Below are 55,776 nucleotides of genomic sequence, written 5' to 3' on the forward strand. Positions count from 1 at the left end.
GATGGCGTCTTCGACGTCGTTTTCAGAACCCAGACGATTGCAACCGCCGACATCCGGCCCCTCGACGGACGGCTCGAAAGTGTCCACGATGTCTCCGAACACCCGTCCACTATCTCCCCGGTCTGAACAGCGGGGGAGGGCTAGGGAGAGGGGTAGCCCAGCAAACGGTAGCGGTTGTTACTAACGCACCGAGGCAGATACGCGTCAGAAAGAATCCCCGCGTGGCCCCCTCTCTGTCCAGCGGATGGACAGGTAACAGAACAAACCAGATGGATGGGTAACAGTCGTTCATGATTTGGTCAGCTGCGGCGGAGGGTCGTGCCTCAGTTTGAAATCTAGGCACCCTTGCGGTTGTCAGCACGCACTCCATAGCCATGTTACGATACGGAACTGGCAAGGATTCACGACATGGCTGAAACGATCATCGTTCCCCAAGGAGGGGTTGCCCTCTATTCTCCCCCATCCAATGGGTGGCCATGGCTCATTGTCGTTCGAAGAGGCACCAAGGTCGAATCTGCGACCCCTTATGACGATGAGCGGGCTGCGAGAACCGCTCTCGTAGAGGCGAGCCTGAAATTTGCTCGCGATGCGGCGGAAAAAGAACGCCTCCAGAAAAAGGGCGACGACGATGCCTAAAGGACCCAAGGGCGAGAAGCGCCACGCCGACACCGTTCAGAACGCCATGCTGATCGGCCGTATTGCGACCGGAGAGGTCGAGGACATGCCCAGCAAGGCACCCGGCCGAGCCGCCGGGGGACGCGCCGGAGGCGCCGCGAGGGCAGAAAAACTATCCCCAGAAGAGCGACAGAAGATGGCCAAGAAGGCCGCGAGTTCCCGTAGGAGTCCGGTGTAAGGTATCAGCTTCCATTTATGGTGATTGCCTGATGTCGTGAATTGTGCGATACGGCTGACCCATGACAAAGGACGATGATTCTCTTGATGAGGCTGGTGTGTTGGCCGTGCTGACTAAGCACGCCATGGCCAGCTTTCGTCGCCGCAGGACAGAAAGGCGCATCGAAGAACTGAAGGGTGAAGTGAAGACCTTCAACAAGGTCATGTCGGACTGCGAGATCGCGCTGCGCCTCTTTGGCTACGACATCGACGATGAGGCGGATTGGAAACGCCTAATGGAGAAGCACCGCAGCCAGGTATTTGACCGCCTTGAACGCGAAAATCTCCTTGACCCGCCAGCTGAAATAGATGGCGAGGCCACAGAAGGTCCCCCGGCCCCCCCGGCGCCCGCGTTACCACCCAAGTCGGAGCTGCCGACGATTCAAGAAATATTGCTGGAGAGACTGCAGGAGGCCGGCGACAAAGGATCGAAGGCGGCCCCGTTACGGCACCACATCCATCAAACTTATAATGTTGAAATCCATGAGAAAACTGTCGGCATGACGCTGTACAGGCTTCTCAAGAAAGGACTCGTGCGCCGCGAGGGGCACGTTTGGTTTTTCGTGCCGCAAGATGCGGAAACGAAAAACCCCGGCGCGCCAACGCCGGGGCTCTTCGAAGGGAGGTGAAGGCGATGGGCAAGCACCGCTACGACACCAGCTAGTTCTGATCTCGACGACCGGCGGGAGTAGCGCCCCGCCGGGCTATTTCTTCCCCTTGCGTGCACCGGTAGCTCAGCTGGATAGAGCGCCTGTCTGCTAAACTGGAGGTCGCTGGTTCGAGCCCAGTCCGGTGCACGCTTATAGTAGAGAGTAACTTGTGTTTTTCAAGCGTGTAGATCGTTAAAACTGCAAACGAATCAATAGGTTGTATGTAGGAAATTTCGGCGAATTTGACGGCGTCAAATTTTCAAACTGAACATTTATCTTGACAAAACTCCATCAGGTTCTAGTCTGTTCTCATGAACAGACTCCCTACTGAGACGCGCGCTCAAATCCTCCAAACGCTTTGCGAGGGTTCGTCCATGCGTTCCATCTCGCGGGTGGCGGACGTTTCCCTCAATACTGTCACTAAGCTCCTGATCGACGCCGGCAGCGCCTGCGCCGCCTTCCACGATGCGACCGTGCGCAACGTGAAGTCCGAGCGCATTCAGTGTGATGAAATCTGGAGCTTCGCCTACGCCACGGCCAAAAATGTCCCCAGCGCTAAGGCTGCTCCGATTGGCTCCGGCGACGTTTGGACGTGGACCGCTATCGATGCCGACTCCAAGCTGATCCTGACTTGGCTTGTCGGGGATCGCGATGCGAGCGCCGTTAACGCTTTCATTGCCGATCTTAAGCCCCGCCTCGCGAACCGCGTCCAACTCACCACGGACGGGCACAAGGCTTATCTCCATGCAGTCAGCCAAGAATTTGGCCCTGATGGCGTGGACTATGGAATGCTTGTGAAACTGTATGGCAGCGATCCGCAGGCACAGAAGCGCTACAGCCCGGCCACGCTGATTAGCATCGATAAAGACTTGATCCTTGGTTCACCCGACATGGAGCACATCTCGACGCCTTATGTGGAGCGTCAGAACCTCACCATGCGAATGTCAATGCGCCGCTTTACCCGGCTCACCAACGCCTTCTCAAAGAAGGTCGAGAACCACTACCACGCCCTCTCACTCTACTTCGTCTGGTACAACTTCGTTCGGTCGCATAAGTCGCTTAAGGGCAGCACGCCAGCTATGACCGCTGGCCTCGTTTCATCGCCGCTGGAAATGAGCGACATCGTTACGCTGATCGATCAGCGCGAAGGCCCGTCAAAGAAGCGAGGCCCTTACAAAAAGCGGCAACCAGTGACCGAAATTTCAAACTGAGGCACGACCCGGCGGAGCGCTAGCGCAGCCGAGCGAGTGGCGGCGCCTTTCCCCGCTCGCCCGCAAATCGCTGCCAAAAATTCTCTAATCATTTCAAACCCCATTCTACTGTGCATGGGGTTGTTTTCGCAGTTTAGTTTCCGAATGGCGCGAACTCTCGCGCCACTGCGCGGTAGACCTCGCGGCGGAACGGCACCACGAGGTCGGCGACCCGGTCGAGACGCTCCCAGCGCCAGGCGTCGAACTCCGCGGGCTGGTCGTTGCGCGGCGTCAGCGGATCGATCTCGTCGTCCTTGCCGGTGAAGCGCAGCGCGAACCATTTTTGCCGCTGGCCGCGGAACTTTGCCAGGCGATGGGTCTGCGGTCCGTCATAGGGCGGGAATTCGTAGGTGAGCCAGTCGGTCTCGCCGAGGAAGCTCGCGCTGACGACGCTGGTCTCTTCCCACAGCTCGCGCATCGCCGCATCGCGTAAATTCTCGCCCTCGTCGACCCCGCCTTGCGGCATCTGCCAGTCGAGGCCCGGCAGGATGATCTCGGGGCCGTCGCCCTTGAAGCGGTGGCCGATCAGCACCCTGCCTTCGGCATTGAAGAGGGCGATCCCGACATTGGGACGGTAGGGCTTTTCATTCGTCACGCGCGGATCTCTCATTGTCAGTCCGGCGACGGCTTAGCACCAAAGCCGGGATGACAATTTGATTTAGTCATCGGCGAGCGCGGAAAATTCCTTCACCACGCGCTCATAGACCGGGCGCTTGAACGGGATGATCAGCTCGGGAAGATTTTTCATCGGTTCCCAGCGCCAGCTGACGAATTCGGCCTTGTGGCCGCCGCCGCCCGGCGTCTCGACGTTGATCTCGCTGTCCTTGCCGGTGAAGCGCACCGCGAACCATTTCTGGCGCTGGCCGCGATAGCGGCCCTTCCAGGCGCGGCCGGCGACGGTGCGCGGGATGTCGTAGATCAGCCAGTCCGGAACCTCGCCGAGCCGCTCGACCGAGCGCACGCTGGTCTCCTCATAGAGCTCGCGCTTGGCGGCGGCCCAATTGTCCTCGCCGGGATCGACGCCGCCCTGCGGCATCTGCCAGACATGGCCGTCGTCGACATGCTCGATGCCGCCTGCGCGGCGGCCGATGAACACCAGGCCCTTCGGGTTGATCAGCATCACGCCGACGCAGGTCCGGTAGGGCAGATCCTCGTAACGCGCCATTCCGCCAGACCTCTCGCGTGCTCCGGGCAGGGCTCGGCCCCGCCGGACCCGTGCCATACCAATCCGTTGATTTAGCTGGATTTTGATTTCAGCATCGCGGTTGTCAATGGCACCAGGAGAATACCACGGTCGCCCAATGTCCTGGTCCAGGCGCCGATGCGCTCGATCGAGACGGGCAGGGCCGCGGCGGTGCCGACGGCGACGCCGCGCTCGCGGGCCGCCGATTCCAGCTTGTTGAGGGCGCGGTCGATCTCGGTCGGGGTCGGAACCACGTCGATCGCGATGTCGCCCTTGCCGAACGGCATCGCCGCAGCGGCGGCGGCCTGGGGCGCGATGCTGCGGGGGGAGGAGCCGTCGTCGAAGAAGCCGAGGCCGCGCTTGGCCGCCTCGCGGATGATCGGCTGCATCGCAGGCTCGGTCGCGACGAAGCGGGCGCCCATGAAGTTGGTGAGGCCGGCATAGCCCTGCATCCGGCTCAGGTGCCAGTACAGGCGGTCCATGTTCTGGTCGGGGCTGAGCGAAGTCAGCAGCGTCTGCGGGCCCGGATCGTTGTCCGGGAAGTCGTAGGGCTCCATCGGGATCTGGAGGAAGATCTCGTGGCGCTGGGCGCGCGCCCGCTCGGCGAGCTTGCCGGGGTCGGCGCCGTAGGGCGTGAAGGCCAGTGTCACCGCCGGCGGCAGCTTCATGATCGCGTCGGTGGTTTTCGCCGCGCCGACGCCGAGGCCGCCGATCACGATGGCGACCACCGGCATCTTGGCGGCCTTGGCGCGGTCGGCATCCGCCGCATAGACGTTGAACGGCTTCAGGTCCCCGGCGACAACAGGGATCATGCCGTAGCGCGATTTCTCAAGGAGTTTTGGATCGATCCCGGCCATGACGGGCGGCGGGGCGGACGCGGCCGCCGCCTCGCCCTTGTCGGCGGCATCGCCAGAGCCGATCACCACGTCGCGGCGCGCACCGGTGGAGCCGTCGATCATGGTGACGGTCTTCTGATCGCCGGGCTGCTTCGGCGCTTCCCTGGTCTCGTGCTTGCTCTCTTGCTGCTTGGCTTCCTGGCCGTGGCCGGCAGCGGCCGGCTTCTCGTCGGTCGCCTTCAAATCGCGGATCGCGATCCGTGTCATCGGCTCGCCGCCGAGCGGATCCTTGTTGAAGATGGCAAAGCCGGCAAAGGTAACCAGGAACAGGCCGAACATGACGGCGAGCAGTTGCATGGCCGTGAACGGCAGCCGCAGCCGGCGTTTGCGGCGCGGCTTGTCCTGTCCAAGCGGGGTGCTCAGATCATCGGCCGTTTCAGTCATGCGCGATCCCGAATCACTCATGCAGACGATACCACGCCGGGGTCAAGCGACGGCAGGCCGGGAGAGGCCGGGGACCTCGTGGTTCCAAAGCAAAAAGGGCGGCTCCGAGAGCCGCCCTTTTCGTTCAATCGCGCGATGCGCCGATTTCGTTCGCCGACTTAGTTCGCCGCTTTGGGTTTGTCGGTCGTGGCCTTGTTGTCGTTGCCCGGCGTCGGCGCCGCGGAGGCGCTGTTCTTGATGCCGTGGAGCAGATCGTCGGCGAGCTTGAGCGCCTTGTCGTCCTTGGCATCCGGCGGGACGTAGGACTGCGAGCCGGTCTTCTCGTCGCCGTCGTTCTTGAGATGGCCGCGCAGCGAAGCTTCGCCCTTGGTGTCGGTGCGCGACTTCAGCTCGTCCGGCACGTCCTGCAGCACTTCGATGTCGGGCACGATGCCCTTGGCCTGGATCGACTTGCCGGACGGCGTGTAGTAGCGCGCCGTGGTCAGGCGCAGCGCGCCATTGCCCGAGCCGAGCGGGATGATGGTCTGCACCGAGCCCTTGCCGAACGAGCGGGTGCCGACGATGGTCGCGCGCTTGTGGTCCTGCAGCGCGCCGGCGACGATTTCCGACGCCGAGGCCGAACCGCCATTGACCAGCACGATGACCGGCTTGCCCTTGGTGAGGTCGCCCGCATGCGCGGTGCGGCGCTGGGTCTCCTCGGCATTGCGGCCGCGGGTCGAGACGATCTCGCCCTTCTCCAGGAACGAGTCGGAGACGGTGACTGCTTCCTCGAGCAGGCCGCCCGGGTTGTTGCGCAGGTCGATGATGTAGCCCTTCAGCTTGTCGCCGATCTGGTTCGAGAGGTTGGCGACCTCGCGCTTCAGGCCTTCGGTGGTCTGCTCGTTGAAGGTGGTGATGCGGATATAGGCGATGTCGTCGGCCTCGATGCGGGCGCGCACCGAGCGGACGCGGATGTTGTCGCGCACGAGCGTGACGTCGAGCGGATTGTCCTGGCCCTTGCGGATGATCTTGAGCTTGATCTTGGTGTTGACCGGGCCGCGCATCTTCTCGACCGCCTGGTTCAGGGTCAGGCCCTGCACCGCCTCGTCGTCGAGATTGGTGATGATGTCGTTGGCCATGATGCCGGCGCGCGAGGCCGGCGTGTCGTCGATCGGCGAGACCACCTTGATCAGGCCGTCCTCCATCGTGACCTCGATGCCGAGGCCGCCGAACTCACCGCGGGTCTGCACCTGCATGTCGCGGAAGCTCTTGGCGTCCATGTAGCTCGAATGCGGATCGAGGCCGGAGAGCATGCCGCTGATGGCGGATTCGATCAGCTTGGTGTCGTCGGGCTTCTCGACATAGTCGGAGCGCACGCGCTCGAAGACGTCGCCGAACAAATTGAGCTGGCGATAGGTGTCCGCGGTGGCGGCCCGCGCGCTGGAGCCCATGAAGACCGCGCGCGGCTGGGTCACGAACAGCGTCAGCGCCGCACCGGTGGCCGCGCTGAGGAGGATAACTGAAGTCTTGCGCATCATCCGCGAACCTTCTCGCCTTCATTTGCGGCCCACCATGGGCCTGGATCGATTGGAGTGCCGTCTTTGCGGAACTCGACATACAGCACAGGTTGACTCGCGTTCGTGGCGAGAATGGAGGCGACTTGTGAGGTCGACCCCATGGTCGCGACCGGCTCCCCCGTGAGAACAAACTGACCGATGTTGACCGAAATGCGCTCCATCCCGGCGATCAGGACATGATACCCGCCACCGGCGTTGAGGATCAAGAGTTGTCCATAGCTGCGGAACGGCCCGGAATAGACCACCCAGCCGTCGCACGGCGTCGTGACCTGCGCGCCGGGCTTGCTGGCCAGCGAAATGCCCTTCTGGACCCCGCCGACCCCATCGGAACCGCCAAAGTCCCTGATCTTGTTACCGTTAACCGGAAGCGGCAGGAGGCCCTTGGCCGAGGCGAAGGCAATCGCCGGGGTGCTCCGGGACCGGTCCTTGAAAACGCCAGGCCCCGGCTTGACGTTGGCGGCCGCCTTGGCCTCGGCCTGTCTGGCGGCCTCGGCCGCCTTTTCGGCGGCCTTGGCGGCGCTCTGCAGGTCCTGCTCCATCTTGGTGATCAGGCCCTGGAGATCGCCGACCTGCTTTGACAGCGTGATGGCGCGCGCATTCTCGGCATCGAGGTCCTTTTCGCGCGCGGACTGCTGGCGCTGCCGCTCGTCGACGAGGGCGGTGAGGCGGGTCTGGTCGCTCCGGACCTTGTCGCGATCGGTGGCGAGCTGATCGCGTTCGGAGGCGATGTTCTTGCGCAAGGAAACGAGCTCGCCGAGCTCGCTTGCGATCTTCTCGGCGCGGCCGCGCAATTCCGGCACCACGGCGCCGAGCAGCATCGCGGTGCGCAAGGATTGCAGCGCATCTTCGGGGCGCACCAGCAGCGCCGGCGGCGTCCGCCGGCCGGCGCGCTGCAAGGCCGCCAGCACCTCGACGATGTCGGCGCGGCGCGAATCGAGCGAGGCGCGCATCTGCTGCTCGCGGCCGTTCAAGGTCTTCAGCCGCGCTTCGGCTTCGTCGATCTTGGTCTCGACGGTACGCACATTGGCGGCGGTGTCGATCAACTGCTGATTGAGCTGGGTGCGGTCCTGGCCGAGCGAGGTGATCTCGGCCTTGAGCTTGGCCTGGGCTTCTTCCGCGCTCTTCTTGCTCGCGCGCGCGGCTTCCAGCTCCTGCTCGCGCTGCTTGATCGCGTCGGGCGAGACGGCTGCGGTCTGCGGCTGCGGTGTCTGAGCTTGCGCGAGGCTTGCGCCCGTGAGGCCAGCGATCAGCAGCAGGTTGAGGACAGGCGCTCGCATCGCTTCTCGGGCAAAGGTGCTCGTTGTGGCGCGCATCACGCGCGGTGATAGGGGTGGCCGGCCAGGATGGTGGCGGCCCGATACAGCTGTTCCAGAAGCATGACGCGGACCATTTGATGCGGCCAGGTCGCAGAGCCGAACGCGATCGCGAGCTTGGCCTTACGGCGCAATTCGGGCGAAAGTCCGTCCGCCCCTCCGATCACGAAGATAGTATGTCTGGCACCCTCATCGCGCCAGCGTCCGAGATGCCGTGCGAATACGGTGGAGTCGAGATTCTGGCCGCGCTCGTCCATCGCCACCAGGATCGACTTGTCCGGAATATGCGCGGAGATCGCCGCGGCCTCTTCGGTCATCCGCGTCGCGGCGTCGCGCGCGCGGCTTTCGGGGATTTCATGAATCAAGAGCTCGCGGAATCCGAGCTTGCGGCCGGCCTCGTCGAACCGCTCGAAATAGCGGTCGGCAAGCTCCCGTTCGGGGCCCTGCTTCAGCCGGCCCACCGCAATGACAGCAACACGCATGATGTTTTCAGGGTCGCGTTTTCAAGACCGCGCGCAGCCTGCGCGCGCACGACGCTAGCATGCGCGTCAGCCGATTCGAAATCGGCTCAGTGAGCCCTAGATCGCCTTCGCCGCCCCCGGGCCCTGCGTGTACAACCGCTCGAGGTTGTAGAACTCGCGGACCTCGGGTCTGAACACGTGCACGATCACATCGCCGGAATCGATCAGCACCCAGTCGCAATTGGGCAAGCCCTCGACGTGGATGTTCTTGATGCCGTTTTCCTTGAGGCCCTTGGCGACGTTCTCCGCGATCGCGCCGACGTGCCGGTTCACCCGGCCGGTGGTGACGATCATGTAGTCGGAGTAAGCCGATTTGCCGCGAAGGTCGATGGTGACCGTCTCTTCCGCCTTCATATCCTCGAGGCGGGAGAGGATCAGGCTCAGCGTCTTGTCGGCGTCGGGTTGCGCCTGCAAGGCCGCAGCTTTGGTCGATGTTTTACGCGCCGGTTTTGCCTTGGGTAAAACACTCTCGGACAATACAGATGTGGTCAGGGACCATTCCTTTCACTGTATCGCGAACGCCGAATCCCGCGCTCACTGGTTACACTACATCATGTGGGGTTAAGGGTTTCAATATGCCAGAGAGCCCGGAGCCCCCACGGGCCTCCGCACAGTCTGTCTCACTTCGTACCTTTCCAGCTCCCGTCCGGGTTCCGCAGGCGCGTCGAGGACAGGTTCAGCTTCAATCCGGTCAGAAAGACCCAGGCCGGCGCCGGCTGATCCGCAAGCAATGCTGCCTTATTCTCGGGCAGGCGGTAGCGGGCCAGCGCATTGGCGGCGGGCGAGGCGAGGGCGCGAAAACTCTGCGGCGGGCGGTCGATGACCGCAATCGGCACCTGGCCGGCGATCCGCCGCCAGTCCTGCCAACGATGGAATTGAGCGAGGTTGTCGGCGCCCATAATCCAGACAAAGCGCAGGCCGGAGAATCGGCGGCGCAAGGTGTTGATCGTGTCGATAGTATAGCGGGTACGAATGACGGATTCGAGACAGCTTACCTCGATCCTGGGATCGTCGGCGACGTCGCGCGCGGCCTGCATGCGCTCGCCGAGCTCATGCAGATTGCCGTTCTCCTTGAGCGGATTGCCGGGGGTCACCAGCCACCAGACGCGATCGAGTTGCAATCGCGTCAGCGCGAACCGGCTGATCGCGCGATGGGCCTGATGCGGCGGATTGAACGAGCCGCCGAGCAGGCCGATGCGCATCCCCTCGGTATGGGGCGGGACCGCTTGCGCCACGAAACGCGGCACGACGAAATTGTTGCTCAATGCCCCGCGCCTTGCGACGTTACTTACGGCCGCGTCTGCCCTGTGCCGTGAACGCGATACTTGAAGCTCGTGAGCTGCTCGGCGCCGACCGGGCCGCGGGCGTGGAAGCGGCCGGTGGCGATGCCGATCTCGGCACCGAAACCGAACTCGCCGCCGTCGGCGAACTGCGTCGAGGCGTTGTGCAGCACGATCGCGGAATCGACCTCGCTCAGGAACTTCTTCGCCGCGGCCTCATCCGCACTCACGATCGCATCGGTGTGATGCGAGCCGTGGGTCTGGATGTGCGCGATCGCGCCGTCGACGCCGTCCACCACCTTCGCCGCGATGATCGCGTCGAGATATTCGGTGTTCCAATCGTCTTCGCTGGCAGGCTTTACGCGCGCATCCGTCTTCTGCACCGCGTCGTCGCCGCGCACCTCGCACCCGGCCTCGATCAGCATCTCGACCAGCGGCTTCAGGTTCTTCGCAGCAGCGGCGCGATCGACCAGCAGCGTCTCGGCGGCACCGCAGACGCCGGTGCGGCGCATCTTGGCGTTCAGCACGATCGACTTCGCCATGGCGAGGTCGGCGCTGGCATCGATGTAGACGTGGTTGACGCCTTCGAGATGCGCGAACACCGGCACGCGGGCTTCCTGCTCGACGCGCGCGACGAGGCTCTTGCCGCCGCGCGGCACGATCACGTCGATGGCGCCATTGAGGCCCGACAGCATCATGCCGACCGCGGCACGGTCGCGCGTCGGCACCAGCGTGATCGCCGCTTCGGGCAGGCCGGCTTCGCGCAGGCCCTGCACCAGGCACTCATGGATGGCGCGGCAGGAGCGGAAACTGTCGGAGCCGCCGCGCAGGATCACGGCATTGCCGGACTTGAGGCACAGCACGCCGGCGTCCGCCGCAACGTTCGGCCGGCTCTCGAAGATCACGCCGACGACGCCGAGCGGCACGCGCACGCGCTCGATGGTCATGCCGTTCGGCCGCTGCCAGCTCTCGGTGACGATACCGATCGGATCGGCAATGCCGCGCACGATGCCGATGCCTTCGGCCATGCTCTCGACCCGCGCCGGCGTCAGCGTCAGGCGGTCGATGAAGGAGGCGATCATGGTGCCCGAAGCGCGGGCGTCCGCGACGTCCTCGGCATTGGCGGCGAGGATCGTCGCAGCGTTGGCGCGGATCGCCCGCTCCATGGCTTCCAGCGCCCGGTTCTTCTGCTCCGGCGGCGCCAGCGCCAGCACGCGCGCGGCAGCGCGGGCACGGGTGGCGAGATCGGACATCAGCGCCTGAAGATCGGCATTGCCGTCTACGGCTTTGAGGGGGGCGGCCATGGGGTCAAAACCTTCTGCTAAGGCGGTGTCCTAGCACGGAAATCCCGCGTCTGCGAAGGGTCGGGAGGGTATGGCAGGTACCCCCGGCCGCGGCCCTGACAGGGTCACTGGCCGAGTAAAAGGACCGTAGCGGCCCTTACCCGCCCATGACCAGATCGTCACGGTGGATCATCTCGGAGCGCCCGCTGATGCCGAGGATGGCCATCACGTCGGGGGAGGAGCGGCCCTTGATGCGTTCGGCGTCGTCGGCGTCGTAGGCGATCAGGCCGCGGCCGACTTCGCTGGTGTCGGGACCGCGGACGATCACGGCGTCGCCGCGGGCGAACTGGCCCTCGACCTTGATCACGCCGGCCGGCAGCAGGCTGGCGCCGGCGCGCAGCGCGGCAACCGCCCCGGCGTCGATGGTCAGCGTGCCCTTCGGCTCCAGCGAGCCCGCGATCCACCGCTTGCGCGAGGTGATGGGATTGGCCGGCGTCAGGAACCAGGTGCAGCGGCCGCCATCGGCGATCGCCTGCAGGGGATGCTCGATCTTGCCGGAGGCGATCAGCATATGCGTGCCGCCCGTCGTCGCGATCTTGGCCGCCTCGACCTTGGTGCGCATGCCGCCGCGCGACAGTTCGGACTCGGCATCTCCAGCCACCGCCTCGATCTCGGAGGAGATGCTGTCGACGACGGGAATCAGCTTTGCGTTCGGATTGTTCTTCGGCGGAGCGTCGTAGAGCCCGTCGATGTCGGACAGCAGCACCAGGAGGTCCGCGCTCGCCATGGTGGCGACGCGCGCGGCGAGGCGGTCATTGTCGCCATAACGGATCTCGGTGGTGGCGACCGTGTCGTTCTCGTTGATCACGGGGATGGCGCGCCACTCCAGCAGCTTGCCGATGGTGGAGCGGGCGTTGAGATAGCGGCGGCGCTCCTCGGTATCCTGGAGCGTGACCAGGATCTGGCCGGCGTCGATGCCATGCGCGCCCAGCACTTCCGACCAGATCCGCGCCAGCGCGATCTGGCCCACGGCGGCGGCGGCCTGGCTCTCTTCCAGCTTCAGCGGGCCGCGCGGCAATTTGAGCCGGCTGCGGCCGAGCGCGATCGAGCCAGAGGACACTACGAGAACGTCGCGCCCTTCCTTGTGCAGCTTGGCCATGTCGTCGGCGAGCGCAGCCAGCCAGGAGGCGCGCACCTCGCCCTTGTCGGAATCGACCAGCAGCGCGGAGCCGACCTTGACGACGATGCGGCGGAATTGACTGAGTTCGGGGCTGGCCATGTGTGTATGTGTCGGCGCGGGTGACGAATTGTTCTGCATTGGAAGCGGCGGAGCGCGAGAGCGGCGCCGGTTGAGGCCTGCTTTTGGCGCAGGACGATGGCCGGCGCAAGGCGGCGGGAATGGTAAACGGCGAAGGTCGGCCTTGTCTTAAACGCCGGTCCGGCTCTAATGCCGCCAACCAATCATGGGCTGAAAGAGGAAGCGAATGGATCGCCGCAAATTCATGGCCGGATGTCTCGGTCTGCCGCTGCTGGCGCAGGCAGCTGAGGCGCAGGCCGGGCTGACCAAAGTCATCTTCCCGTTCGCGGCGGGGGCCGGCGGCGACACGCTGTGCCGGCTGATCGCGCAGGAGATGGCGCCGGTGCTGCAACGGACCATCGTGGTCGAGAACCGCACCGGCGGCGACGGCCTGATCGGCATCAAGGCGGTCAAGGGCGGCAGCCCCGACGGCAGCATGGTGCTGGTGACGACGGGCCCTACCATGTACCTGCTGCCGATGGTGGAGACGACGCCGAGCTTCGACACGGCGAAGGATTTCGTACCGGTGTCGCTGCTGGCGCGGTTCGAATTCGCGCTCGTGGTCGGCCCGGGGATCGACGCCGCGGATTTCAAGGGCTTCGTCGCCTGGCTGAAGGCGCATCCGGACAAGACGTCGTTCGGCGTGCCCAGCAACGGCACCATTCCGCACTTCATGGGCTCCAAGCTCGAAAAGGATCTCGGCATTCCCCTGACCCGCGTGCCCTATCGCGGCAGTGCGCCGATCCTCAACGACCTCGTCGGCGGCCACGTTTCTTTTGGGATCACGACGCTGGCGGACGCGCTGCCGCAGCATCGCGCCAAGGGCGTGAAGATCATCGCGGTGTCGAGCGCGGAGCGTTCGCCGTTCGCGCCTGATGTCCCGACGCTGAAGGAGAGCGGCATCGATCTGGTCGCGGACGCCTGGTACGGCATGTGGCTTCCCGCCGGCAGCCCGCCGGACCTCGCCAGCAAGCTCGGCGCGGCCGCAAGCGCCGCGCTCGCCAGGCCCGAGGTGAAGGAGAAGCTCACCGCGATCGGGCTGATCCCGGTCGGGAGCAGCGCGGATGGGCTGTCGAAGGAGCTGGCCGCCAACACGGCCTTCTGGCAGCCGATCGTGAAGGCGACGGGGTACAAGATCGAGAATTGAGTCTCTCTCCCGTCATTGCGAGGAGCTCTTGCGACGAAGCAATCCAGAAGCTCTCCGCGGAAAGAATCTGGATTGCTTCGCTGCGCTCGCAATGACGGTGTGGATGGATGTTCGATTGCACCTCTGGTGCAAAGTCGAGGAGGATCCTCCCACCCGCAAGCGAGGGCAGGCGAAGATGTTCTACATCTTCGCGCGCTGGGCGATGCCGTCCTTAATCGCGGCGAGCTCGGCTTCATCCCAGATGCCGATCAGGACGCCGCCCTTCACCTGGAGCTGGTTGTCGGCATAGGCCGCGATCTTCTCGCGCGGCGTGGTGATGTGATCGTTCGGATGCAGCGCCCAGTCGAACAGCTCGGCCTGCAGCCGCGCGATGATGCCGGCACACTCGGGGTCGTCGCCGCGATCGACGTATTCGTCCGGATCGGTTTCGAGATCGTACAGCATCGGGCGGAAGCCGGAGGCGTGGATGTATTTCCAGCGGCCGTCGAACACCATGAACAGGCGGCAGCGCTCGATCGGCTGGTTCAGCTTCAGCCGGACGTCCTGCATCGCGTAGTCATATTCGGAGAACGCCACCTTGCGCCAATCGCCCGGCGTGGGGCCGCGCAGCAGCGGCAGCAGCGAGCGTCCTTCGAGGATGTGGCCCGGCACCTTGCCGCCGAAATAGTCGACGAAGGTCGGCGCGAGATCGATGCCTTCCACCAGCGCATCGCTGCGCGTGCCGCGCGTGGCGTCGGCCTCCTGCGAGGGATCGATGATGATCAGCGGGATCTTCGCCGACTGCTCGTGGAACAGATCCTTTTCGCCCATCCAGTGATCGCCGAGATAATCGCCATGATCGGAGGTGAACACGATCATGGTGGTTTCCAGCAGGCCGCGTTCCTCCAGGAATTTCATCAGCACGCCCATCTGGTCGTCGATCTGGGTGATCAGGCCCATATAGGTCGGGATCACCTTCTCGCGGGCCTCGTCGCGCGCCATGTTGCGGGAGTAGCGCATGTCCATGTAGGCGCCGAACACCGGATGCGGGTTCTGCCGCTCGCGCTCGGAGCGGATCACCGGGATCATGTCGTCCGTCGAATACATGCTGGCGTAGGGTTCGGGCGCGATATACGGCCAGTGCGGCTTGATGTAGGACAGGTGCAGGCACCACGGCTGCCCGTCGGTCTCGGCCTCGCTGATGAAATCCATCGCGCGCCGCGTCATGTAGGGCGTCTCGGAATGCTCGTCCGGCACGCGCGCGGCCTTGTCGGCGTGCACCAGCAGCCAACCGTTCTGCAAGGAGCCGTCTTCAGCTGCGCCTGAATTGGCCCAATGCTCCCAGGGATTGGTCGCCTCGAAACCCTGCTGGCGCAGATACTCGTCGTATTTCGGGCGTGGCCGTCCGGTCGGGTGCAGGCCGTCGTCGCGCTCATAAGGCTCGAAGCCGCATTCGGCGACATGCACGCCGATCATCGATTCCGGCGGGATGCCGAGCGCCTTCATGCCTTCGAGATCAGGCGCCATGTGGGTCTTGCCGACCAGCACGTTGCGCACGCCTATTTTCTTGAGGTGATCGCCGAGCGTGGGCTCGCCGACACGCAGCGGCCAGCCGTTCCAGTGCGAGCCGTGCGAGCGCATGTAGCGGCCGGTGTAGAACGACATCCGCGACGGGCCGCAGATTGGCGACTGCACATAAGCCTTCGAGAACAGCACGCCACGCTTCGCCATGGCGTCGATGTTGGGCGTCTTAAGCCGGGGATGGCCGGTGCAGCCGAGATAGTCATAGCGAAGCTGGTCGCACATGATCCAGAGAACGTTCTTCGCGCGCGCCATGCCTCGCCCCTGCATTTTCTTGATTGTTCGATGCTGCGCTATCGCGTCAGCGAAGACAAGCGGGCCGCTCTTAGACTGACCACGGCTCCGCTTCGGCCGCGCTCTTCGCCTTGGCTGAGACTGGGGCCTCGCCGATCACATCCACGAGCGCGCGCAAGGCTTCCTTCACGCCCTGACCCGTCGCGCCGGAGAGCAGCAGCGGTGTCTTCTTGGCCGCGCGCTTCAGCCGGTCCTTCTGCTTCTTCAATTCGTCCGGCTCGACAGCGTCGATCTTGTTCAGCGCGACGATCTCGATCTTGTCGGTCAGCAGCCCGCCATAAGCGTCGAGCTCCTTGCGCACGGTCTTGTAGGCCTTGCCGGCGTGCTCGCAGGTGGCGTCGATCAGATGCAGCAGCACGCGGCAGCGCTCGACATGGCCGAGGAAGCGGTCGCCGAGGCCGGTGCCTTCATGCGCGCCCTCGATCAGGCCGGGAATGTCGGCCAGCACGAATTCGCGGCCGTCGGCGTTCACGACGCCGAGCTGCGGATGCAGCGTGGTGAAGGGATAGTCGGCGATCTTCGGCCGCGCCGCGCTGACCTTGGACAGGAAGGTCGACTTGCCGGCATTGGGCATGCCGACGAGACCGGCGTCCGCGATCAGCTTCAGCCGCAGCCAGATCCAGCGCTCCTCGCCGGGCTGGCCGGGATTGGCGTTGCGCGGCGCGCGGTTGGTCGAGGACTTGAAATGCGCGTTGCCGAAGCCGCCATTGCCGCCCTCGGCCAGCACGAATTTTTCGCCGACATTGGTGAAGTCGTGGATCAGCGTCTCGCGGTCTTCGTCGAAGATCTGCGTGCCGACGGGGACCTTCAGCACGATGTTCTTGCCGTTGGCGCCGTGGCGGTCCGAGCCCATGCCGTTCTCGCCCTTCTGGGCCTTGAAGTGCTGCTGGTAGCGGTAGTCGATCAGCGTGTTGAGGCCGTCGGCGACCTCGATGATCACGTTGCCGCCGCGGCCGCCATTGCCGCCGGAAGGACCGCCGAACTCGATGAACTTCTCGCGGCGGAACGCCACGCAGCCGTTCCCGCCGTCACCGGAGCGGATATAGACCTTTGCTTCGTCGAGGAATTTCATGGGCCATAGGTAGGCCAGCCGGGCACGCGCGGCAACCCGGATGACCCCGCGAATCGGCCGAAATTCCGCGAATTTCGGCCCTTGCTTAACCCCCAATCCCGCTCTTGCCTCAATTTGGCAAGGGTCGGTCTTGGTCCGGCGCAGCGTGGGCTGCCAGCAGGACGCAGCGAAGCGGATGCTGGCGGGCCGCCGCCAGATTCTGGATTTTTTCGCGAAGGGCCACAGCCTCGGCGCGGGGGAATATCCCGCAAGAGCCGCGCTTGCGCGCATGGGTGGCGAACACGATCGCGGTCGCGCGTTCGCGGCTCATCCCGAAGACGTTTTCGAGAACGAAGACCACGAACTCAGCCGGCGTATAGGGGTCATTCAGCAGAACGACTTCCAGATCGGGCACCGCGCTGCGATCGGCTTCGACATCCGCCGGCGCGCCCTTGGCGATACCATGGCTCAGATAGACCAGGGCATCGTAGCGGGTTGCGCCCTGTGCCGAAAGGAAGCGGCCGACCGGTTCGGCGAACAGCTCGACGAGCATGTCGGCGCCTGTCACGACCGCCCGTTCGGACAGCTGTGCCTCGTTGAAGGCAAGCTGGAGCAGATGGCCCAGGCCCGTCGTCGGGTCCGTCGCGCCTGCGGTCTCGACATCCCGCCGCAGGCGCGTCAGGTCGATGCCGCAGGCCTGCATCACCGGCGATGCATCTTCGTCCTCGATCAAGGCAATCAGCAGGTCCTGCGGGCCGGGATGCGTGCGGCCTTTCGCCCGCGCGGTCGCGGTCGCGCGCAGGAGGGTGCGCTTGAATGTCTCGGAGCAGGGCGGCAGCAGTGCCATCGCGGGCCTTCGTGTACGAACGGAGCGTGCACGGGGTTTGTCGGCACTTTCTCCGCCGCGGTTCACACGGTGCGGCCCGCTCCGCTCGCGCCGCGAGATGGCTCTACGAGGCGGGTCGCTTCCGGATCAGGAATTTCTGCATGCCCTCGAGCACCAGCTCCTTGCGCTGGTTGAACACGGTGCTCCGCAGCGTCACGGAACCCGTCGTGCGGCCCGGCACCAGTTCGGTGACCTCGAGCGCGGGATAGATGGTGTCGTCGGCATACACCGGTTTGAGGAACCGGCTCGACTGCTCGAGGAAGCCGACCAGGGATTCCTCCACCATGAACGGAAACAGGCCGGCGCCGGGCGCGGTGTGGATCAGGGTCTGGAAGCCGTGCGCGAGCAAATGCGGCATGCCGCGGCTGCGGCAATATTCCACGTCATAGTGGACGGGATGGGTGTCGCCGCTCGCGGTCTGGAAGGCCGCGAACACCGCGGTGGTCTGGGTGCGGCTCGGCAGCACGAAGCGCTCGCCGACCACGAAATCCTCAAACCAGCGTTGCGCGGTGATCATGCGGTGCCGGGCCGGGTCGAAGTCGGTCATGTCTTAGCTCTTTCTTGGCTCTTTCTTGGCTCTCTGCTCGTGGTCGGCCTATCGCTACCGCGCCGCGAAGAGTGCGACAATCCGTTCAATTCGGCTTGCGCGGGCTTGTCGCGGCGGCTGACGTCATTAAAACGACCGCAAGCGGCTCTAGTCGCTGATTTTCCGCGCTCTCTCCGCCGGTCATTGCGAGGAGCGTAGCGACGAAGCAATCCAGACTGCCGCTGTTGAGACAGTCTGGATTGCTTCGCTTCGCTCGCAATGACGAGCCCCCGAACTCACGCCGGATCGATGCCCTTCTTCAAGAACCTTTCCGCCTATGACGAGCGCTCGGCGCGGCTGGCCGGCATCGCCCTCATGGTGCTGTCGATCTTCATGTTCTCGTTCGGCGACGCCATGGGCAAGTTCCTGGTCGGGACGTATTCGGTGGGGCAGCTCCTGTTCCTGCGCGCCTGCGCGGCGCTGCTGCTGCTGGCGCCGATGATCTGGAAGCAGCGTCACCAGTTCCTGCATCTGGAGCGGCCGCGCTTGCAGCTCTTTCGCGTCGTGCTGTCGACGCTGGAGGTGGCCGCCTTCTTCCTCGCCACCGTCTATCTGCCGCTCGCCGACGTCATCACCTACTACCTCGCCGGTCCCATCTTCGTCACTGCGATGTCGGCGATCTTCCTGGGCGAGAAGGTCGGCTGGCGGCGCTGGACTGCGATCCTGATCGGCTTCTGCGGCGTGCTGATCGCGCTGCGGCCGTCGGCGCAGACCGTGAGTCTGCCGGCGCTGATCGCGCTCGGCGGCAGCCTGTCGTTCGCAACCCTGATGCTGATCACGCGCAGCCTGCGCAAGACGCCTGATATCGTGATGGCGTCCTCGCAATTCATCGGCACGTTTTCGCTGGGCGCGGTGCTGTCGGCATTCCACTGGGTGCCGCCGACGCCGGGCAGCCTCGTGTTCTTCGCGCTGGCGGGGCTGATTTCGGTGACCGCGCTGTTCTGCGTCAACCGCTCGCTCAAGCTCGCGCCGGCGAGCGTCGTGGTGCCGTATCAATATTCGATGATCGTCTGGGCCGTGATCTTCGGCTTCGTCGTGTTCGGCGATGTGCCGTCGATCGCCACCATCGTCGGCGCCGCGATCATCATCGGCGCCGGGTTCTACATCTATTTGCGTGAGCGCGATCTCGGCCGCCCGAACGCGGACGTGAATTCGCCGGTGTAGCGTCGTCCCGGGGCGCGCGCAGCGCGAGCCCGGGACGACAGTTGTCGCTACCTCATCCGCCGTGCACTGCTCCAGCTCTTCAGCGACGACCAGACGCCGCGTGAGAGGCGGAAGCAGTCGACCGGCGTGGAGGAGCCGAGCGCGAGGAAGCGGTGCAGCTGCACGCCGCTCCACTGGAAGCCGCACTTCTCCAGCACCTTGCGCGAGGACGGATTGGTGACGCGCGCGCCGGCATAGAGATGGTCGTCGTCGAACTCCTCGAAGAAGAAGTCGATCGCGCCGCGCGCGGCCTCGGTGGCATAGCCCCGGCCCCAATGCTCGACGCCGAGCCAGTAGCCGAGCTCGGCATTGCCTGATGTGGAGCAGTCGATGCCGACCATGCCGACCGGCCCGCTGTCATGCTCGATCAGGAACACGGTCTCGCTGCCGAGCGTGGCGGTGGCGCGAACGAACTCGACGGCGTCGTCCTGCGAATAGGGATGGGGGAGGCGACGGGTGTTTTCCGCCACGCGGCGGTCGTTGGCGAGGTTTGCGATGGTCCTGACGTCGGCGAGGGTCGGCCGCCGCAAGGTCAGCCGCTCGGTGGCGACGACGCTCGGTCTCGCCTCCCGCAAGGTCACGCTCGAGAAATCCTGCAACATGTCCGGCTCCGTCAAAGTCACTAAGCGAAAAGTGAATTCGTCAAACGAAAGGGGAGGCCGGTTTCCCTGCCTCCCCTGGAGCCTTCGATCTCTATGATCTCTGGACTCCGCCGGTTTGGTCAAGGACCCGGCGGACTCCAAATTGATCCACCGTCTTATTCGGCCGCCTCTGCAAGCGGGAGCACCGATACGAAGGTGCGGCCGTTGGCTTTAGCCTGGAACGTGACGCGACCCTCGATCTTGGCGAACAGAGTGTGGTCCGTGCCCATGCCGACATTGAGGCCGGGGTGCCAGGTGGTGCCGCGCTGACGCGCAATGATGTTGCCGGGAATCACAACTTCCCCGCCGAACGCCTTGATGCCGAGGCGCTTACCCTTGGAATCGCGACCGTTGCGCGATGAACCGCCTGCTTTTTTGTGAGCCATGGCTCGTCTCCGAAATCCTGCGTAGTTCTAGGTCAATTCCTTGACGGAATCATTTCAAAACGTCGCACGCATCAATTCGTGAATTGGCGTGATCGGTTTCCGTTACTCGGCGGCTTCCGCTGCCGGCTCCTTGGCCACCTTCTCCTTCTTCGGACGCGGGCCCTTGGTGGGCTTGGCATTGTCCGTCAGGATTTCGGAGACGCGCAGAACCGTAATCTCGTCGCGATAACCGCGCTTGCGGCGCGAATTCTTGCGGCGGCGCTTCTTGAACGCGATGACCTTGGGGCCGCGCTTGTGGTCGAGCACCTCGACCGCAACGGAGGCACCCGCCACCGTCGGAATGCCCAGAACCGGCGTGTCGCCGCCGACCACCAGAACTTCGCTCAGCTGGATGATCGTGCCAACTTCGCCTTCGATCTTGCCTACTTCGAGAACATCATCCGGCACGACGCGGTATTGCTTGCCGCCGGTTTTGATGACTGCGAACATCGTTTTTTCTCCGTGTTCAATCCCGGCCTCGGGACGAAATCGTCCGGGCCGGCTTTTTGGTCAGTCGCTATGGGTTTATGCGAGTTTTGTGCGGGTGGGATTTATCCCATTGAAAACCCACGCAAAAACAAGCGGCGCGAGAAACGCCCCGCGCCGGTTGTGGGACTTATAGTCGCCGCCTGCGAAGAGTCAAGGAAAACTGCCGAAAAGGGCCCGGATTTGAAGGATTTGGGTCCCATCCGCGGAGCCGCAGCGAATCTCGACCCGCGCTGCAACCAACGGGTTCCCCCGCCGTTAGTCCCGCCGAAGAAGCAAGCGGGCAAGGGCCACCCATGGCAACAGACGAGCTGGTCAAGACGACCACGGGCATTGCCCATCACGGCGCCGAGCGGCTGCCGTCGGTGGATGTCGACAGTTTCAACATCGAGATGAAGGACGAGGACGGCTACCTCGGCGACCGCGCCAGCAAGGGCGCGTTCCGCGAGATTCTCGACCGCTGGCGCAAGCCGCTGCGCAAAACGGGGGAGGACCCGTTCGGAAAGGAGCCGTCGGAAAACATCAGCAAGAAAACGCTGGATGCCATCCTGGTCGGCGACGACACCGAAGCCTCGGCCGTGGTGCACAGCGCGATCGAGGACTTTGCCCAGGAGCTGGCCTATGTCACGCGCCGCTTCTTGAAGACAAAAGCCTGGGCCAAGACCGAGCGCATCGTGGTCGGCGGCGGCTTTCGCGATTCACGGCTCGGCGAGCTCGCGATCGCGCGCACCGACATCATCCTCAAGGCCGAGGACTTCAAGATCGACCTGGTGCCGATCCGCCATCATCCCGACGAGGCCGGCCTGATCGGCACGCTGCATCTGGCGCCGTCATGGATTTTCGAGGCCCATGACAGCATTCTCGCGGTCGATATCGGCGGCACCAATATCCGCTGCGGCCTCGTAGAAACCAGCTGGAAAAAGGCCAAGGATCTGTCGAAGGCCAAGGTCGTGAAATCCGAGCTGTGGCGTCACGCCGACGACGAGCCGACGCGCGAAGGCGCGGTGAAGCGGCTCACGAAGATGCTGAAAGGACTGATCACTGAAGCCGAGAACGAGGGCTTCAAGCTCGCGCCCTTCATCGGCATCGCCTGTCCCGGCGTGATCAACGAGGATGGCTCGATCGAAAAGGGCGCGCAGAACCTGCCCGGCAATTGGGAGAGCAGCAAGTTCAACCTGCCGGCGAGTTTGATCGAGGGCATCCCCGCGATCGGCGAGCACGACACCGCGATCCTGATGCACAATGACGGCGTGGTTCAGGGTCTCTCGGAAGTGCCGTTCATGCAGGATGTCGAGCGCTGGGGCGTGCTCACCATCGGCACCGGCCTCGGCAATGCCCGCTTCACCAACCGCCGCAAGGAGAGCGGCAACGGCAAGGACGTTTCGGAGAACGGGAAGAAAAAGAGCAAGGAAAACAACAAGAACGACAAGGAGTAACCTTGACTGGTTAGGTTAAGGAGCGGTTTACGTTGCGGCGCGGCGGCTGCACGCTAGGGTCGAATCGTCGTCTCAACCTGGCCGGCGAAGCCGCCCTTCCCAGCCAGTATTTCAATGAGCGGCACCGGGACCGCCAGTGTTTACCGCGTCTGGCGGTCCCACCCCGTTTTTCGGGATGTCAGCTCCAGCCGATCCGCTGAAAGAATGCGGCGATTTCCTTGGCTGCGCGATCCGGATCCTCGCGATGCGGGAAGTGTCCGACGTCTGGAAACATCGCAACGTCGACATTGCCGAACGTCTCGCCGAGCCGGTCGGTCCAGGCATAGGGAAACAGTGGATCGTGCTCGGCCCAGCGCACGCAGGTCGGCACGTTGATTGGCGGGAGCTGCGGTGCTTCGCCCTTCATCATCGCGACACGCCCGGCATGCGAGGCGCGATAATGCGCAAAGCCGCCGGCGAGATTGCCCTCCTTGAAGAAATTTTCGGCGAAGGCGTCGAGGACATCGTCGAAGGCGTGCTTGCGATGCGCCCATCCCTTCAGGAAGTGGGAGATGTAAAGCCGGCAGCTCTCGCGGCTCGCACCGACCAGCGCAGGCGCCATCTCCATCTGGTGGAAGGACTGGTACCAGATGTGGTTGAGTCTATCAGGCGCCGCCATGCGCGGCCCGATCCCGGGATAGACGAAATCGAAGAAGAACAGGCCCGCCAGCCGGTCGGGCGCCTGCCGGGCCAAAGGCTGCATCACCGCGCCGCCGACATCATGGCCGACGACCCCGAATCGCGCGATGCCGAGGGCGTCCATCAGCGCCAGCATGTCCGCCGCATGGCCGTCCGGCCCATAAGGCCCATCCGGCTTGTCGCTGTCGCCGAAGCCGCGCAGATCGGGCGCTACAAGCATGAATCGGTCCGAAAGCCGCGCCATGACCGGCTTCCAGGTCAGCCAGAATTCCGGCCAACCATGCAGCAAAAGCAGCGGTTTTCCGGTCCCAGCGCGGACCACGTGGAATTTGGCGCCATTGGCGGCGATCGTCAGGTGCTCCATGGCAGTTCCTCCCGGCCAAAGCGTTTTGAAGCGAAGCGGACGCCGGTTCGCGTCAAGAAAACGCGTCAAATCAGAATCTGGAGCCCGTTCCGATCCTGTCGGAACGGGCTCTAGCTGGTGCGGGGCTGAAAGAGGCAGCGGATTTTTTCCCCTTTCGCGCCTTGTCTGGCCCGCCATCCTCGCCTATTAACGCCCCCAACCACAGGGGCCTGCCCCTTCATGGCGCCTTCAGGAGAGGTGGCAGAGTGGTTGAATGCACCGCACTCGAAATGCGGCATAGGTGCAAGCCTATCGGGGGTTCGAATCCCTCCCTCTCCGCCATATAGTCAGCCGCCAGAGACAGCCTCTCCGCATCGCAGCACCTTCTGTTGTCGTCCCCGGTCGGGCCGCAATCCGACACCGCACTTGCGACAGGCCGCCAAGCTTCTTCACAATGACCTCGCGACGCCCCCCGCCCGAGGTTCTCCCCGATGACGGCCAAAATCGATCTCCTGACGCTGCAGCTATTCGTGGCGATCGTCGAGGAGCAGAGCATCGCGAAGGCGGCGGAGAAGAAGAACATCGCCGCGTCTGCGGTCAGCCGCCGCATCTCTGATATCGAGGACCGTTTCCAGGTCGAGCTGCTGCATCGTCATTCCAAGGGGATCGAGCCGACGCCGGCCGGGTTTGCCCTGCTCGAGCACGCCCGCATCATCCTCGGCAATTTGAGCAGGCTCGAGACCGAGCTGACGGGGTACCGGCAGGGCACGCGCGGGCTGATCCGGGTCTGTGCCAACAAGTCCGCGATCCTCGAATTCCTGGCGGACGAGCTCAGCCTGTTCCTGGAACGGCATCCGCTGGTCCGCATCGACATCGAGGAGGATCTCAGCCCCGCGATCGTGCGTGCGGTGGTCGAGAACCGGGCCGATATCGGCATTTTCGGCGGCAACATCGACGGGCAGGATCTCGAATTGCTGTCCTATCGCAGCGACAGCCTGGTCGCGCTGGTCACGCGCGATCATCCGCTGGCCGGTCGCGGCAATGTTCGCTTCCGCGATCTGGTCGATTTCGACTTCGTCAGCCTGGAGAAGGGCAGCTCGATCGAGACGCTGTGCGTCGGGGCCGCCGCAGCGCTCGGGCAGCACCTCAAGGTGCGCGTCCGCGTCAGCAGCTTCGATGCGCTGTTCCGCGTCATCGATGCCAGGATGGGGGTCGGCGTCGTGCCGCTGGAGATCGTCCAGGGCCGCTATGGCGTCGACAGCCTCGTCACCGTGCCGCTCGACGAGCCGTGGGCATCGCGCAAGCTCGTCATGGGCGTGCGCGATTACAATTCGCTGCCGCCGGTCACAAAGCTGCTGGTCGACCATTTGCGGATCCATGACGATGCGCGTCTCACCACGGACGGCGTCTCCGACCGGCTGACGATCGTGCGGGGCCGAGGTTAGCCGGCGCGCCAAGGCCCGCGCCAAGGCCAGCACAAAGTCCAGCCATCGCGTGGCGCGATGGCCCGCTGCCCAACCGTCACTGCACTTTTCCGGAACGGACTTTTATCCTGCTTCCCAACATCGCTGTCGATCGGCATGATCGGCGGCCATACGGCACGTCAGATGCCGAAACATGGGAGGACGGATCGTGGACACGCGTGGTCGCACGCTGCTGGCCAAAATCTGGGACCAGCATGTCATCGCGGAGGTCAGCGATGACACCGATCTGCTTCATGTCGATCGCCATCTGCTGCATGACCTCGGCGGCTCGCGCGGGCTGATCGACCTCAAAAGCCGCAACCTTCCGGTCCATAATCCCGAACTGACCTTCGCGACGCCGGATCATGCGATTTCGACGGCGTCCGGGCGTGCCGGCACCATCAAGACCGGGCAGGAACTGCTGGCGGCGTTGCGGGTCGAGACGTCGGCCAGCGGCATTCAGTTGTTCGACATCGACCAGCCCGGGCAGGGCATCGTCCATGTCATCGGTCCCGAGCTTGGTCTCAGCCTGCCCGGCTGCCTGATCGTCTGCGGCGACAGCCATACCTGCACCCATGGCGGGCTCGGCGCGCTCGCCTTCGGCATCGGCTCCAGCGAGCTCACGCACGTGCTGGCGACCCAGACCATCATCCAACGCCGGCCCAGGACGATGCGCGTGACGTTCGACGGCAAACTGCCGTTCGGTGTGACGGCGAAGGATCTCATCCTTGCCTTGATCGGCCATATCGGCGCCGCCGGCGGCACCGGTTATGCCGTCGAATATGCCGGCAGTGCGATCAGGGACATGCCGATCGAAGGCCGGCTCACCATCTGCAATCTGTCGGTCGAGCTCGGCGCCAAGATGGGCCTGATCGCGCCGGACGACACGACGTTTGCGTATATCCGCGGCCGCCCCTATGCGCCGCAAGGCGAGATGTGGGACCGGGCCGTCGCGGCGTGGCGGACGCTTCGCAGCGACAGCGACGCAATGTTCGATCGCGAGGTGTCGATCGACGTCACAACCATCATCCCGCAGATCACCTGGGGCACCAGTCCGGAGCATGTCCTCGGCGTCGACGGCCGCATCCCTGATCCCGCCGACATTGCCGATCCCGCGCGCCGCGGCGCGATCGAGATCGCGCTCGACTATATGGGTCTCAAGCCGGGCGCGCCGATCGCGGGCACACCGGTGGATTGGGTCTTCATCGGCTCCTGCACCAACAGTCGCCTCAGCGATCTCAGAGCCGCGGCCGAGGTCGCGCGCGGCCGCAAGGTGGCGCCGGGCGTGCGGGCCTGGGTCGTGCCGGGTTCGGAGACTGTCAAACGCGATGCGGTCGCGGAGGGGCTCGACAGGATCTTCATCGACGCGGGCTTCGAATGGCGCGAGCCCGGATGCTCGATGTGCCTTGCGGCGAACGGCGAAACCGTGCCGCCGGGCCAGCGCTCGGTGTCGACGTCGAACCGGAATTTCATCGGCCGGCAAGGACCGCGTGCCCGCACCCATCTGGCGAGCCCGGCCATGGCCGTGGCGGCGGCGGTGTCCGGCGCCATCGCCGATGTCCGAATGCTGGAGAGGTAGATGGCGCAGCCCTTCACCCAGCTGACGGCGACAGCCGCGCCGATCATGCGCACCAATGTCGATACGGACGTCATTATCAGCATCAACCGCATGATCGGGAATTCCGTCCGCGGCAGTCTCGGCAAATGGGCGTTCGGTTCGCTCCGCTATCTGCCCGATGGTTCGGACAATCCCGCGTTCATCCTGAACCGCGAGCCATATCGCGCGGCGGAGATCCTGGTGACGGGTCCGAATTTCGGCTGCGGCTCGTCGCGCGAGGCGGCGGTGTGGGCGCTTCAGGAAATGGGGATCCGCGCCATCATCGGATCCGGCTTCGGCGACATCTTCTTCGCCAATTGCTTCCAGAACGGCATTCTGCCGGTGGTGCTGGACAAGGCCGTCATCGACAGCCTTTCCGCGGAGATCGAGGCGAGCCAGGGCGCGGGACGCCTCAGTGTCGATCTGCAGGAGCAGACGGTCACCTCGCCGTCGGGGACAAGGCACAGTTTCGAGATCGATCCGCGCCGGCGCGCGGGTTTGCTCGAGGGGCTCGACGAGATTTCGCTGACGCTGCGGCGGGATCAGGAGATCCGCGCCTTCCAGGCATCCGACCGCACCGCGCGGCCGTGGATTCATTTTGCAGGACAACAGGCATGAACACGCTCTCGAACATGATCAAGGTGGCTGTGGTCGGTGGTGAAGGCATCGGCCCTGAAGTGACCGACCAGTCCCATCGCATTCTCAAATGGTTCTCGGCCCGGCGCGGCGTTCCCGTGGCGCTGCGCGAGGCGCAATACGGACTGATCCCCTATCTCGCGCAGGGCAAGGTGTTGCCGGATGACACCGTCGAGGCAATGGAGGAGGCTGACGCGATCCTCTGGGGTGCGACGGGCGGCCCGGAGACCACAGAGGTTCCTCCTGCCGCGCGCAAGGCGGGAAGCCTGCTGTCGCTGCGCAGCAAGTACGATCTCTATGCGAATCTCCGGCCCATCGTCGCCAACCCGGCACTGGCGGATTCCGCGCCGTTGAAGGCGTCGGTGTTGAAAGACGTCGACTTCATCATCATCCGCGAGCTCACCAGCGGCATCTATTTCGGCGAGCCGCGCGGCATCGAAACGCTGCCGGACGGCCAGCGCCGCGGCTTCAATACCCAGCAATACACCACCAGCCAGATCCGCCGGGTGGCGCGAACCGCGTTCGAGCTGGCGCGGACGCGCAAGGGCCGGGTCTGCTCGGTCGACAAGGCCAATGTGCTGGAGACCAGCGTGCTGTGGCGCGAGGAGGTCACGGCGCTGCATCAAGCCGAATTCTCCGATGTGGAGCTGACGCACCTCTACGTCGATAATGCTGCGATGCAGATCGTGCGGGCGCCGTCGCAATTCGACGTCATGGTGACCTGCAATATTTTTGGCGACATCCTCTCCGATTGTGCGGCGATGGCATCCGGCTCGCTCGGCATGCTGCCGTCGGTCTCGCTCGGGCCGCCGGACCGGCTGGGGCGTCGCAAGGCGCTCTATGAGCCGGTTCATGGCAGCGCGCCTGACATTGCGGGCAAGGGCATCGCCAACCCGCTCGGTTCGATTCTCAGCGTCGCAATGATGTTGCGCATCACCCTCAATCGGCCCGATGATGCCACGCTGCTGGAGAAGGCCGTGGATACGGCCCTCGCTGGTGGCGCAAGAACGGCCGATATCGCCGAACCCGGTGCAAAAAGACTGTCGACCCAGGAGATGGGCGATGCGGTGCTGAACGCGCTCGACAAGGTGGTCGACAAGGAGAGGGAGCACGCGTGATGGGGACCAGGATCACCAGACGGTCCGCGCTGACGATCGTCGCCGGCGCGGGTGCCTCCATGGCGGCAGGGCGGGCGTGGGCGGATACCCCCTCCGGCCGCGTGATCTATCCGGTAGCCATTCCGGTCTACCAGTCCCAATTCGTCGCCGACCGGGTCGGCTTCTTCAAGGATGCCGGCCTCGACTGCAGGCTGATCCAGGGCGGCAGCGGCGTGAAGACGCGCGAGATCATTGCTTCCTCCCAGGGCGATATCGGCATCGGCGACATCACCCACCCGATGCAGCTCAGCAATCACGGCCGTAGCGCGCGCGTCCTGATGCCGGTCGATACCCGCAGCAACGCCGCGATCTTCATCATCCGCAAGGACCTGTTCGATCAGGGCATCACCACGCTCGAGGCTTTGGCGAAGTGGAAGCGGCCCGACGGACGCAAGCCGATCGTCTCGGTGTCGTCGCTGGGCGGCACCAATCATGTCTGGGCCTCCTACTACATGGAAACCATGGGACTGGACGACAAGGTGACCTGGATCGGCACCGGCAATGTCGACACCATGATGGGCACGTTGAAAACGAAACAGGTCGATGTCCTCATCAACTCGCCTTCGATCCTGAAGGATTCGGTCGAACAGGGCTGGGGCGCACTGCTGTTCGATGGAACGGACGAGGCGGTCTGGGCCAAATATATCGGCGGCAAGGTCCCGGTGACGTCGCATTTCACGCTGCAGTCGAGCATCGACAAGGACCCTCAGAAGATGCAGGCGTTCGTCACGGCGCTGTGGCGCGCTACCCAGTGGATCAAGGGACACTCTCCCGAAGAGATCTACGATGCGATCGAGCCTTATGTCGGAAGCACCTCGCGCGATGCGAACCTTTTCGACATCGGCGTCATGAAGAAGGTCACCGACTACGACTGCATCATCGATGCCGAGAGCTTTGCGCGCGGCCAGAAGGTCTGGTTCCGAGAAATGACCGGCATCAAGCCGCTCGCGATGGCTGACGTCGTCAACACCAGCTTCATCGAAGCGGCGCGCAAGGCCTATCCGGCTTGAGCGTGCAGGCATTACACGCGCCGCAGGCTGACGCGTCGCCCGAGACGCAGCGCATCGACGTGCGCGGATTGTGCAAGACCTTCCAGTTGGCGGGCACCGCCATCGAGGCGGTGCGCGACGTTTCCTTCAGTGTCCGGCGCGGCGAGTTCGTCGCCCTGCTGGGGCCGTCAGGCTCGGGCAAGAGCACCGTCCTCAACATGATCGCGACACTGGTCAAGCCGACCAGTGGCCAGATCCTGATTGACGGAAAGCCCGTCGTTCACGGACAGGCGACGCCTGATGTCGGCTATGTGTTCCAGCGCGACACCCTGTTTCCCTGGCGCACTGTCGCCGACAACATCGGCTACGGCCTGCAACTGGCCGGCGTTCCAATGGCGGAGCGCAAGGAACGCATCAATGCCTGCCTGAAGCAGGCCGGGCTGCAGGATTTTGGCAACGCCTACCCTTCCGCCTTGTCGGGCGGCATGCGCCAGCGCGCAGCCCTGATGCGAACGCTGGTCGTCGAGCCGCAGGTTCTGCTGATGGACGAGCCGTTCGGCGCGCTCGACACCCACACCAAGATCGACATGCACGATGTGCTGCTGCGCATCTGGGAACGCGAGCAGCAGACCGTGCTGTTCGTGACCCACGATCTCGGCGAGGCGCTGACGCTGGCGGATCGCATCATCCTGTTTTCCGCGCGACCCGGCCGGATCAAGGAGAGTTTTGCGGTGGATTTCGCCCGCCCGCGCAATGCCGTGAAGATCCGCGAGACGCCGCGTTATGCCGAGCTGTTTCAGCTGATCTGGCACTCGCTCGGCGAGGAGTTCATCAAGGGCCGTAAGCCATGAGACGAGCGCGCCACGCGGGCAGGACGTTGGCATGGCAGGCGCTGATCTGCCTCTGCTTCCTGGCAATCTGGCAGTGGGGATACTCTCTGCACGACCGCCTTCCCTGGCTGGTGCCGGATCTGCTCGACCCCTACTTCATCTCCAGGCCTTCAGACATCTTCGAGCATTTCCTGATCCTGAGCTGCCTCAAGTCGAAGCTCGGCGTGTTCAACGGCTGGTTCAATGGCGAATTCGCGCGCTGCATGGCGCGTTCCGAGAACAATCTCTGGATCGCAACCGCGGTCACGCTGAAGAACACGTTCTTCGGCTTCGTGACCGGCGTCAGCAGCGGCTTTGCCGCGGGGCTCGTGCTGGGCCGTTCGGACCGGCTGAGCGCCATTTTCCAGCCGTTCATCACGGCGGTGAATTCGATTCCCCGTATCGCGCTGGCGCCGATCATCGTGCTGGCCTTCGGCATCGGCGACACTTCGAAGGTCGTGACCTCGTGGATCGTCGTCGTCTTCCTCGTCTTCTTCAATACGTTCGAAGGCGCGCGCTCGATCGACGAGGGCTTTGTCAATGCGGCGCGGCTGCTCGGGGCCAGCGAGTGGCAGATCACCCGCACGGTGGTCATCCCCTCGACCATGGCCTGGGTCTTCGCCTCGCTGACGCCTGCGATTTCCTTCGCCCTGATCGGGGTGATCGTCGGCGAGTTCATCGGCGCGGAACGGGGGATCGGGCGCCTGATCATCGAGTCCGAAGCGCGCGCGGAGGCCTCGGGCATGATGGTCGCCGTCATCGTCCTGATGCTGGTCGGTGTCGCGCTATCCGCGCTGATCTGGCGCCTGCAGGCCTATCTGCTGCGCTGGCAGCAGCACAATCTCGCGGAATAGCCCTGACAACAGCGCGCTGTAACGCGTCACTCAATCCAGACCGTCATCCCCGGTTCGAGCGCCTTTTGCGGGCCGTCCTGATCGAGCCGCAGGCGAAGCGTGTTGCGGTCGTGGTCGCCGACGACGCGTTCGGCCTGCCAGGTTGCGAAGACGCCGATCGGCCGGAGCTCGGTGACGATGGATTTGATGGCGGCTGCGTCACCATTGCGCAGCACGTTCACCGTCTTTCCCATCGCGAGCGCGCCGAGATGATCCTCGCGGACGTTGAACGAGAGCCATTGCTTGCCTTCGGCCTCGACCATCAGGATTGGCTGGCCGGCGCGCACATTCTCGCCGATTTCGGCGGCGATGACGCTGACCACGCCATCGGCCGGCGCGCGCAGGATCATCTTGTCGAGCCGCCGCTCCAGCACCGTGACCGCAGTGGCCGCGGCCTGCACCTGTGCATCCGCGATCGCGCGCTCTTCCCGCGTCGGGCCTGCGACTGCGGCATCGTAATTGGCCTGGGCCTGCGTCACATCGGCCCGCGCGGCCGCGACGTCGTTCTCGGCCTGGTCGAGCGCCTGCTGCGACTCGAAGCTCTGGCGCGCCAGCGTGCTGGTCCGCGTGAGCTGCGCCTGCACATAATCGAGGCGGGAGCTCGCCTTGGCGATCGCGGCCTTCAGGGAATCGACCTGCTCGCGGCGGATACCGGCATAGACGTGGTCGCGGCTCGCGACGGCCGAGCCGAGCGCTGCCCGGGCCTGATCGGCCTGCGCGGTCAATTCCACCGCCGACAGTTTTGCCAGGACGTCGCCTGCCTTCACATGGGCGCCTTTCGCGACCGCGATCGACACGAGCTGACCGTTCACCTCCGGCTCGACCCTGATCTCGGTCGCGCGCACGACACCGACGAGGGCCGGTGGCGATGCGGGGCGTCGCGTCGCGTAGACGACGGCGCCCGCGACGAGCAGGAGCGCAATCGCGCCGATGGCGGCAGGCCTAGCCTTGGACATGTCTCTGTCCTTTCCTGACGGCAAATGCCGAGATCACGGCGAGTGCGAAATAACCGAGCGCCAGGCACCACAATCCGAGCCAATCATGCGCGACGTCATGGATGCCAGCACCGAGCTGGTTGATGCGGACGATGCCGTCGATGGCGTGATCCGCGGGAAACAGCTGCCCCAGGGCCCGCGCCGCTTCCGGGATCGCTTCGCGCGGCCATGCGAAGCCCGCGGTGAAGAACTGCGGCAGGCTGGTTGCGAGCAGCAGGAGGGTCGCGTTTTCCGGCCGCGTGAACCATGCGCCGACGGCCTGCCCCATGAAGCTCGTCGCCAGCAGGAAGATGGTGGCGAGCGCAAAAACCTCCGGCAAATGGCCAAGCGTCGAGAAGCCGTAGATGCGCGGCAGCACGATGAGATAGAGCGCGAGCACCGGAAGGTAGATGGTCAGATGAGCGACGCCGCGTCCAAGCACGCCGGCGAATGCCCCTCCGGGCGAAGCCAGCGCCGTGCCGGTCAGCATCGCCGTGCCGATCAGCAGCGTCTGCTGGAGGATCAGGATGAAGGCCGCGGGCACAATGTAGCTCGCATAGCCGCCGACCGGGTTGAAGATCGGTTGCAGCAGAACGTCGGCCGGGCTCGCGCTCGCGAGCTTTGCCTTGACGAGGCTGCCGTCCGAGCGCGCGCCGCGCGAAACGAGGTCAGAGGTCAATGCGCCGATTGCCGTGGCGACGCCGCTCGCCGTCGACCTGAACATGAAGAGGTAAGTGGCATCCGCGTAGATCGGCAGGTGCGCGGTGATGCCCTTGAGCACATCGCGCTCGGTATTTTCAGGGATTTCGACGGCCGCGAAGGCCTTGCCCTGATCGATGGCGGCACGCGCCTCCGCGACGGTGCGGGTGCGAACCACCACGCTCAGCGCACCGCTCGCATCCAGATTCTCGACAATCCGCCGGCTGAGCTCGCTGAGATCATTGTCGACGACCGCGATCGGAAGCTTGCGCAGGATCTGGTTCAGATAGGGCTGCGGATAATAGATGCCGTAGACCAGCGGAGCCAGGAACAGCACGCTGAAGGCGCTTCGCAGGCTGAGCACGCGCCGCCACTCGGCGGTGAAGGCGCCGCCGACGCCGCGCGGCGCGGGAGCGGTCTCGGTCGGCTCGGCAGGCGGCGCCGCCGCAAACCATCCGCTGCGATTGAGGCTCGCCATGCGCAGCCAGGCCAGACCCGAGAAGAGTATCGCAAGGCCGGCGAGCGCGGCGAAGGGGACGGCGGATTCGGAGACGGGCAATCCCCGCGCCGCCTGTCCCAGCAGCACGGCCATGTACCAGCGTAGCGGCAGGATCGCGCTCCAGGTCTGCGCGAAAGCGTTCATGGCGATGGTGGGAAAGCCGACGCCGGCATAGCCGAACGCGGGGGACGCGATCAGGCCCGCAAGCCCAAGCCCTGAGGCGAGATCGCGCGTGAGGAGCTGCAGCAGGGCACCGAGCGAGAGGTACGCAATGATCAGGAGCGAGCCGGCCGCGATAATCAGCGGCAGGTCTCCCCTGAATGGAATCTGCAGCACGCCCTCCAGCACGAGCGGTTCGGCCAGCATGATCATGACGAAGATGAAAAACAGCGGCGCGAGCTTGCCGGCGAGCGCGACCAGCGGATCGCCGCCGGCGCTTTCGAGCCAGGCCCGCGCATCGCGGCGGCGGAATTCGGAGCCGACAGAATAGCCCGCGGCCAGCGTGATCACGACATGGATGATCGTCGGCAGCAACGCGCGCAACAGGAACTGCGCGTAGTTCTTCTGCGGATTGACCAGTGCGATGGTCTCGGCAGTGAGCGCTCCCGTTGGCGCTGCTGCAGGGGCGGCGCGCCTGGCGGGAGCCCCGGCGTTGGCTGCGGCGGAGAGTGCATCGTTCAGGCCCGATGACGCGATGCCCGCCGCCGTAAGAAACTGCTGATTATAGAATCCGACGATCTGCGGGCGCCGTTGTGCCTTCAGATCGCGTTCGAAGTCCGGCGGGATAAAGATGGCCGAGATCGCCCGGCCGGCCCTGATGTCCTGCACCGCCGACGACAGATTGCCGGAGCGGTCGGCGATCCGCAGGCTCGGCGACGCCGCGACGAATTCGGCGATCGCGCGCGATGCGTCCGACTTGTCCTCGTCGACGATGGTGACGCCGAGGCCGCGGATGACCGGATGGCTGAAGACCGCGGTGAGCACGACGAACGCGAACAGCGGCACGCCGAAGATCAGCAGCAGCGCCACACGATCGCGAAGCAGCCAGCGGCACTCGCGCTGAGCGACCAGGAGAAATCCGGGCTTGGTCGCGAGCTTCATTGCCGCGACCGCCAGTCGAGATAGGCGCTCATGCCCGGCCGCAGCTCAGGGATGGGCTGCACCGGATAGGCGCGGATCGAGAACGTCCGCAAATCGAAATCACCCGACGCGCGCGTCGCCCGCCAGCTCGCATATTCACCCTTGGTGGCAATCAGCTTGACCTCGACGGTGACGCTGCGGTCGTTGAGCGCGGGAATGCGAACGTCGAACTTATCGCCGACCTTCAGGTTCTTGATCAGATCCTCGCGCAGATCGAAATGGACCCAGACTTCGGCCAGATTGATCAGGGTCACCAGCGGCACGCCCGGCGAGACATATTCGCCCGGCTCGACGTTGCGCTGATAGACCTGCGAGGCGACGGGCGCGTAGACAACGAGCTGGTCGATGATCGATTGCACGCCCTGGATATCGGCCTCGGCCTTCTCGACATTGGCCTTGGCGATCGCGCGCTCTTCCTTGGTGTAGCCGTTGACCGCCTGCTCATAGGCGGATTTGGCCTGATCGACCGAGCGTCCGGTTTCGTGCAGCGCGTCGGTTGCCTGGTCGAGGCGGGCCTGCGGCGCGTTGCCCTGCTCGGCCAGGGTGCGGGTGCGGTCAAAAGTCTTCTGCGCCAGCACCAGCGCCGCCTGCGCACGGTCCATCTCCGCCTTTCGGGCGGCGACGACCTCGACGCGCGTGCCGACCATGATGTTCGCGAGCTGGGCGTCCGCGACAGCCTTTGCGGCCTTTACTTGCTCCTGCTTCGCCACCGTCTCCGGATTGTCGATTCGGACCAGCACGGCGTTCGCGGTGACGTTCTGGCCGCGTTCGGCCGGGATCTCCTTGACCCGTCCATCGACGCGCGCGGCGATGTCGAGCCGCGTCGCATCGACCTCGCCCTGCACCAGCAGCGGCTCCGGCCGCAGCAGATAATAGATCGAGAGTGCGGCGACGACGACGGCAACGACGGTGACGATGATCGCGGGAATGCGAGCCGAGGATTGCGCATGCTCCGGCGACGGAGTTGCCGCTTCAGGTGTGCCTTGTGGTGTGCCTTGCGTCTCGTTACCTGAGGTCGGCGCGTCCATGGCTAGCTCCCCTTCGCTCAGCGCCATGACGTGAACTATGTCGCGGCCACTAAACCCTGTCCAATCGCGATGATGTTTTTCATGGCGCGCATCGGGCGATTCGGCAATCACCACGATGATGTGACCGGCCGATTGCATCCGCCTGAATTTTTTGATGCTTTTTTGGTCGGTGGTGCTGCGGTTGATGTCGCTGACGTCCGCAAGATCAGCCCGAGGCCGCCGAAGCTCGTCCGGATTGCGGCGCGAGCACCGTCCGTGCCGTCGCAACGAAAGCCTGCGCCGCCGGCGACAACGACCGTCCCTCACGCTGGAGCAGCGACACCGGTCGCGTGATCGCCGGCCGCACCAGGGGCCTTGCGATCAGCGTCGGAAACTGATCGGCCGGCAGCATCGTTGCGGGGAGGATGGCAAGCCCCAGCCCCTGCGCCGTCATCGCCAGTGCGGTGTTGATCAGCGTCACTTCATGGGTAGGGGCGAGGTGCTTGCCCTGCGCGCTCAGCGCCTGATCGATCTGCATGCGGATCCGCGTCTCGCGCCGCATCGCGATCGTCGGCCACGCCGCCAGCTCGTCCCAGGTCAGCGAACGCCGCGCGGCGAAGTCGGCGGTGCGCCGGCCGATCGCGCTGAGGCGCCCGCGGGTCAGGGTCTCGATCGTCATCTCGGGGAATTCACCCTCGACGCTTCCGATCGCGAATTCCGCGTCCGTCGACATCATGCGTGGCACGAGATCGTCGGCCGCCATGTCGCGCATGTCGATCTCGATGTCAGGATGGGCGGCGCGGAATGTTGCCAGCACCCGCGGCATCAGCGCTGAGGCGGCACCGGCCGAGGCCAGAAACGCGACGCGACCGGCGCGCGCCTGCGCGAGGTCGCGCATCCGGCGTGACAGGCCGAGCGCATCGCCCAGCATGCGTTCGGCGGACTGAAAAGCCTCGTCCGCTGCCGGCGTCGGCTGCACCGAGCGCGTGGAGCGGTCGAACAATTTGACGCCGAGCTGAGCCTCGAGCTGCTGGATCAGGAGGCTCGCGGCGGACTGCGTGATCCCGAGCTCGCGCGCGGCCCGCGTGATGCTGCGCGTCCGGTACACGCCGGTGAAGGCCCGCAGCTGGCGCAAGGTGACGTTCATAGGCAAAGCTCATGAATTGATGAGTTCTTTCCGGCTAATCTTATAAGCGAGCCTGCAATAAAATGCATGCTGCCAGCGGCAAAGTCCGCGGCTTTGGGATGGAGACGAGCATGAGGACACAGGTCCTGATCGTGGGCGCCGGCCCGGTCGGATTGACCGCGGCGATGGATCTGGCCTCGCGCGGGATCGACGTCGTGGTCGCGGAGATCCGCCACGCCGGCGATCCACCCAGCGTCAAGTGCAATCACGTCTCGGCGCGCTCGATGGAGGTCTTCCGAAGGCTCGGCGTCGCGGCAAAGCTGCGCGATGCCGGGCTTCCAGCCGACTTCCCGAATGATTGCTCCTACCGGACCACGGCGACGGGTATCGAGCTTTGCCGCATCGACATTCCCTCCCGCGCGCGCCGCTACAGCGCCACCGGTGGTCCCGATACCTGGTGGCCGACGCCGGAGCCGCCGCACCGGATCAATCAGGTCTATCTCGAGCCGATCCTGTTCAGCCACGCCGCCGCCCAGCCGCGGATCACGATTTTGGCGCGCACGGAGATCACCGACATCGGTCAGGACGCCGATCATGTGGTCGCGCAGGCACGCAACCTCGACAGCGGAGAGACGCTTCGTATCGAGGCCGGCTTTGTCATCGGTTGTGACGGCAGCCGGTCCCTGGTTCGCAAGGCGATCGGGGCGACCCTGTCCGGCACGCCGGTGATCCAGCGCGTGCAGTCGACCTTCATCGAAGCGCCACAGCTCAAGGAGCTGATGGGCGCGCACAAGCCCGCCTGGATGGTGCTCTCGCTCAACCCGCGACGCTCGGGCACGACGGTGGCGATCGACGGTCACGACCGCTGGCTGATCCACAATCACCTCAAGCCCGACGAGCCCGAGTTCGACTCGGTCGATCGCGACTGGTCGATCCGCGCCATCCTCGGCGTCGGCGAGCGGTTCGAGTACAAGGTGCTCAGCAAGGAGGATTGGGTGGGGCGCCGGCTGGTGGCCGATCGTTTTCGCGATCGCAGGGTGTTCATCTGCGGCGACGCCGCGCATCTGTGGATGCCCTATGCCGGCTACGGCATGAATGCCGGCATCGCTGATGCCGTCGATCTCTGCTGGCAATTGGCGGCGCATCTGAACGGCTGGGCACACGCCTCGATCCTCGATGCCTATGAGGCGGAGCGTCAGCCCATCACCGACCAGGTGTCGCGCTTCGCGATGGATCATGCCATGAAGATGATGGCGCAGCGCGGCGGCGTCTCAGCGGAAATCGAGGATGACACGCCGCGCGGCCACGCGGCACGCGCGGCGCTGGCGAGAGCGGCCTACGATCTGAATGTGCAGCAATATTGCTGCGCCGGGTTGAACTTCGGCTATTACTACGATGCTTCGCCGATCATCGCCTATGACGGCGAGACGCCGCCGCCTTATGCGATGGGCAGTTTTACGCCCTCCACCGTGCCGGGCGCCCGCGCGCCGCACGTTTTCCTGCGCGATGGACGATCGCTCTACGACACATTCGGCACGGGTTACAATCTGCTGCGGTTCGACCCGTCGGTCGACGTGACGCGATTACAGTCCGCCGCAGCAGAGCGCGGCATTCCGCTCGCGTTGGTCGACATCGCGCCGGACGAGGCTGGCGGCGCCTATGCCGAGAAGCTCGTGCTGGTGCGGCCCGATCAGCACATCGCCTGGCGCGGGCAGGCGGCACCCGAAGAACCACAAGCGTTGTTGGCGCGTCTCACCGGCGCGCCGGCGTAAGCAACTCATAAGAACAACAAGGAGGAGAGCGTGTTTCACGTTGCAAGGTGCCGCATGCTGGCTGTGCTGACGGCCGCGATTTTCGCCGTGTTGCCGCTGGGAGCGAGCGAAGCTGCCTATCCGGAGCAGTTGATCAAGATCATCGTGACCTTTCCGCCCGGCGGGAGCGCGGACACCGTGATCCGGGCGCTCGAGCCGCTGGTCACCGCCGAGCTCAAGCAGAGCCTGGTGATCGAGAACCGCGCCGGCGCCGGGGGCAATATCGGCATGGCCGCGGTCGCGCAGGCCAAGCCCGACGGTTACACGCTCGGCGTTGCGCCGGCGGGCGCGCTGACGGTGAACCCCCACCTCAATTCGTCGATGCCGTTCGCCCTGAAGGATCTGGCGCCGATCACGCTGCTCGCGGAAATTCCCTTCGTGCTGGTCGCATCCGGGAATATCCCGGCGCACAATGTTGCGGAGGCGGTCGCGCTCGCCAAGGAGAAGCCGGGTGCGCTCTCGATCGGCCATGGCGGCAATTCGACGGCGATGCATTTGACGGCTGCGCTGTTCACGCAGAAGGTCGGCATCAATATGGAGCTGGTGCCGTATCGCGGCACGGCGCCGGCTGCGGTCGATGTCCTCGCGGGACACGTGCCCTTCGCGGTGCTGGACATCCCGGCGTCGATGCAATTGATCCTCGACGGCAAGCTGAACGCGATCGGCGTGTCGTCGGCACGCCGCGTTCCATCTCTGCCGAAGGTACCGACGCTGGCCGAGAGCGGCATTGCGGGCTTCGAATCCGTCGGCTGGTTCGGGCTTGTTGCTCCCTCGGGCACACCCGCAGAAATCGTCGCCAGACTGAATGAGGCCTTCGTGAAAGCGCTGAAGGACCCGTCGGTGGCGGAGAAGATCCGCACTCTCGGCGCCGAGCCAGCACCGACATCGCCTGAGCAGTTCGGCAGCTTCATTCAGAGCGAGAGCACGAAGTGGGGCAAGCTCATCGGCGAGGCCGGCATCAAGGCGAACTAACCGCAGGTGTTACGCCACGCCGGCCGGCTTCTCCAGATCGGCCCAGATCTTCGCAAAATAGTCCTGGAACTGCGGGTCGGTACGCAGGCCGGCGGGGTCGCGGCCCGCGCGAGGCAGGTCGATCACGTGCATCGACCGAACCGTGGCCGGGCGTGCGCTCAGCACCAGCACGCGATCGGCCATGGCGATGGCCTCGCCGATGTCGTGGGTGACGAGAATGGCGCTCTTGCCGCGCTCGGCGATGATGCGGGAGACGTCGGTCTGCATCAGGAGGCGGGTCTGGAAGTCGAGCGCCGAGAACGGCTCGTCGAGCAGGATCACTTCAGGGTCGAAGGCGAGCGTGCGCATGATGGCGACGCGCTGGCGCATGCCGCCGGAGAGCGCAGCGGGCTTGGCGTGCTCGAAGCCGGCGAGGCCGTAGGCCTTGATCAGCTCCAGTGCGATCTCGCGCGCACGCGGCTTTGGCGTTTTGCGGATCTCGAGGCCGAGCATGACGTTGTCGAGCACGCTGCGCCACGGCAGCAGCAGGTCCTTCTGCAGCATGTAGCCGACATGGCCGGCGGCATCATCGACGCGGCGACCGCCGACCTCGACATGGCCGCGGGTCGGCCGCAGCAGTCCGGCGATGGCGTTGAACAGCGTGGACTTGCCGCAGCCGGAAGGCCCGACGATCGCCAGCGTCTCGCCGCGGCGGAGCTCGAAATCCACCTTACGGATCGCTTCGACCGGGCGGCCCTGCCCATCGAAGGTGACGCCGACATTCTCGGCGCGCAGCACGATCGGCTCAGAAGTCGCGAGATTTTGCGCGAGCGCATTCATCGGTCCACCTCCTTGCAGAAGTCGAGCAGCGTGTCGTTGAAAATCTCAGGCGTGACGACGCTGAAGGCGTGCGCACCCCAATCGACCTCGTGGACGCGGGCATCAGGAATGGCGGCGGCGAGCTCGCGGGTGAGATAGGCCGGCACCAGCGCGTCGTCCCTGGCGGAGGACAGCAGCGTCGGCACGTTGATGTCAGCGAGGCGCCTGCCGCCCTCGAATGCCAGGAACATGTCGATGCGCTGGTTCATCGTCGCGACGGACGGGAAGTGCTTCAGGATCTTCTCTTCCTCGGCATCGAGATGGGCGATGTTCTCGGAGATCCATTGCGGCGGATACAGGAACAGCGGCTGCGCCCGCACATAGGCTTGCGGGCCGGACTGGTTGAGCAGGGCTTTCCGGATCTCGAAGCAGCGCTTCAGGAACGGATCGGCGCGGCCCCAGCCGTTGACGACAGCGAGGCTGCGCAGACGCTTGGGGTGACGCAGCGCCAGCTCGATGCCGACAATGCCGCCGATGGCGTGGCCGACCACATGCGCCGCATCGACGCCGGCGTGGTCGAGCACGCTGGCGATGTCGTCGGCCATGCCGGCGATGCTGCGGCTGCTGGCTGCGCTACGGCCGGTGCCGACGTGGTCGTAGAGGATGACCTGGTGCTGCTGCGCAAGCGCGTCGAGCTGCGGCGCCCAGAACGAGCCGCTGCCGCCCATGCCGGCGGAGAGCACGATAGGCGTGCCTTGCCCGTGAATTTCGTAATAGATGTCGGCGTTCTCGCCGCGTGCAAAAGCCATGACGTCCCAGCTATTGGAGTGTTGTGTGTCGGGTCAGGAGAGCAGGCGCCGTTCGATCAGATCGATCGCGCCGTACATCAGCAGGGCGACCGCCATCAGCGTCGCGATGCCGACCCAGACCGCGTTGAGGTCGTAGAGCACGCCGGCGTAGTAGATCATGTAGCCGAGGCCCTCCTTGGAAGCGATGTACTCGCCGACGACCGCGCCGATCAGGGCGAAGCCGACATTGAGGCGGAAGGCCGCGACGATCCACGGCATCGCGCCGGGCACGATGACGGTGCGCCAGGTCTTCCACCGCGAGGCACCGAGCGAGCGCAGCAGCTTGACGAGATCGGCATCGACCTCCTTGGCGCCCTGCAGCGCGGTGATGACGGCGACGATGAAGGTGATGATCGCGGCGATCGCGATCTTCGAGGACAGGCCGATGCCGAACCAGACGATGATCAGCGGCGCCAGCGCGATCTTCGGAAGGCCGTTGAGTGCGATGAGGTAGGGCCGCAGTACCGCCGCGCCTGTCGGCACCAGCCACAGCGACAGTCCCGCGGCGCTGCCGAGCACCGTTCCGATCAGGAAACCCGCGATCGCTTCCCATGCGGTGAGCGCCGCGTCCCGCAACAACTCGCCGCTGGCGATCAACTTGGCGCCCTTCGCGATGATGCCGCTCGGCTGGCCGTAGAGATAGACGGCGATGAGGCCGAAGCGGATCGCAAGCTCCCATGCTGCGAGCAGCACCACCAGCAACGCGATCTGGAGCAGCGCGATCCGAAGTGCGGAGGGAAGCCTGAATCGCGTGCCGCCCGTCACCGCAGCCTGGCCAGCGTCGAGCACGGCCACCTCACGGCCTCTTGTGTGCGATCGAGGCGATCTCGACGAGGCAGGCCGGCTTCACGAGGCCGCACTGGATGCAGAAGCGTGCCGGCTTCTCGCCCGGGAAATATTCGGCATAGACCTTGTTGACCGCGCCGTAGTTCGCCCAGTCGGTGATGAAGATCGAGTTGAAGGTGACGTCGGCGAGGCTCGAGCCCGCCGTCTCCAGCACGCGCTTGATGGTTTCGAGGATGTGCCGGGTCTGGCCGGCGGCATCGCCCTCGTGCACGACGTCGTTGTTGGCATCGAAGGCCAGCGTGCCCGACACGTAGATCGTGTTGTCGGCCATCATGCCCGGCGAGAACGGGGCGATGGGGGCGTGGGTGCCTGCTGGAATGATGGCGCGGTCGGTCATAGCGAGTCCTCTTCTGTGGGAACGGCTTCGGTCTGGGCAAAGGCGCGGCGGAAGTCGCTCGCCGACGAGACCCAGCCGAAGAATGTTTCGATGTTGAAGATTGAGGCCTTCTGGATGTAGTCGGGCCCGGCCTGATGCGTGGCGTCCTCCAGCATCACGCCGAAATATTCGAGATGGAAGCCGTCGCGCAGGGTCGATTCCACGCAGACATTGGTGGCGATGCCGCAGAACACGAGGTTGCGGATGCCGCGGGCGCGCAGGATGCTGTCGAACTGGCTGTTGAAGAAGCCGCTGTAACGCGTCTTGGGCACGACGATGTCGCCCGGCTTCGGCTGGAGATCGTCGACCAGCGCATAGTCCCAGCCGCCCTTGGCGAGCAGTTTGCCCTGCAGTTCGGGCCGCTTGCGCATGGTCTTGAGCGCATTCGACTTGTGCCAGTTCGGCGAGCCCGGGCCGCCGGCCTCGACGTAGTCGGCATCCCAGCCGTTCTGGAAGAAGATCACGGGAACGCCGGCGCCGCGCGCGACGCTGACCACGTCCTGGATCGCGGTGATTGCGGCCTTGGCGCCGGAGATGTCGAAACCGGCGAGATCGAGATAGCCGCTCGGCGAGGCATAGGCGTTCTGCATGTCGACGACGACCACGGCGGTCTCATCGACCGCGAGCCGGAGCGGCTCGGGCCGCGCCGGCAGGGTGACGTAGCGCGCCTCGCGCGCGGGAGAGGTATTCACTGTCATGATGCGAGACCGAACTGCTTGGTGGCTTGCTCAGCAAAGCGATTGTCCACCATCAGCGCGTAGGGAAGGACGGTCTGCACCGCGCCGCCGCCCTGTTCGAGCTGCATCGCGCGGTCCCATTCGTCCGCGGAGATGGTGGGATTGCGCGGGATTGCTGTCCTGGAGCCGAAGAAGTTCTTGGTCGCGCTCGCGACGACGGACGGAGAAACCTTCGGGAAGTACTTTTCGGCGACCTCGGTGAAGACGGAATTGTTCTCGTGCATCAGCTTCTGCGCTTCCGCGATGGCGTTGCAGAAGCCCTGAACGGCGGCCGGGTTGCTCGCGATGGTCTCTTCCGTCGCCATTGCGGTGGTGAAGCAGAGCGAGCCGAGCGCGTCGGCGAAGGACAGGACGGGGACGAGGCCGAACTGTTCGGCCGCGATGCTGACATCCCATTCGAAGGCGGTGGCGATGTCGGCGCGGCCGTCCTTCACCGCGGCGGCCTGCGCGCCCGGGGGCAATTCGAGGAAGGTGACGCCGGCTTCCTTCGGATCGAACTTGCCGACGGTCTTGATCGCGTAGGTCGGCACCTGGATGGTCGAGGACGGGAATTTCAGCGTGGCGATGGTCTTGCCGCGCAGATCGTCGATCGTCTTGATCTTGCTGTCGGGCTTGGCGATGCCCCACATCGACACGCCGCCGACGATCTTCGCGATGTTCTTGATCTTGCCGCCCTCGCGGACCGCGTTGACCGACATGCCCGGGCTGGTGACACCGATCTGGCCGCGGCCGGAGAGCAGGATCGGCACCGGCAGCGCGATGCCGCCGGCGGTGGAGAGGTCGGCGTCGAGGCCGTGCTTGGCGAACAGCCCCTTGTCGGCGGCGACATAGAGCGAGTTGTACATGCCGAGCCGGAGCGCTTCGGCGATCGCCACCTTGCTGCCGGCTGCGAAGGTGGGCGTGCTGAGGCCGGCGAGCGGCGCTGTCGCGGCGCCGAGGAGAGAATATTTCACGAGGTCGCGTCTGTTGATCACGTCCCAGTCCTTTGACTTGTCAGAACAACGAGTTAGCTCGCCATCTGCTCAATTGATGGTCATTCCCGGTCTTCGCTCAAAATCCTTGCATTGAAGATTTTCATTAACAATCCGGAATAGAGAGATATATTTATAAGTTATGCTGATAGATCAGCTCGACCTGAAACAGCTGCGCGCCTTTGTCCGCGTCGTCGAGACCGGCAGCTTCAGCGCCGCGGCGCGCGCGCTCGGCATGTCGCAATCCGCCGTCAGCCAGGCCGTGCGCCAGCTCGAGGACGGGCTGCAGGTGCGGCTGCTCGACCGCACCACGCGAAAGCTTCAGCTCAGCAAGGTCGGCGCGGATTTCATGCCGGGCATCCAGCGCCTGCTCGCCGATCTCGATCGCCAGCTTCAGGATCTGCGCGATTTGCGTGAGCATCGCCGCGGCCACGTCACGGTGGCCTGCGTGCCGTCGGTGGCATTGCGGCTGATGCCGCGCGTGCTCGCCGCATTCCAGCGCGAGCATCCGATGGTGGCGGTGACGCTGAAGGAGATTTCGCGGCACCAGATCTTCGCGGCGCTGCGCGGCGGCGATGTCGACCTCGGCATTGCCAACGTCCCCGGCGACGATCCCGAGCTCGATGCCTCACGCCTGCTCGTCGACAATTTCGCGCTGGTGATGCGCCGCGATCATCCGCTCAGCGCGCGCGACGCGGTGAGCTGGGCGGAAGCGTCGAAGGCAGGCCTCGTGGTGATGGCATCCGGCACCGGCATCCGGCTCGAGATCGAGCGCGGTGTCGCCGAGCTTGGCCATGGCACGCCGATCCATGAAGCCGAGCATCCCGCAACGCTGCTGGCGCTGGTCGAGGCTGGCGTCGGCGTCGCGCCGCTGCCAAGTCTGGCGTGGCCCGAGGCCGATCATCCCGTGCTGACCTGGCGCAAGCTGGTCGAGCCCGTGATCGAGCGCGAGCTCTATCTGATCTGGCGCATCGGCCGCGACCTCTCGCCGGCCGCGCGGGCGCTTCAACGCGGCATTCTGGCGGGGGCGCAGGCCATCCGCGACCAGAAGCTTGCCGGCTGATTTGCAAAGCATGGCGGTGACAGGTTGAACCTGCCATCGTCGCAACCCGACCAACATCCCGCGGCCGGCAGGGAGTGAGCGCCGGCAGGCAGTCAGGTGATGAACGACGATGTTCGACAAGGCCTACCGGCAGCGCCTCGAAGCTGACCTTGCGCAATGGGAAGCCGATGGCGTGATCGCGCCGGCGGCGGCCGCCTCGATCCGCAACGTGCTGCCGCCGCTGTCGCCCGGCGTTAATATCGCGGTGGCGGTTGCCATCGTCGGCGGCCTGTTGATCGCTGCCGCATTCCTCGCTTTCGTCGCCGCGCACTGGACCGAGATCGCGCGGTCGTTGCGCTTCGCGATCCTGCTGGCCGGCATGGTCATCGCCGGCGGTCTCGGGGCGTGGTTCGCCACGGCGGGCCGCACGGTCCTCGCCGATCTCTGCGCCAGCATCGGCGCGATCATCTTCGGCGCCGGCATCGCGCTGGTCGGCCAGATGTATCATCTGGGCGATGATTTTGCCGGTGGCATGCTGCTGTGGTCGATCGGCGCGTTTGCTGCCGCCCTGTTGACCGGCTCGCGTGGCGCGCTCGCGGTCGGCCTCGTCGCCGCCTGCATCTGGACCTGCATGCGGATCTACGATGCGCCTGATGTCCTGCATCTTCCGTTCGTGGTCGCCTGGCTGATCGCTGCCGCTCTCGCGTTCGCGTGGAATTCGCGCGTCGCGGCCCACCTCGTCGCGATTGCGGTGCTGCCATGGTGGGTCGCGACATCGCTTCGCTTCGATTTCGACGGGGGCCAGCCATCCTTCGTGCTCGCGAACGGCGCGGCGCTGCTGTTCGGCGCCGGGCTTGCCATTGCGGCCGCGCCGTCGCCGCGGGCGCTGCGGCTTGGCGCCGTACTGTCGGTTTACGGCGCGTTTGCGCTGGCCGTCGTTGCCTTCCTCGAGGTGACAACGGTCGACGATCTCTTCCGCTTCCGGACCGGTGCGTCGTCGGCCCAGCCGCTATGGTCGATTCTATGCGGGGCTGCGGGCGTGGTGCTCGCTCTCGCCTCCGCTGCGCTCACGAAGCGCGCTGGCGAGATCCTTGCAGCCTGCGCGATCGGGCTCGTCCTGCTCGCCGCGCCGATCTGGCCGGCATCCGCGGCCGGCGAGTCCTGGTTCGCCTATGCCGCGCTGCTCTGTGCCATGCTCTGCCTCGTCGTTTCCGGCATGCTCGATGACGTCCGCCCGCGCATCGTGGCCGGATGGCTCGGGATCGCCGGCGTGATTGCCGGCATCACCTGGGCGGTGAAGGGCTCGCTGCTGCGCCGCTCGGCCTTCCTTGCGGCGGCCGGTGTCATCGCCGTCGTATTTTCCACCGCGCTCAATCGCGCGCTGCCGAGGGCTCAGCGATGATCGAGCCCATGACAAAGCTCTGGCAGCGCATCCCGAAAGCCGTGCTGTTTGGCGTCGCCATCCTGCTGCAATGCGTGCTGCTGGTCCTGATGGTCGCCGACCGCATGCAGATCCTGCGCGAGGGGCGTGAGGTGACCCTGCAGACCCAGCCGGTCGATCCCCGCGATTTCCTGCGCGGCGACTATGTCGTGCTCCGCTACGACATCTCGCAACTGCCGGCAGGCGCCCTCGCCGGCAAGACCGCCGAGGCGCGCAATCCCGTCGTGTTCGTCAAGCTCGTGCCCAATGCCAGCGGCCTTTACGAGGCCGTCTCGGTGTCCGCCGAGCCTGTTGCGGTCACCGCGCCCGAAATCCTGATCCGCGGCCGCGTCAGCTATTCCTGCGGTTCGACCAGCCGAATCTTCTGCGACAAGCTGACCATCAAATACGGCCTCGAAAGCTATTTCGTGCCCGAGGGCGAGGGCCGCAAGCTCGAGCAGGCGCGCAACCAGCAGAAGCTGCGCGTCGTCGCCGCCGTGCTGCCCTCCGGCCGCGCCGCCATCAAGCGGTTGCTGCTCGACGGCGAGCCGGTCTACGAGGAGCCGTTGTATTAGCGGTCGATCGGCTTCGCTTTCAGCGCTCGCCGCCGCACATCCCACATCTGCAGGTGGCCGATCGAGCGACGTTGAAGCGTCGAGCGCATTGCGGCCGCCATCGGGCGAGGCATGACTTCGCGCGATAAGACGTGAGGTTGAGCACCAAGCTAATTCAATCGTCCGATTGCAGAGAGCGATTGTACAACTTCAACCTTAAGTGTATATTTGCGAGCAATTCTTTGGGGGATATTATGAATGCCGCCAAGTGGAACTTGGCCGCTGCTATCTTGGCGACTTTGGGTGCCACGCTTTGCACTGCGGCGTTAGCCCTTTCAGAGCCGACTTTCGTCAATATATTGGCGGCAATAGGCACGGGAATCGGCGTTCTCGCGGGCGTCGCCTGGATCGTTTCTGCGGTGATCGGGATTATGCGGCCATGACGACCCACGACTATCTAGTGCTCGCGGTTGCGTTGTTTTGGATGGTTACGAATATCGTCGGCGCGACCTTTACGATCGTACAACTCCGCAATAGGCGGTCATCTCTTGGTGAGAGCGTTCGAGCCCCGTTCGTCGACACAGGGCTCTACTTTGCCAAGGCATTTTCCTTTGGTCTCAATGATTGGATACAACGACAGAAGGCGCGACCAGCACAGTATCGCTATGTAGCCTGGGCCGTCGAAGCCGGCGCTGTTGCCGCTGCGCTTGGAGCCTTGCTTCAACTGGTAAGGCTGCTTATCCGTTAATCGGTCCTTCTGCGCCTATTTAGGTCGGATTATTTAGCGCGACAGTCTGCCGCCTTCAGCGCCCGCCGCAGCACGTCCCACACCCGCGTTTCGCTCATATGCGCCACGTTGAAGCGCATGAGGCGCGACGCCGTCTGCGAGACGCTGAAGACGTTGCCGGGCGCGAGCACGACATCCTCTTCGAGCGCGGCGCGCGCGACGGCTGTGGCGTCCTGCCCGTCCGCGAGACGGCACCAGAGGAAGAAGCCGCCGCGCGGCATCAGCCAGGGCTCGATGCCCAGCGCCTGCAGCTTGCGCGCGACGTCGCGGCGGGTGCGCGTCAGCTTCTGCCGAAGCTCGTCCATGTGCTTGCGATAGCTGCCGCCGGCCAGCACCTTTGCGATGATCTCGGTGGCGACCGGGCTCGGGCCGCCAAAGCTGGTTGCGACCTGGAGGTCGACGAGATGCTCGATCCAGTCGCCGCGCGCGGCGATGTAGCCGCAGCGCACCGAGGCCGACAGCGTCTTGGAGAAGCTGCCGATGCGGATCACGCGGTTCAATCCGTCGAGCGCGGCGAGGCGCGGCGAGCGCTCCGGCTCGAAGTCGCCGAAGATATCGTCCTCGATGATGGTGAGGTCGTGGGCGGCGGCCGCGGTCAACAGCCGGTGCGCGGTCTGGAGCGAGAGCGTCGCGCCGGTCGGATTGTGCAGCGCTGAATTGGTGATGTAGAGCCGCGGCCGTTCGCCGGCGAGGATCTGCTCGAAGCGCGCGACGTCGGGCCCCGCCGGCGTATAGGGCACGCTGACGATCTTTGCCTGATGCGCCCGCAGCAGCGCGCGAAAATTGAAGTAGCAGGGATCGTCCACCAGCACGGTGTCGCCGGGGCGGAGCAGGAAGCGGCAGATCAGGTCGGTGGCCTGCGTGCCCGAGCCGGTCAGCATGAGCTGGTTGATCGAGGCCTCGATCTCGTCTTCGGCGAGACGCGTCAGCAGCAGCCGGCGCAGCGCGAGGGAGCCGGAGGTCGAGCCGTAATTGGTGAGCACACTGGCGTCGGTGCGGGCGAGCGCGCGGGTGGCACGGCGCAGCGCCGCCTCCGGCATCCATTCCGGCGGCAGCCAGCCGCAGCCGGGCTTCGGCACGGCATCGTCCGTATCGAGCGACTGCCGGGAGACCCAGAACGGATCGACCGCCCGGTCGCGGCGCGGCTCGACCTCGGTCAGCGTCAGCGGCGGCGTGACGGTCGGCGACACATAGAAGCCCGAGCCGCGGCGGGCGCGGATCAGGCCTTCGGCGGCGAGGCGATCATAGGCTTCGACGACGGTGGAGGGCGAAACGCCCATCGCGGCGGCGAGGCTGCGGATGGACGGCAGGCGGTCGCCGGCCCCGAGCGCGCGGCCGGCGACCTTGGCGCGGATCGCGCCCATCACGTCGACGGTCCGGGTGCCGCCGCGGCCCTTGACTGGCGCCTCGTGATCCAAGTGTATGACCTTCCATACCCATACAGTTTTGCCGAATTGTACTGGATTGTGACTGGTATCGCCAGCTCGGAAGGCCGAGTGTCGCACCTCAAAAGAATGGGATGGACATGCAAACTGCGGGCAGCGGCTGGGGCAATGGGCTTCTCGGCGTCATCATCTTCAGCGGCTCCCTGCCGGCGACGCGCGTGGCGGTCGGCGGCTTCTCCGCGCTGTTCCTGACGTCGGCGCGTGCGGTCATCGCCGCGCTGATCGGCGTCGCCGTGCTCTTCCTGCTCCGTCAGGCGCGGCCGCAGCAGAAGGATCTCGTCTCACTCACCATCGTCTCCATCGGCGTCGTGGTCGGCTTTCCGCTTTTGACTGCGCTCGCGCTCCAGCACATCACCTCCGCGCATTCGATCGTCTTCATCGGCTTGCTGCCGCTGTCGACCGCGATCTTTGCCGTGCTGCGCGGCGGCGAGCGGCCGCAACCGCTGTTCTGGTTGTTCGCGATTCTGGGCAGCGCCACGGTGGCGGGCTTTGCGCTTTCGAATGACGGTTCGGCATCGGTCACCGGCGATCTCCTGATGGTCGCCGCGATCGTGCTATGCGGGCTCGGCTATGCCGAAGGCGCCGCGCTGTCGCGCCGTCTTGGCGGCTGGCAGGTGATCTCCTGGGCGTTGCTGCTGGCGCTGCCTCTGATGATCCCGGTCGCGGTCCTGACCTGGCCGCAGACATGGAGCGGAGTCGGCGCGCCCGCCTGGATCGGGCTCGCTTACGTCTCGATCTTCAGCATGTTCGTCGGCTTCATCTTCTGGTACCGCGGCCTTGCGGTCGGCGGCATCGCCCGCGTCGGTCAGTTGCAGCAGCTCCAGCCGTTCTTCGGCCTCGCGCTCGCCGGCTTCCTGCTGCACGAGCCGGTCGCCTGGAGCATGATCGCCGCGACCGTGCTGGTGGTCGTCTGCGTGTTCTTCGCGCGGCGCTATGCCTGATTACCACTGATATCGCACCACGCCCTTGCCGGCGTAGGAGCGCGTAACTTGCGAGAACTCGCCCTCGAAGGTGGCGGCGGCGAACCAGCCGTTGATCCAGCGCTTCTCGGCGGCTGCGGTGACGAGCGCTGCGTCGGACGCCTGCGTCGCGCCGTTGACGACGAAGCTTGCGCCAGGTAGCGCCTGGAAGGTCGCGGCAGCGCCACGGTCCGGATTGAAGTCATGCGCCCATGCGAGCCGGCCGCGCAGCGTCACGATGCCGCCGGTGGCGGCAAAGGATTTGTCGCTGCGAAAGCCCAGCTCGGTGCGGGTGTCGGTAACGCTCTTGGCGCCGTAGGCCAGCGCAGACGCGCCGCCGCCGGAGACCACGCTCTCCACATAGGCCGGAAGCTGGAAGGTGGTGAATTGGCCGGCCGCATAGGGCGTGAGCCCGATGCCTCCCGCCCAGGGCACCACGAAGCGGTAACCGCCCTCGAGCCGGCCGGACCACGCATTGGCGTTGAACTCCGCGCGCAACTGATCGACGCCCGCGATCGTCACCGTGCGATTGGTGGTGATGTCCTGCCAGCCATAGGCGAGCGCCGCCGAGACGTAAGCGGGGCCGTTGGCGTGGCGCACATAAGCGCCGGCCTGGAACAAGTCGGAGCGGCCGGAGCCGAAGCCCGAGACCGCAAAGCTGGTGCCGCCGCCGGCGAGCGCAAAGCCGGCGATGGTGCGCGGCGAGAGCAGATAGTCTGCGCCGATGGCGGTGCCAAAGATGCTGCTGGTGGTGTTGTTCGAGCCGGCCGCGACATTGCCGTCGGTATTCTGCGAGCCGCCGAAGCCGGCCGCCCACACGCTCCAGCGCGGCTGGTACACGCTGCGCAGCGGCGCCTTGGTGAACATCGCATAGGCGTCGCGCTCGGCGGCGAGGCGCCTGTCCTTCGCGGCGTAGCCGAGCGCTTCCTCATCGGCAAAGCCCGGCGCATTCACGTTCGGATTGGCCGCCCCGCCGCGATCCGTGAAGGGATCGGTGAGCAGGCCCATGAACTGCCCCATGGCAGTGAACGTCGTCTGCTGCGTGCCGGTGCCAAGCTCGCCCGAGGCCTGTGTCAGGCCGGCAGCGGTCAGGCTGCCGTAGACCGCGGGGATGCCGCCGGTGGTGTTGAAGAAATTGGTCAGCGCGTTGGCGACGTTCTGCTGGTTGCCGTTGAGGCCACCGGGGAAGCTCGGACCGCTAAAGAGCGCCAGATCCAGATAGGCATGGTTGGCGTCGTAGCTCAGGCTGGTCTGGAAACCCGACGGAAGGTTGCTGTTGACCACGGAGCCGAACGCGCCGGCGATGCCGCCAGCCGCGGCCAGGATGGTATATCTCTTCGCCACATAGCTGCCCGGCGCAAGGACGGCGTTGACCTTGCCGGCAAGCGTCGCGCTGCCGGTCACATTGGCGAATGACGACGTGGTGGGATTGAGCTGCACCAGATAGAACGCAGCCGACTGAAGGGCGAGGCTGCCGGTCACCGTCATCGAGCTGCCGGCCGTGCCGTCACCCGGCGCAAACGTGCCGCCTGATACCGTGAGGTTGGTGACCGTACCGGTCCCGGTGAACACGCCGCCGGTGACGCTGGCGCCACCATTCAGCGCGCCGTTGTTGATCGTGGTGCCGGCGGTGTTGGTCAGGAGGCCGGAAACCTGCCCGACGATGGCATCGTTCTGGAAGGTGCCGGTATTGTCGACCGTGCCGGTCCAGAGGGCGATGTTTTCGACGAACCCTGCATTACTGAGATTGCTGCTCACCGGGCCGTTGGCAAAGATCGAGCCGCCGGCTTGATTATTGATGCTGCCGGCCACCACCGTGCCGTCGATCCGGATGTTGCCGGAATTGGTCAGTGCACCACTCACGCTTAGCATGCCGTCGGCCGTGACGTTGATCCCCGCTGCCGCCGTCGATGTGTTGGTCAGCGACGGCAAGCTGTAGCCCCGGGTATGGTTGCTCGACACGATGAGCTGCGCCGCATCCTGGTTGAGGAATCCACTGTCGCCGCTCAGGCGCGCTGCATAGAACTGACCCGCACCGGCATTCACGATCGCGCCTGAAACGGAACCGCTTGCAGCCACCGTTCCGGTGTTGTTGATGCCGCCGACCAACGTGGCCTCTGGGCGCATATTGAGCCCGCCGGCGTTGATGACCGGGCCGTGCAACGACGTCAGCGTGCCGCTGTTGTCGATCGTCGCGCCTACGGCATTGATCACGTGATCCGCGCTCAAGGAGCCGAGTTCACCGATGATGATGCCCCGCGCCAGGGTCGACGAATTGGTCAGGGTGGTTATGCCGCTCAGTTGGCCTGCGAGCCCGATCACAAGTTGGGCCGTTCCGCTGTTGAGGAAAGTGCCGTTGGCAACCGCAACCACCTGGTAATCGACCGAAAAGTATCCGGCATTGGTATTGACGATCGCGCCGTTAAACGTTGATAGGAGCGTCCTGCCAGCCTGAACGACGCCGGTGTTGGTCACTGCCCCCGTGACAGTGCCGCCGTTGGAAAAATAGGCGCTGTTGATGACATCCGACGTGATGCTGGCGCCGGTGGCGAGGATCAGACTCCCGCCGCTCACCGTCGTCGGACCGGTGTAGGTGTTGGCGCCGGACAGCGACAGCGTGCCGGCCCCAAGCTGTTGCACCTGCACGCCGGCGACCGATTCTCCGATATTGGAGATCGCGATCGTCGTGCCGAGACCAGCGTTGTTGATGAGGCCGCCACTGGCGCCGGCCAGGCTGAAATTAACTGCCGCACCAGCGATACTGTAGTTGTGAGCGCTACTGCTGAAGATCCATGCGTCAGGCGCGACCGGACCGGCCGTCACGGTGACGGTTGAGCTTCCGGTTGCCCCGAAAACGGCGGACTGGCCCGCCGCGACCGGCGCCGTGGCCGGACCCCAGTTGGTGCCGAGATTGTAGTCGGTCGTCGCCGTGCTGCTGCCAGGGCCGCCCCAGACCGACTGGGCTCGCGCCGCATCCAGAGTCCCGGCGAGACCCAGCGCGGCCCCCACGAGCGCCGTCGTCGCCAGCAGGTGACGTCGGCTCAGTTCTCGAAGCCCGGTGCGTCCTGCCTTCATGTGCGCACCACATGTACCGCACCACGCCCTTGCCGGCGTATGAGCGCGTGACGTCGGAAAATTCGCCTTCGAAGGTCGCCGCGGCCGACCAGCCGGTGAGCCATCGGTGCTCGACCGCGGCCGTGACCAGCGCGGAGTCGGGCGCCTGCGCCGCGCCGTTGACGACGAAGCTGGCGCCGGGCAGTGCTGCCGGACGCGCTCGGCCTGGTGACCGAACCGTTGTTGATGAACGTGATGGCGCTGGCGGGGCCGGCTTCTGCCGTCGTGTCGATCGTCAGGCCGTTTCCGTTGACGGTCACGCCCGCATTCACGGTGGCGGTCACCGCGCCACCAGTCGTGAACACCTGCCGGTCATCGCTGGAGCTCGGGTTGCCGGCGTCGGTGTTGGTCATCAGCGTCGTCGTGGTATTGGCCGCGCAGATGACCGAATTCGGGGACGAGGTCACGTTGCAGGCCGCGCCCGCTTCTCCGATACCAAGGGAAAGGATTGCGGTCGAGGCAAGCAAAGCCAAGCCGTGCGAGCTGCAACCCGGTTTACTCACCCCTGCTTCACCCCAAGCCACTTTTCCGCACGCAAGGCGCTCGCGCGCCGAGTAGCAGCAGGTTAGCGCAACTCTCCTGACGCAACTAGGAACAGGGGAGAGATTTTGCCGGATCTTGCGCTATGTTTCTGACATTGTGTGGTTTGTGACACAGTTGTCTGCTCGCTCCGCACGTGGGCGCGGTTCTGTCATTCATTTCCCATCACCGTTCGCGTCAGCGCGCTCCGTGCGAACTTCTTCAGCGGCATCGGCTTGCCGAACAGAAAGCCCTGCACGAGGTCGAAGCCAAGCTCGTTGGCGGCGACGAGGTCGGCGCGGCTCTCGACGCCTTCGGCCACCGTGTGGACACCATAGCGCTGCGCGAGCTCGACGATGTGGCGGCACACCGTGCGCTTCAGTCGGTCGGTGCCGCTGCCGGTGACGAAGTGACGGTCGGCCTTCAGCTTGATGAAGGGGACCCTGTCCAGATCCATCAGCGAGGGCCAGTTGGCGCCGAGATTGTCGATCGACAGGCCGATATTGTGCAGGCGCATCTCGCGCGCGATCTCGGTTAGCAGGTCGAGATCGCGGATCGCTTCCTCGCTGTCGATCTCGATCGTCAGTCCGCCGAAGGCCGGATGCGTCGGCATCCGGCGGCAGAGATCGTGGACAGCATGCGGCTCCTTCAGATACGAGGTCGGCAGATTGATCGAGAGATCGACCTGGCTCTGCCGCTCCAGCAGATAGTGCCAGTCCTGCAGCGCGCGCCCGATCACGAATTCCGAGAGATCGCGCAAATGCGGGTCGTGCGCTTCAGGAATGAAATAGGCGGGCGGCACCACGCCCCAGGTCGGATGCCGCATCCGCACCAATGCCTCCGCGCCGCTGCGGACCAGCGTGCGCGCGTCGATCTTGGGCTGGTACCAGAGCTCGAGCCAGCCGGCGTGAAGGGCCTCGCCGACATGCACCGCCGGGCTCGGTGCCGGCTCCTCCGGCAACAGCATCGCGACGCGCTCGCGCAGCGTCTCCGCGGCAAACGGCGTCGTCAGCGGCGGCAGCATCGCAAGGCCGTATTCCTCGCCGACCTGCTGAACCGCCCTGACGATGATCGACTCGCGGGCGCCGACGGCCAGAACCTTGCCGTCGAAAGCCTCGCGCACCAGGATCTCCAGGAATTTTCCCGGCTCGATGCCATCGGCGGCGATGCCGAGCAGGATCAGATCCGGCAGATCGTTGGCCAGCATCGCCTGCAGCTCGTCGGCGCTGGCGCATTCGCTGGTGACGAAGCCGAGATCCTCCAGCACCTCGCTCATGAAGGCGCGCAAGTGGCGCTTGCTGTCGGCCACGCACGCGCGCGGCGTCATTTTTCGCCGCCCGAAGGTTCTTGGCCTCCGCGCGGCGAGTTCAACAAGTTCATCGTTCATCGCAAACCACTCCCGTTCCGTGTCGGTGTGTTAGCGACGTGAGCAGTTTCAAATAAGGAGGGCTTCAGTCGATTGTTGAATTATCTGGGTAACGTTAAAGCTCGCATCATTTCTAAAATTGTATGGATCTTCTTCGGGAAGTTTTTACGTCTGGCCATGCGTTGCGCGGGCGCATGCGGCAATTCATGCGAGATTTTCCCGATGTGCGATTCCGCTGCGCGCGCGCCGATGTCCTGTAATTGGACGAAGCCGCACGCGCTTCGCCCAATTGAATAATGGACGCCTCAATTGGCTGTGGCCTTGTCGTGTTGAGCCATGCCGACGGCCTTGTAATCGTAGGTCGGATAGAACTCGGTGCGGTACGGACCCCACGCGCTATCCTCGATGATGCGATTGACTTCGCGCAGGCGCGAGGCCGGCAGGCGCAGCGTAATCACCTGGCCGATGCCCATCATCACGTACCAGCTCACGACCTCGATTCCTGATGGCGGGAAGGATTTGTAATAGCCTTGCTTCTCGAGCTGTGCATTCAGCTCGTTCAACGGACGCGACTGGTCGTGCTTGAAGAAGACGGTGAGCAGCACCGCGTTGTCGGCCGTCGGCGCAGCATTGCTCTGCGGCGGCGACGTCTGCGCCATCGTCGTCGACGTGAGCGCCAGCGCGCCGGCGAGCAAGGCCGCCGCCGTCAACAGTCGTCGGTTCGATCTCATCGCGAACTCCTTCCCAATGCTCATGCGATGGACCGGAGAATAGGGGCGAGGCGCGCGACGGACGAACTCATTTTCGCGCGATGCGCGCATGTTTCGTCACGCGCTCGTGACAGTTATGCGACAATGCGCGCCGGCGCCACGGCGCAAATGTGAACTACATCACACGCGTATTGCTGCACCTGCGCTATTGC

Annotated in this window: 54 protein-coding genes, 2 tRNA genes and 1 pseudogene; 24 read left to right on the plus strand and 33 right to left on the minus strand. The window is 65.0% G+C overall.

All coding sequences use genetic code 11. The features are described 5' to 3' along the window. The first annotated feature begins 408 nt into the window (after window positions 1-408). The 4 genes from VGR99_RS29590 (at window position 409) to VGR99_RS29605 (ending at window position 2,752) form a co-directional block, all read left to right on the plus strand. The gene (locus VGR99_RS29590; RefSeq protein ID WP_326903489.1) at window positions 409-636 is read left to right on the plus strand and encodes a hypothetical protein; all 228 of its coding nucleotides are present in this window, start codon (window positions 409-411) and stop codon (window positions 634-636) included. 278 nt (window positions 637-914) lie between these two features. Next, on the plus strand, window positions 915-1,520 hold the full coding sequence (locus VGR99_RS29595) for a hypothetical protein (RefSeq protein ID WP_326903490.1): 606 nt from the start codon (window positions 915-917) through the stop codon (window positions 1,518-1,520). Between the two features lie 94 nt (window positions 1,521-1,614). Next, a tRNA-Ser gene (locus tag VGR99_RS29600) sits at window positions 1,615-1,688 on the plus strand. A 164-nt stretch (window positions 1,689-1,852) separates the two neighbouring features. Beyond that, window positions 1,853-2,752: an IS1 family transposase gene (locus VGR99_RS29605; RefSeq protein ID WP_326903491.1), complete on the plus strand. Its 900-nt coding sequence runs from the start codon at window positions 1,853-1,855 to the stop codon at window positions 2,750-2,752. A 133-nt stretch (window positions 2,753-2,885) separates the two neighbouring features. Here VGR99_RS29605 and VGR99_RS29610 read toward each other — a convergent pair whose 3' ends face one another. The 10 genes from VGR99_RS29610 to proB form a co-directional block, all read right to left on the minus strand. Further along, window positions 2,886-3,386: an RNA pyrophosphohydrolase gene (locus VGR99_RS29610; RefSeq protein WP_326903492.1), complete on the minus strand. Its 501-nt coding sequence runs from the start codon at window positions 3,384-3,386 to the stop codon at window positions 2,886-2,888. A 63-nt stretch (window positions 3,387-3,449) separates the two neighbouring features. After that, a complete protein-coding gene (locus VGR99_RS29615) occupies window positions 3,450-3,956 on the minus strand; it encodes an RNA pyrophosphohydrolase (RefSeq protein WP_326903493.1) in 507 nt (168 codons plus the stop codon). A 71-nt stretch (window positions 3,957-4,027) separates the two neighbouring features. Beyond that, on the minus strand, window positions 4,028-5,254 hold the full coding sequence (locus tag VGR99_RS29620; RefSeq protein WP_326903494.1) for a divergent polysaccharide deacetylase family protein: 1,227 nt from the start codon (window positions 5,252-5,254) through the stop codon (window positions 4,028-4,030). Between the two features lie 158 nt (window positions 5,255-5,412). Beyond that, the gene (locus VGR99_RS29625; RefSeq protein ID WP_326903495.1) at window positions 5,413-6,771 is read right to left on the minus strand and encodes a S41 family peptidase; all 1,359 of its coding nucleotides are present in this window, start codon (window positions 6,769-6,771) and stop codon (window positions 5,413-5,415) included. After that, window positions 6,768-8,087, minus strand: coding sequence for a murein hydrolase activator EnvC family protein (locus tag VGR99_RS29630; protein WP_326903496.1), 1,320 nt, complete (start codon window positions 8,085-8,087; stop codon window positions 6,768-6,770). Before VGR99_RS29630 ends, VGR99_RS29625 begins: the two co-directional genes overlap by 4 nt. Before the next feature lie 35 nt (window positions 8,088-8,122). Then, complete coding sequence (gene rlmH / locus VGR99_RS29635; RefSeq protein ID WP_326903497.1) at window positions 8,123-8,605, minus strand: 23S rRNA (pseudouridine(1915)-N(3))-methyltransferase RlmH; 483 nt, start codon at window positions 8,603-8,605, stop codon at window positions 8,123-8,125. 96 nt (window positions 8,606-8,701) lie between these two features. After that, entirely contained in the window at window positions 8,702-9,058 is a 357-nt protein-coding gene (rsfS, locus tag VGR99_RS29640) for a ribosome silencing factor (RefSeq protein ID WP_326903498.1), read from the minus strand. 206 nt (window positions 9,059-9,264) lie between these two features. Further along, window positions 9,265-9,909, minus strand: a complete 645-nt coding sequence (locus VGR99_RS29645; protein ID WP_326903499.1) for a nicotinate-nucleotide adenylyltransferase — start codon at window positions 9,907-9,909, stop codon at window positions 9,265-9,267. A 23-nt stretch (window positions 9,910-9,932) separates the two neighbouring features. Continuing rightward, on the minus strand, window positions 9,933-11,228 hold the full coding sequence (locus VGR99_RS29650; RefSeq protein WP_326903500.1) for a glutamate-5-semialdehyde dehydrogenase: 1,296 nt from the start codon (window positions 11,226-11,228) through the stop codon (window positions 9,933-9,935). Window positions 11,229-11,364: 136 nt separating this feature from the next. Then, window positions 11,365-12,486, minus strand: coding sequence for a glutamate 5-kinase (gene proB, locus VGR99_RS29655; protein WP_326903501.1), 1,122 nt, complete (start codon window positions 12,484-12,486; stop codon window positions 11,365-11,367). A gap of 205 nt (window positions 12,487-12,691) precedes the next feature. On the opposite strand from proB, the gene VGR99_RS29660 reads away from it, so the two are divergent. Further along, window positions 12,692-13,651, plus strand: a complete 960-nt coding sequence (locus VGR99_RS29660) for a Bug family tripartite tricarboxylate transporter substrate binding protein (protein WP_326903502.1) — start codon at window positions 12,692-12,694, stop codon at window positions 13,649-13,651. Window positions 13,652-13,831: 180 nt separating this feature from the next. On the opposite strand, the gene VGR99_RS29665 is transcribed toward VGR99_RS29660, so the two are convergent. The 4 genes from VGR99_RS29665 to VGR99_RS29680 form a co-directional block, all read right to left on the minus strand. Then, entirely contained in the window at window positions 13,832-15,466 is a 1,635-nt protein-coding gene (locus tag VGR99_RS29665; RefSeq protein ID WP_326903503.1) for an alkaline phosphatase family protein, read from the minus strand. A 70-nt stretch (window positions 15,467-15,536) separates the two neighbouring features. After that, complete coding sequence (obgE, locus tag VGR99_RS29670) at window positions 15,537-16,577, minus strand: GTPase ObgE (protein ID WP_326903504.1); 1,041 nt, start codon at window positions 16,575-16,577, stop codon at window positions 15,537-15,539. Between the two features lie 109 nt (window positions 16,578-16,686). Beyond that, window positions 16,687-17,403 carry an ATP-dependent Clp protease adaptor ClpS gene (locus tag VGR99_RS29675; RefSeq protein WP_326903505.1) on the minus strand — a complete coding sequence of 239 codons (717 nt, stop codon included), beginning with the start codon at window positions 17,401-17,403 and terminating at the stop codon, window positions 16,687-16,689. A 103-nt stretch (window positions 17,404-17,506) separates the two neighbouring features. Continuing rightward, window positions 17,507-17,989 (minus strand): MaoC family dehydratase, encoded by a 483-nt coding sequence (locus VGR99_RS29680; RefSeq protein ID WP_326903506.1) that lies wholly within the window; start codon window positions 17,987-17,989, stop codon window positions 17,507-17,509. 288 nt (window positions 17,990-18,277) lie between these two features. Between VGR99_RS29680 and VGR99_RS29685 the strand changes: the two genes are divergently transcribed. Next, the gene (locus tag VGR99_RS29685; RefSeq protein WP_326903507.1) at window positions 18,278-19,192 is read left to right on the plus strand and encodes a DMT family transporter; all 915 of its coding nucleotides are present in this window, start codon (window positions 18,278-18,280) and stop codon (window positions 19,190-19,192) included. A 47-nt stretch (window positions 19,193-19,239) separates the two neighbouring features. Here the strand turns inward: VGR99_RS29685 and VGR99_RS29690 are convergent, their stop codons facing one another. From VGR99_RS29690 to rplU, 3 genes are all read right to left on the minus strand, one after another. After that, window positions 19,240-19,833 (minus strand): GNAT family N-acetyltransferase, encoded by a 594-nt coding sequence (locus VGR99_RS29690; RefSeq protein WP_326903508.1) that lies wholly within the window; start codon window positions 19,831-19,833, stop codon window positions 19,240-19,242. Between the two features lie 155 nt (window positions 19,834-19,988). Beyond that, complete coding sequence (rpmA, locus tag VGR99_RS29695; RefSeq protein ID WP_008137923.1) at window positions 19,989-20,258, minus strand: 50S ribosomal protein L27; 270 nt, start codon at window positions 20,256-20,258, stop codon at window positions 19,989-19,991. Window positions 20,259-20,360: 102 nt separating this feature from the next. Then, window positions 20,361-20,747 carry a 50S ribosomal protein L21 gene (gene rplU, locus VGR99_RS29700; protein ID WP_326903509.1) on the minus strand — a complete coding sequence of 129 codons (387 nt, stop codon included), beginning with the start codon at window positions 20,745-20,747 and terminating at the stop codon, window positions 20,361-20,363. 332 nt (window positions 20,748-21,079) lie between these two features. Between rplU and VGR99_RS29705 the strand changes: the two genes are divergently transcribed. After that, window positions 21,080-22,219 (plus strand): ROK family protein, encoded by a 1,140-nt coding sequence (locus VGR99_RS29705; RefSeq protein WP_326903510.1) that lies wholly within the window; start codon window positions 21,080-21,082, stop codon window positions 22,217-22,219. Between the two features lie 178 nt (window positions 22,220-22,397). On the opposite strand, the gene VGR99_RS29710 is transcribed toward VGR99_RS29705, so the two are convergent. Next, window positions 22,398-23,261: an alpha/beta hydrolase gene (locus VGR99_RS29710; RefSeq protein WP_326903511.1), complete on the minus strand. Its 864-nt coding sequence runs from the start codon at window positions 23,259-23,261 to the stop codon at window positions 22,398-22,400. A gap of 231 nt (window positions 23,262-23,492) precedes the next feature. Here VGR99_RS29710 and VGR99_RS29715 point away from each other — a divergent pair. From VGR99_RS29715 to VGR99_RS29750, 8 genes are all read left to right on the plus strand, one after another. After that, a tRNA-Ser gene (locus tag VGR99_RS29715) sits at window positions 23,493-23,582 on the plus strand. A 149-nt stretch (window positions 23,583-23,731) separates the two neighbouring features. Beyond that, window positions 23,732-24,685, plus strand: a complete 954-nt coding sequence (locus VGR99_RS29720) for a LysR family transcriptional regulator (RefSeq protein WP_326903512.1) — start codon at window positions 23,732-23,734, stop codon at window positions 24,683-24,685. Between the two features lie 172 nt (window positions 24,686-24,857). Then, window positions 24,858-26,282: a 3-isopropylmalate dehydratase large subunit gene (gene leuC / locus VGR99_RS29725; RefSeq protein ID WP_414645199.1), complete on the plus strand. Its 1,425-nt coding sequence runs from the start codon at window positions 24,858-24,860 to the stop codon at window positions 26,280-26,282. Then, entirely contained in the window at window positions 26,283-26,918 is a 636-nt protein-coding gene (gene leuD, locus VGR99_RS29730; RefSeq protein WP_326903513.1) for a 3-isopropylmalate dehydratase small subunit, read from the plus strand. Further along, the gene (gene leuB, locus VGR99_RS29735) at window positions 26,915-28,054 is read left to right on the plus strand and encodes a 3-isopropylmalate dehydrogenase (protein WP_326903514.1); all 1,140 of its coding nucleotides are present in this window, start codon (window positions 26,915-26,917) and stop codon (window positions 28,052-28,054) included. The genes leuD and leuB overlap by 4 nt, the downstream gene beginning before the upstream one ends. Continuing rightward, window positions 28,054-29,103, plus strand: a complete 1,050-nt coding sequence (locus VGR99_RS29740; RefSeq protein ID WP_326903515.1) for an ABC transporter substrate-binding protein — start codon at window positions 28,054-28,056, stop codon at window positions 29,101-29,103. The genes leuB and VGR99_RS29740 overlap by 1 nt, the downstream gene beginning before the upstream one ends. Before the next feature lie 2 nt (window positions 29,104-29,105). Then, window positions 29,106-29,933, plus strand: a complete 828-nt coding sequence (locus VGR99_RS29745) for an ABC transporter ATP-binding protein (RefSeq protein WP_414645200.1) — start codon at window positions 29,106-29,108, stop codon at window positions 29,931-29,933. Beyond that, window positions 29,930-30,805 (plus strand): ABC transporter permease, encoded by an 876-nt coding sequence (locus VGR99_RS29750; RefSeq protein ID WP_326903517.1) that lies wholly within the window; start codon window positions 29,930-29,932, stop codon window positions 30,803-30,805. Before VGR99_RS29745 ends, VGR99_RS29750 begins: the two co-directional genes overlap by 4 nt. Window positions 30,806-30,831: 26 nt before the next feature. On the opposite strand, the gene VGR99_RS29755 is transcribed toward VGR99_RS29750, so the two are convergent. The 4 genes from VGR99_RS29755 to VGR99_RS29770 all read right to left on the minus strand — a co-directional run bounded on the left by VGR99_RS29755 (window position 30,832) and on the right by VGR99_RS29770 (window position 36,310). Continuing rightward, the gene (locus tag VGR99_RS29755; RefSeq protein WP_326903518.1) at window positions 30,832-31,800 is read right to left on the minus strand and encodes an HlyD family secretion protein; all 969 of its coding nucleotides are present in this window, start codon (window positions 31,798-31,800) and stop codon (window positions 30,832-30,834) included. Further along, window positions 31,787-34,117 (minus strand): ABC transporter permease, encoded by a 2,331-nt coding sequence (locus VGR99_RS29760; protein WP_326903519.1) that lies wholly within the window; start codon window positions 34,115-34,117, stop codon window positions 31,787-31,789. The genes VGR99_RS29755 and VGR99_RS29760 overlap by 14 nt, the downstream gene beginning before the upstream one ends. Beyond that, complete coding sequence (locus VGR99_RS29765) at window positions 34,114-35,184, minus strand: HlyD family secretion protein (protein ID WP_326903520.1); 1,071 nt, start codon at window positions 35,182-35,184, stop codon at window positions 34,114-34,116. Before VGR99_RS29765 ends, VGR99_RS29760 begins: the two co-directional genes overlap by 4 nt. 205 nt (window positions 35,185-35,389) lie before the next feature. After that, a complete protein-coding gene (locus VGR99_RS29770; RefSeq protein ID WP_326903521.1) occupies window positions 35,390-36,310 on the minus strand; it encodes a LysR family transcriptional regulator in 921 nt (306 codons plus the stop codon). A gap of 110 nt (window positions 36,311-36,420) precedes the next feature. Here VGR99_RS29770 and VGR99_RS29775 point away from each other — a divergent pair, with 110 nt between their 5' ends. After that, window positions 36,421-38,061 carry an FAD-dependent oxidoreductase gene (locus VGR99_RS29775; RefSeq protein WP_326903522.1) on the plus strand — a complete coding sequence of 547 codons (1,641 nt, stop codon included), beginning with the start codon at window positions 36,421-36,423 and terminating at the stop codon, window positions 38,059-38,061. A gap of 30 nt (window positions 38,062-38,091) precedes the next feature. Next, complete coding sequence (locus VGR99_RS29780) at window positions 38,092-39,072, plus strand: tripartite tricarboxylate transporter substrate binding protein (protein WP_326903523.1); 981 nt, start codon at window positions 38,092-38,094, stop codon at window positions 39,070-39,072. A gap of 9 nt (window positions 39,073-39,081) precedes the next feature. Here VGR99_RS29780 and VGR99_RS29785 read toward each other — a convergent pair whose 3' ends face one another. Genes VGR99_RS29785 through VGR99_RS29810 form a run of 6 tightly spaced genes read right to left on the minus strand, consistent with a single transcriptional unit; the run spans window position 39,082 to window position 43,651 of the window. Continuing rightward, entirely contained in the window at window positions 39,082-39,891 is an 810-nt protein-coding gene (locus tag VGR99_RS29785) for an ABC transporter ATP-binding protein (protein WP_326903524.1), read from the minus strand. Then, window positions 39,888-40,679, minus strand: coding sequence for a pyrimidine utilization protein D (gene rutD / locus VGR99_RS29790; protein WP_326903525.1), 792 nt, complete (start codon window positions 40,677-40,679; stop codon window positions 39,888-39,890). The genes VGR99_RS29785 and rutD overlap by 4 nt, the downstream gene beginning before the upstream one ends. Window positions 40,680-40,712: 33 nt before the next feature. Then, window positions 40,713-41,513 (minus strand): ABC transporter permease, encoded by an 801-nt coding sequence (locus VGR99_RS29795; RefSeq protein WP_326903526.1) that lies wholly within the window; start codon window positions 41,511-41,513, stop codon window positions 40,713-40,715. 1 nt (window position 41,514) lies between these two features. Next, the gene (rutC, locus tag VGR99_RS29800; protein WP_326903527.1) at window positions 41,515-41,901 is read right to left on the minus strand and encodes a pyrimidine utilization protein C; all 387 of its coding nucleotides are present in this window, start codon (window positions 41,899-41,901) and stop codon (window positions 41,515-41,517) included. Continuing rightward, window positions 41,898-42,638 carry a pyrimidine utilization protein B gene (gene rutB / locus VGR99_RS29805; RefSeq protein ID WP_326903528.1) on the minus strand — a complete coding sequence of 247 codons (741 nt, stop codon included), beginning with the start codon at window positions 42,636-42,638 and terminating at the stop codon, window positions 41,898-41,900. The genes rutC and rutB overlap by 4 nt, the downstream gene beginning before the upstream one ends. Continuing rightward, window positions 42,635-43,651 carry an ABC transporter substrate-binding protein gene (locus VGR99_RS29810; protein WP_326903529.1) on the minus strand — a complete coding sequence of 339 codons (1,017 nt, stop codon included), beginning with the start codon at window positions 43,649-43,651 and terminating at the stop codon, window positions 42,635-42,637. Before VGR99_RS29810 ends, rutB begins: the two co-directional genes overlap by 4 nt. 139 nt (window positions 43,652-43,790) lie before the next feature. Between VGR99_RS29810 and VGR99_RS29815 the strand changes: the two genes are divergently transcribed. From VGR99_RS29815 to VGR99_RS29835, 5 genes are all read left to right on the plus strand, one after another. Next, window positions 43,791-44,711 (plus strand): LysR family transcriptional regulator, encoded by a 921-nt coding sequence (locus VGR99_RS29815; protein ID WP_326903530.1) that lies wholly within the window; start codon window positions 43,791-43,793, stop codon window positions 44,709-44,711. Window positions 44,712-44,820: 109 nt separating this feature from the next. Then, window positions 44,821-46,092: a DUF2157 domain-containing protein gene (locus VGR99_RS29820; protein WP_326903531.1), complete on the plus strand. Its 1,272-nt coding sequence runs from the start codon at window positions 44,821-44,823 to the stop codon at window positions 46,090-46,092. Window positions 46,093-46,100: 8 nt separating this feature from the next. Beyond that, a complete protein-coding gene (locus VGR99_RS29825) occupies window positions 46,101-46,685 on the plus strand; it encodes a GDYXXLXY domain-containing protein (protein WP_414645201.1) in 585 nt (194 codons plus the stop codon). Between the two features lie 137 nt (window positions 46,686-46,822). Further along, on the plus strand, window positions 46,823-47,107 hold the full coding sequence (locus VGR99_RS29830; RefSeq protein ID WP_326903533.1) for a hypothetical protein: 285 nt from the start codon (window positions 46,823-46,825) through the stop codon (window positions 47,105-47,107). Further along, window positions 47,104-47,412, plus strand: coding sequence for a hypothetical protein (locus VGR99_RS29835; RefSeq protein ID WP_326903534.1), 309 nt, complete (start codon window positions 47,104-47,106; stop codon window positions 47,410-47,412). Before VGR99_RS29830 ends, VGR99_RS29835 begins: the two co-directional genes overlap by 4 nt. A 29-nt stretch (window positions 47,413-47,441) precedes the next feature. Here the strand turns inward: VGR99_RS29835 and VGR99_RS29840 are convergent, their stop codons facing one another. After that, window positions 47,442-48,815, minus strand: a complete 1,374-nt coding sequence (locus tag VGR99_RS29840) for a PLP-dependent aminotransferase family protein (protein ID WP_326903546.1) — start codon at window positions 48,813-48,815, stop codon at window positions 47,442-47,444. A gap of 161 nt (window positions 48,816-48,976) precedes the next feature. On the opposite strand from VGR99_RS29840, the gene VGR99_RS29845 reads away from it, so the two are divergent. Next, window positions 48,977-49,837 (plus strand): DMT family transporter, encoded by an 861-nt coding sequence (locus tag VGR99_RS29845; protein WP_326903547.1) that lies wholly within the window; start codon window positions 48,977-48,979, stop codon window positions 49,835-49,837. Here the strand turns inward: VGR99_RS29845 and VGR99_RS29850 are convergent, their stop codons facing one another. Next, the gene (locus VGR99_RS29850) at window positions 49,838-52,930 is read right to left on the minus strand and encodes an autotransporter outer membrane beta-barrel domain-containing protein (protein ID WP_326903535.1); all 3,093 of its coding nucleotides are present in this window, start codon (window positions 52,928-52,930) and stop codon (window positions 49,838-49,840) included. Window positions 52,931-52,937: 7 nt separating this feature from the next. Beyond that, window positions 52,938-53,117 (minus strand): annotated as a pseudogene (locus VGR99_RS40115) (autotransporter outer membrane beta-barrel domain-containing protein); the annotation flags it as partial. On the opposite strand from VGR99_RS40115, the gene VGR99_RS29855 reads away from it, so the two are divergent. Next, entirely contained in the window at window positions 53,114-53,527 is a 414-nt protein-coding gene (locus VGR99_RS29855) for a hypothetical protein (protein ID WP_326903536.1), read from the plus strand. The pseudogene VGR99_RS40115 and the gene VGR99_RS29855 overlap by 4 nt on opposite strands. Window positions 53,528-53,660: 133 nt before the next feature. Here VGR99_RS29855 and VGR99_RS29860 read toward each other — a convergent pair whose 3' ends face one another. Then, on the minus strand, window positions 53,661-54,875 hold the full coding sequence (locus tag VGR99_RS29860; protein ID WP_326903537.1) for an EAL domain-containing response regulator: 1,215 nt from the start codon (window positions 54,873-54,875) through the stop codon (window positions 53,661-53,663). A 284-nt stretch (window positions 54,876-55,159) separates the two neighbouring features. Further along, window positions 55,160-55,585, minus strand: a complete 426-nt coding sequence (locus VGR99_RS29865; protein ID WP_326903538.1) for a hypothetical protein — start codon at window positions 55,583-55,585, stop codon at window positions 55,160-55,162. Window positions 55,586-55,776: the final 191 nt, after the last annotated feature.

The organism is Bradyrhizobium sp., assembly GCF_035935975.1.
In the GTDB taxonomy this organism is placed as follows: Bacteria; Pseudomonadota; Alphaproteobacteria; order Rhizobiales; family Xanthobacteraceae; genus Bradyrhizobium.

Excerpts from the sequence above, each read along its gene's own strand:
- VGR99_RS29590 (WP_326903489.1), top strand. The coding sequence starts at position 409 with ATGGCTGAAACGATCATCGTTCCCCAAGGAGGGGTTGCCCTCTATTCT.
- VGR99_RS29595 (WP_326903490.1), top strand. The coding sequence starts at position 915 with ATGACAAAGGACGATGATTCTCTTGATGAGGCTGGTGTGTTGGCCGTG.
- VGR99_RS29605 (WP_326903491.1), top strand. The coding sequence starts at position 1,853 with ATGAACAGACTCCCTACTGAGACGCGCGCTCAAATCCTCCAAACGCTT.
- VGR99_RS29615 (WP_326903493.1), bottom strand. The coding sequence starts at position 3,956 with ATGGCGCGTTACGAGGATCTGCCCTACCGGACCTGCGTCGGCGTGATG.
- VGR99_RS29620 (WP_326903494.1), bottom strand. The coding sequence starts at position 5,254 with ATGACTGAAACGGCCGATGATCTGAGCACCCCGCTTGGACAGGACAAG.
- VGR99_RS29625 (WP_326903495.1), bottom strand. The coding sequence starts at position 6,771 with ATGATGCGCAAGACTTCAGTTATCCTCCTCAGCGCGGCCACCGGTGCG.
- VGR99_RS29630 (WP_326903496.1), bottom strand. The coding sequence starts at position 8,087 with ATGCGAGCGCCTGTCCTCAACCTGCTGCTGATCGCTGGCCTCACGGGC.
- rlmH (WP_326903497.1), bottom strand. The coding sequence starts at position 8,605 with ATGCGTGTTGCTGTCATTGCGGTGGGCCGGCTGAAGCAGGGCCCCGAA.
- VGR99_RS29650 (WP_326903500.1), bottom strand. The coding sequence starts at position 11,228 with ATGGCCGCCCCCCTCAAAGCCGTAGACGGCAATGCCGATCTTCAGGCG.
- proB (WP_326903501.1), bottom strand. The coding sequence starts at position 12,486 with ATGGCCAGCCCCGAACTCAGTCAATTCCGCCGCATCGTCGTCAAGGTC.
- VGR99_RS29660 (WP_326903502.1), top strand. The coding sequence starts at position 12,692 with ATGGATCGCCGCAAATTCATGGCCGGATGTCTCGGTCTGCCGCTGCTG.
- VGR99_RS29665 (WP_326903503.1), bottom strand. The coding sequence starts at position 15,466 with ATGGCGCGCGCGAAGAACGTTCTCTGGATCATGTGCGACCAGCTTCGC.
- obgE (WP_326903504.1), bottom strand. The coding sequence starts at position 16,577 with ATGAAATTCCTCGACGAAGCAAAGGTCTATATCCGCTCCGGTGACGGC.
- VGR99_RS29675 (WP_326903505.1), bottom strand. The coding sequence starts at position 17,403 with ATGGCACTGCTGCCGCCCTGCTCCGAGACATTCAAGCGCACCCTCCTG.
- VGR99_RS29680 (WP_326903506.1), bottom strand. The coding sequence starts at position 17,989 with ATGACCGACTTCGACCCGGCCCGGCACCGCATGATCACCGCGCAACGC.
- VGR99_RS29685 (WP_326903507.1), top strand. The coding sequence starts at position 18,278 with ATGCCCTTCTTCAAGAACCTTTCCGCCTATGACGAGCGCTCGGCGCGG.
- VGR99_RS29690 (WP_326903508.1), bottom strand. The coding sequence starts at position 19,833 with ATGTTGCAGGATTTCTCGAGCGTGACCTTGCGGGAGGCGAGACCGAGC.
- rpmA (WP_008137923.1), bottom strand. The coding sequence starts at position 20,258 with ATGGCTCACAAAAAAGCAGGCGGTTCATCGCGCAACGGTCGCGATTCC.
- rplU (WP_326903509.1), bottom strand. The coding sequence starts at position 20,747 with ATGTTCGCAGTCATCAAAACCGGCGGCAAGCAATACCGCGTCGTGCCG.
- VGR99_RS29705 (WP_326903510.1), top strand. The coding sequence starts at position 21,080 with ATGGCAACAGACGAGCTGGTCAAGACGACCACGGGCATTGCCCATCAC.
- VGR99_RS29710 (WP_326903511.1), bottom strand. The coding sequence starts at position 23,261 with ATGGAGCACCTGACGATCGCCGCCAATGGCGCCAAATTCCACGTGGTC.
- VGR99_RS29720 (WP_326903512.1), top strand. The coding sequence starts at position 23,732 with ATGACGGCCAAAATCGATCTCCTGACGCTGCAGCTATTCGTGGCGATC.
- leuC (WP_414645199.1), top strand. The coding sequence starts at position 24,858 with ATGGGAGGACGGATCGTGGACACGCGTGGTCGCACGCTGCTGGCCAAA.
- leuD (WP_326903513.1), top strand. The coding sequence starts at position 26,283 with ATGGCGCAGCCCTTCACCCAGCTGACGGCGACAGCCGCGCCGATCATG.
- leuB (WP_326903514.1), top strand. The coding sequence starts at position 26,915 with ATGAACACGCTCTCGAACATGATCAAGGTGGCTGTGGTCGGTGGTGAA.
- VGR99_RS29740 (WP_326903515.1), top strand. The coding sequence starts at position 28,054 with ATGGGGACCAGGATCACCAGACGGTCCGCGCTGACGATCGTCGCCGGC.
- VGR99_RS29750 (WP_326903517.1), top strand. The coding sequence starts at position 29,930 with ATGAGACGAGCGCGCCACGCGGGCAGGACGTTGGCATGGCAGGCGCTG.
- VGR99_RS29755 (WP_326903518.1), bottom strand. The coding sequence starts at position 31,800 with ATGTCCAAGGCTAGGCCTGCCGCCATCGGCGCGATTGCGCTCCTGCTC.
- VGR99_RS29760 (WP_326903519.1), bottom strand. The coding sequence starts at position 34,117 with ATGAAGCTCGCGACCAAGCCCGGATTTCTCCTGGTCGCTCAGCGCGAG.
- VGR99_RS29765 (WP_326903520.1), bottom strand. The coding sequence starts at position 35,184 with ATGGACGCGCCGACCTCAGGTAACGAGACGCAAGGCACACCACAAGGC.
- VGR99_RS29770 (WP_326903521.1), bottom strand. The coding sequence starts at position 36,310 with ATGAACGTCACCTTGCGCCAGCTGCGGGCCTTCACCGGCGTGTACCGG.
- VGR99_RS29775 (WP_326903522.1), top strand. The coding sequence starts at position 36,421 with ATGAGGACACAGGTCCTGATCGTGGGCGCCGGCCCGGTCGGATTGACC.
- VGR99_RS29785 (WP_326903524.1), bottom strand. The coding sequence starts at position 39,891 with ATGAATGCGCTCGCGCAAAATCTCGCGACTTCTGAGCCGATCGTGCTG.
- rutD (WP_326903525.1), bottom strand. The coding sequence starts at position 40,679 with ATGGCTTTTGCACGCGGCGAGAACGCCGACATCTATTACGAAATTCAC.
- rutC (WP_326903527.1), bottom strand. The coding sequence starts at position 41,901 with ATGACCGACCGCGCCATCATTCCAGCAGGCACCCACGCCCCCATCGCC.
- rutB (WP_326903528.1), bottom strand. The coding sequence starts at position 42,638 with ATGACAGTGAATACCTCTCCCGCGCGCGAGGCGCGCTACGTCACCCTG.
- VGR99_RS29815 (WP_326903530.1), top strand. The coding sequence starts at position 43,791 with ATGCTGATAGATCAGCTCGACCTGAAACAGCTGCGCGCCTTTGTCCGC.
- VGR99_RS29820 (WP_326903531.1), top strand. The coding sequence starts at position 44,821 with ATGTTCGACAAGGCCTACCGGCAGCGCCTCGAAGCTGACCTTGCGCAA.
- VGR99_RS29825 (WP_414645201.1), top strand. The coding sequence starts at position 46,101 with ATGACAAAGCTCTGGCAGCGCATCCCGAAAGCCGTGCTGTTTGGCGTC.
- VGR99_RS29835 (WP_326903534.1), top strand. The coding sequence starts at position 47,104 with ATGACGACCCACGACTATCTAGTGCTCGCGGTTGCGTTGTTTTGGATG.
- VGR99_RS29840 (WP_326903546.1), bottom strand. The coding sequence starts at position 48,815 with ATGGGCGCGATCCGCGCCAAGGTCGCCGGCCGCGCGCTCGGGGCCGGC.
- VGR99_RS29845 (WP_326903547.1), top strand. The coding sequence starts at position 48,977 with ATGCAAACTGCGGGCAGCGGCTGGGGCAATGGGCTTCTCGGCGTCATC.
- VGR99_RS29850 (WP_326903535.1), bottom strand. The coding sequence starts at position 52,930 with ATGAAGGCAGGACGCACCGGGCTTCGAGAACTGAGCCGACGTCACCTG.
- VGR99_RS29860 (WP_326903537.1), bottom strand. The coding sequence starts at position 54,875 with ATGAACGATGAACTTGTTGAACTCGCCGCGCGGAGGCCAAGAACCTTC.
- VGR99_RS29865 (WP_326903538.1), bottom strand. The coding sequence starts at position 55,585 with ATGAGATCGAACCGACGACTGTTGACGGCGGCGGCCTTGCTCGCCGGC.